The 56,088-nt window shown below is 61.8% G+C and carries 57 protein-coding genes and 1 pseudogene (1 of these 58 cut by a window edge); 43 read left to right on the forward strand and 15 right to left on the reverse strand.

Annotated features, from left to right (window positions below):
- Positions 1-1,348: the 3' portion of an NAD-dependent DNA ligase LigA gene (ligA, locus tag P3T16_RS06770; RefSeq protein WP_429341642.1), read on the forward strand. 704 nt of this gene lie to the left of the window's left edge; only the last 1,348 of its 2,052 coding nucleotides appear in the window; its start codon lies off the left edge, out of view; its stop codon occupies positions 1,346-1,348.
- Entirely contained in the window at positions 1,345-1,878 is a 534-nt protein-coding gene (gene def / locus P3T16_RS06775) for a peptide deformylase (protein ID WP_429257584.1), read from the forward strand. Before ligA ends, def begins: the two co-directional genes overlap by 4 nt.
- A gap of 121 nt (positions 1,879-1,999) precedes the next feature.
- Here def and P3T16_RS06780 read toward each other — a convergent pair whose 3' ends face one another.
- From P3T16_RS06780 to map, 3 genes are read right to left on the reverse strand one after another with little or no spacing between them, the layout of a single operon-like run.
- A complete protein-coding gene (locus P3T16_RS06780) occupies positions 2,000-3,775 on the reverse strand; it encodes a pseudouridine synthase (RefSeq protein WP_429341643.1) in 1,776 nt (591 codons plus the stop codon).
- 6 nt (positions 3,776-3,781) lie between these two features.
- The gene (locus P3T16_RS06785; RefSeq protein ID WP_429341644.1) at positions 3,782-6,358 is read right to left on the reverse strand and encodes a [protein-PII] uridylyltransferase; all 2,577 of its coding nucleotides are present in this window, start codon (positions 6,356-6,358) and stop codon (positions 3,782-3,784) included.
- A gap of 31 nt (positions 6,359-6,389) precedes the next feature.
- Entirely contained in the window at positions 6,390-7,199 is an 810-nt protein-coding gene (gene map, locus P3T16_RS06790) for a type I methionyl aminopeptidase (protein ID WP_429257581.1), read from the reverse strand.
- Positions 7,200-7,646: 447 nt separating this feature from the next.
- Here map and rpsB point away from each other — a divergent pair, with 447 nt between their 5' ends.
- The 16 genes from rpsB to P3T16_RS06870 all read left to right on the forward strand — a co-directional run bounded on the left by rpsB (position 7,647) and on the right by P3T16_RS06870 (position 23,671).
- Positions 7,647-8,399 carry a 30S ribosomal protein S2 gene (rpsB, locus tag P3T16_RS06795; RefSeq protein WP_429257580.1) on the forward strand — a complete coding sequence of 251 codons (753 nt, stop codon included), beginning with the start codon at positions 7,647-7,649 and terminating at the stop codon, positions 8,397-8,399.
- A 192-nt stretch (positions 8,400-8,591) separates the two neighbouring features.
- Positions 8,592-9,473, forward strand: coding sequence for a translation elongation factor Ts (gene tsf / locus P3T16_RS06800; RefSeq protein ID WP_429341645.1), 882 nt, complete (start codon positions 8,592-8,594; stop codon positions 9,471-9,473).
- A 222-nt stretch (positions 9,474-9,695) separates the two neighbouring features.
- Positions 9,696-10,409 carry a UMP kinase gene (gene pyrH, locus P3T16_RS06805; protein WP_429257578.1) on the forward strand — a complete coding sequence of 238 codons (714 nt, stop codon included), beginning with the start codon at positions 9,696-9,698 and terminating at the stop codon, positions 10,407-10,409.
- 97 nt (positions 10,410-10,506) lie between these two features.
- The gene (gene frr, locus P3T16_RS06810) at positions 10,507-11,067 is read left to right on the forward strand and encodes a ribosome recycling factor (RefSeq protein WP_429257577.1); all 561 of its coding nucleotides are present in this window, start codon (positions 10,507-10,509) and stop codon (positions 11,065-11,067) included.
- Positions 11,068-11,130: 63 nt separating this feature from the next.
- Positions 11,131-11,913: a polyprenyl diphosphate synthase gene (gene uppS / locus P3T16_RS06815; RefSeq protein WP_429257576.1), complete on the forward strand. Its 783-nt coding sequence runs from the start codon at positions 11,131-11,133 to the stop codon at positions 11,911-11,913.
- Positions 11,907-12,728 carry a phosphatidate cytidylyltransferase gene (locus tag P3T16_RS06820; RefSeq protein ID WP_429257575.1) on the forward strand — a complete coding sequence of 274 codons (822 nt, stop codon included), beginning with the start codon at positions 11,907-11,909 and terminating at the stop codon, positions 12,726-12,728. The genes uppS and P3T16_RS06820 overlap by 7 nt, the downstream gene beginning before the upstream one ends.
- A gap of 10 nt (positions 12,729-12,738) precedes the next feature.
- The gene (locus P3T16_RS06825) at positions 12,739-13,941 is read left to right on the forward strand and encodes a 1-deoxy-D-xylulose-5-phosphate reductoisomerase (protein WP_429257574.1); all 1,203 of its coding nucleotides are present in this window, start codon (positions 12,739-12,741) and stop codon (positions 13,939-13,941) included.
- A 7-nt stretch (positions 13,942-13,948) separates the two neighbouring features.
- Positions 13,949-15,337, forward strand: coding sequence for an RIP metalloprotease RseP (gene rseP, locus P3T16_RS06830; RefSeq protein WP_429341646.1), 1,389 nt, complete (start codon positions 13,949-13,951; stop codon positions 15,335-15,337).
- A gap of 67 nt (positions 15,338-15,404) precedes the next feature.
- Positions 15,405-17,717, forward strand: coding sequence for an outer membrane protein assembly factor BamA (gene bamA / locus P3T16_RS06835; RefSeq protein ID WP_429257572.1), 2,313 nt, complete (start codon positions 15,405-15,407; stop codon positions 17,715-17,717).
- A 41-nt stretch (positions 17,718-17,758) separates the two neighbouring features.
- A complete protein-coding gene (locus P3T16_RS06840; RefSeq protein WP_429257791.1) occupies positions 17,759-18,289 on the forward strand; it encodes an OmpH family outer membrane protein in 531 nt (176 codons plus the stop codon).
- Between the two features lie 20 nt (positions 18,290-18,309).
- Complete coding sequence (gene lpxD / locus P3T16_RS06845; protein WP_429341647.1) at positions 18,310-19,386, forward strand: UDP-3-O-(3-hydroxymyristoyl)glucosamine N-acyltransferase; 1,077 nt, start codon at positions 18,310-18,312, stop codon at positions 19,384-19,386.
- A 201-nt stretch (positions 19,387-19,587) separates the two neighbouring features.
- The gene (fabZ, locus tag P3T16_RS06850; protein WP_429257570.1) at positions 19,588-20,052 is read left to right on the forward strand and encodes a 3-hydroxyacyl-ACP dehydratase FabZ; all 465 of its coding nucleotides are present in this window, start codon (positions 19,588-19,590) and stop codon (positions 20,050-20,052) included.
- Positions 20,053-20,100: 48 nt separating this feature from the next.
- Positions 20,101-20,889 carry an acyl-ACP--UDP-N-acetylglucosamine O-acyltransferase gene (gene lpxA, locus P3T16_RS06855; RefSeq protein ID WP_429257569.1) on the forward strand — a complete coding sequence of 263 codons (789 nt, stop codon included), beginning with the start codon at positions 20,101-20,103 and terminating at the stop codon, positions 20,887-20,889.
- Between the two features lie 3 nt (positions 20,890-20,892).
- Positions 20,893-22,062: a lipid-A-disaccharide synthase gene (gene lpxB / locus P3T16_RS06860; protein ID WP_429257568.1), complete on the forward strand. Its 1,170-nt coding sequence runs from the start codon at positions 20,893-20,895 to the stop codon at positions 22,060-22,062.
- Positions 22,059-22,835: a ribonuclease HII gene (gene rnhB, locus P3T16_RS06865; protein WP_429341648.1), complete on the forward strand. Its 777-nt coding sequence runs from the start codon at positions 22,059-22,061 to the stop codon at positions 22,833-22,835. Before lpxB ends, rnhB begins: the two co-directional genes overlap by 4 nt.
- A gap of 53 nt (positions 22,836-22,888) precedes the next feature.
- The gene (locus P3T16_RS06870; RefSeq protein WP_429257566.1) at positions 22,889-23,671 is read left to right on the forward strand and encodes a TrmH family RNA methyltransferase; all 783 of its coding nucleotides are present in this window, start codon (positions 22,889-22,891) and stop codon (positions 23,669-23,671) included.
- A 33-nt stretch (positions 23,672-23,704) separates the two neighbouring features.
- Here P3T16_RS06870 and ppsR read toward each other — a convergent pair whose 3' ends face one another.
- Positions 23,705-24,520 carry a posphoenolpyruvate synthetase regulatory kinase/phosphorylase PpsR gene (gene ppsR, locus P3T16_RS06875; RefSeq protein ID WP_429257565.1) on the reverse strand — a complete coding sequence of 272 codons (816 nt, stop codon included), beginning with the start codon at positions 24,518-24,520 and terminating at the stop codon, positions 23,705-23,707.
- A gap of 490 nt (positions 24,521-25,010) precedes the next feature.
- Here ppsR and ppsA point away from each other — a divergent pair, with 490 nt between their 5' ends.
- The 3 genes from ppsA (at position 25,011) to P3T16_RS06890 (ending at position 28,924) form a co-directional block, all read left to right on the forward strand.
- On the forward strand, positions 25,011-27,416 hold the full coding sequence (gene ppsA, locus P3T16_RS06880) for a phosphoenolpyruvate synthase (RefSeq protein WP_429257564.1): 2,406 nt from the start codon (positions 25,011-25,013) through the stop codon (positions 27,414-27,416).
- 87 nt (positions 27,417-27,503) lie between these two features.
- The gene (locus tag P3T16_RS06885) at positions 27,504-27,947 is read left to right on the forward strand and encodes an NfeD family protein (protein WP_429341649.1); all 444 of its coding nucleotides are present in this window, start codon (positions 27,504-27,506) and stop codon (positions 27,945-27,947) included.
- A gap of 41 nt (positions 27,948-27,988) precedes the next feature.
- Positions 27,989-28,924: an SPFH domain-containing protein gene (locus tag P3T16_RS06890; protein WP_429341650.1), complete on the forward strand. Its 936-nt coding sequence runs from the start codon at positions 27,989-27,991 to the stop codon at positions 28,922-28,924.
- 67 nt (positions 28,925-28,991) lie between these two features.
- On the opposite strand, the gene smpB is transcribed toward P3T16_RS06890, so the two are convergent.
- Positions 28,992-29,438 (reverse strand): SsrA-binding protein SmpB, encoded by a 447-nt coding sequence (gene smpB / locus P3T16_RS06895; RefSeq protein ID WP_429257561.1) that lies wholly within the window; start codon positions 29,436-29,438, stop codon positions 28,992-28,994.
- A 100-nt stretch (positions 29,439-29,538) separates the two neighbouring features.
- Here smpB and P3T16_RS06900 point away from each other — a divergent pair, with 100 nt between their 5' ends.
- Together P3T16_RS06900 and P3T16_RS06905 are read left to right on the forward strand one after the other, a co-directional pair.
- Positions 29,539-29,976, forward strand: a complete 438-nt coding sequence (locus tag P3T16_RS06900) for a type II toxin-antitoxin system RatA family toxin (RefSeq protein ID WP_429257560.1) — start codon at positions 29,539-29,541, stop codon at positions 29,974-29,976.
- 5 nt (positions 29,977-29,981) lie between these two features.
- Positions 29,982-30,305, forward strand: coding sequence for an RnfH family protein (locus P3T16_RS06905; RefSeq protein WP_429341729.1), 324 nt, complete (start codon positions 29,982-29,984; stop codon positions 30,303-30,305).
- Between the two features lie 81 nt (positions 30,306-30,386).
- Here P3T16_RS06905 and P3T16_RS06910 read toward each other — a convergent pair whose 3' ends face one another.
- Positions 30,387-31,361, reverse strand: coding sequence for a DMT family transporter (locus tag P3T16_RS06910; protein WP_429341651.1), 975 nt, complete (start codon positions 31,359-31,361; stop codon positions 30,387-30,389).
- Positions 31,362-31,687: 326 nt separating this feature from the next.
- Between P3T16_RS06910 and guaB the strand changes: the two genes are divergently transcribed.
- The 5 genes from guaB (at position 31,688) to P3T16_RS06935 (ending at position 38,188) form a co-directional block, all read left to right on the forward strand.
- The gene (gene guaB / locus P3T16_RS06915; protein WP_429257558.1) at positions 31,688-33,148 is read left to right on the forward strand and encodes an IMP dehydrogenase; all 1,461 of its coding nucleotides are present in this window, start codon (positions 31,688-31,690) and stop codon (positions 33,146-33,148) included.
- Between the two features lie 14 nt (positions 33,149-33,162).
- Positions 33,163-33,927, forward strand: coding sequence for a hypothetical protein (locus P3T16_RS06920; protein WP_429341652.1), 765 nt, complete (start codon positions 33,163-33,165; stop codon positions 33,925-33,927).
- A gap of 209 nt (positions 33,928-34,136) precedes the next feature.
- A complete protein-coding gene (gene guaA, locus P3T16_RS06925) occupies positions 34,137-35,720 on the forward strand; it encodes a glutamine-hydrolyzing GMP synthase (protein WP_429341653.1) in 1,584 nt (527 codons plus the stop codon).
- Between the two features lie 222 nt (positions 35,721-35,942).
- Complete coding sequence (locus P3T16_RS06930; protein WP_429341654.1) at positions 35,943-37,241, forward strand: tyrosine-type recombinase/integrase; 1,299 nt, start codon at positions 35,943-35,945, stop codon at positions 37,239-37,241.
- A 410-nt stretch (positions 37,242-37,651) separates the two neighbouring features.
- The gene (locus P3T16_RS06935; RefSeq protein WP_429341655.1) at positions 37,652-38,188 is read left to right on the forward strand and encodes a LysR family transcriptional regulator; all 537 of its coding nucleotides are present in this window, start codon (positions 37,652-37,654) and stop codon (positions 38,186-38,188) included.
- Here the strand turns inward: P3T16_RS06935 and P3T16_RS06940 are convergent.
- The 4 genes from P3T16_RS06940 to P3T16_RS06955 all read right to left on the reverse strand — a co-directional run bounded on the left by P3T16_RS06940 (position 38,156) and on the right by P3T16_RS06955 (position 42,691).
- On the reverse strand, positions 38,156-40,657 hold the full coding sequence (locus P3T16_RS06940) for a spermidine synthase (protein ID WP_429341730.1): 2,502 nt from the start codon (positions 40,655-40,657) through the stop codon (positions 38,156-38,158). The genes P3T16_RS06935 and P3T16_RS06940 overlap by 33 nt on opposite strands.
- A 108-nt stretch (positions 40,658-40,765) precedes the next feature.
- Positions 40,766-41,536 (reverse strand): protein-L-isoaspartate(D-aspartate) O-methyltransferase, encoded by a 771-nt coding sequence (locus P3T16_RS06945; RefSeq protein WP_429341731.1) that lies wholly within the window; start codon positions 41,534-41,536, stop codon positions 40,766-40,768.
- Between the two features lie 154 nt (positions 41,537-41,690).
- Positions 41,691-42,050, reverse strand: coding sequence for a hypothetical protein (locus P3T16_RS06950; RefSeq protein ID WP_429341656.1), 360 nt, complete (start codon positions 42,048-42,050; stop codon positions 41,691-41,693).
- 92 nt (positions 42,051-42,142) lie between these two features.
- On the reverse strand, positions 42,143-42,691 hold the full coding sequence (locus P3T16_RS06955; protein WP_429341657.1) for a GNAT family N-acetyltransferase: 549 nt from the start codon (positions 42,689-42,691) through the stop codon (positions 42,143-42,145).
- A gap of 208 nt (positions 42,692-42,899) precedes the next feature.
- On the opposite strand from P3T16_RS06955, the pseudogene P3T16_RS06960 reads away from it, so the two are divergent.
- Positions 42,900-43,037 (forward strand): annotated as a pseudogene (locus P3T16_RS06960) (NADP-dependent oxidoreductase); the annotation flags it as partial.
- A gap of 57 nt (positions 43,038-43,094) precedes the next feature.
- On the opposite strand, the gene P3T16_RS06965 reads toward P3T16_RS06960, so the two are convergent.
- On the reverse strand, positions 43,095-43,235 hold the full coding sequence (locus tag P3T16_RS06965; RefSeq protein ID WP_429341658.1) for a hypothetical protein: 141 nt from the start codon (positions 43,233-43,235) through the stop codon (positions 43,095-43,097).
- Between the two features lies 1 nt (position 43,236).
- Between P3T16_RS06965 and P3T16_RS06970 the strand changes: the two genes are divergently transcribed.
- The 3 genes from P3T16_RS06970 (at position 43,237) to P3T16_RS06980 (ending at position 44,703) form a co-directional block, all read left to right on the forward strand.
- Complete coding sequence (locus P3T16_RS06970; protein WP_429341737.1) at positions 43,237-43,713, forward strand: hypothetical protein; 477 nt, start codon at positions 43,237-43,239, stop codon at positions 43,711-43,713.
- Positions 43,662-43,928 carry a DUF4148 domain-containing protein gene (locus P3T16_RS06975; protein ID WP_429341659.1) on the forward strand — a complete coding sequence of 89 codons (267 nt, stop codon included), beginning with the start codon at positions 43,662-43,664 and terminating at the stop codon, positions 43,926-43,928. Before P3T16_RS06970 ends, P3T16_RS06975 begins: the two co-directional genes overlap by 52 nt.
- Before the next feature lie 484 nt (positions 43,929-44,412).
- On the forward strand, positions 44,413-44,703 hold the full coding sequence (locus tag P3T16_RS06980) for a hypothetical protein (protein WP_429341660.1): 291 nt from the start codon (positions 44,413-44,415) through the stop codon (positions 44,701-44,703).
- 559 nt (positions 44,704-45,262) lie between these two features.
- On the opposite strand, the gene P3T16_RS06985 is transcribed toward P3T16_RS06980, so the two are convergent.
- Positions 45,263-46,177, reverse strand: coding sequence for a LysR family transcriptional regulator (locus tag P3T16_RS06985; RefSeq protein ID WP_429341732.1), 915 nt, complete (start codon positions 46,175-46,177; stop codon positions 45,263-45,265).
- Positions 46,178-46,269: 92 nt separating this feature from the next.
- Here P3T16_RS06985 and P3T16_RS06990 point away from each other — a divergent pair, with 92 nt between their 5' ends.
- From P3T16_RS06990 to P3T16_RS07000, 3 genes are all read left to right on the forward strand, one after another.
- Positions 46,270-47,025 (forward strand): SDR family NAD(P)-dependent oxidoreductase, encoded by a 756-nt coding sequence (locus tag P3T16_RS06990; RefSeq protein WP_429259761.1) that lies wholly within the window; start codon positions 46,270-46,272, stop codon positions 47,023-47,025.
- A 199-nt stretch (positions 47,026-47,224) separates the two neighbouring features.
- A complete protein-coding gene (locus P3T16_RS06995) occupies positions 47,225-47,854 on the forward strand; it encodes a glutathione S-transferase family protein (protein WP_429341661.1) in 630 nt (209 codons plus the stop codon).
- A 99-nt stretch (positions 47,855-47,953) separates the two neighbouring features.
- On the forward strand, positions 47,954-48,316 hold the full coding sequence (locus tag P3T16_RS07000) for a nuclear transport factor 2 family protein (RefSeq protein ID WP_429341662.1): 363 nt from the start codon (positions 47,954-47,956) through the stop codon (positions 48,314-48,316).
- 93 nt (positions 48,317-48,409) lie between these two features.
- Here P3T16_RS07000 and P3T16_RS07005 read toward each other — a convergent pair whose 3' ends face one another.
- A complete protein-coding gene (locus P3T16_RS07005) occupies positions 48,410-48,994 on the reverse strand; it encodes a TetR/AcrR family transcriptional regulator (protein ID WP_429259757.1) in 585 nt (194 codons plus the stop codon).
- Positions 48,995-49,174: 180 nt separating this feature from the next.
- Between P3T16_RS07005 and P3T16_RS07010 the strand changes: the two genes are divergently transcribed.
- From P3T16_RS07010 to P3T16_RS07020, 3 genes are all read left to right on the forward strand, one after another.
- Entirely contained in the window at positions 49,175-50,191 is a 1,017-nt protein-coding gene (locus P3T16_RS07010) for a zinc-binding dehydrogenase (protein ID WP_429341663.1), read from the forward strand.
- Positions 50,192-50,346: 155 nt separating this feature from the next.
- Positions 50,347-51,324 (forward strand): zinc-dependent alcohol dehydrogenase family protein, encoded by a 978-nt coding sequence (locus P3T16_RS07015; protein WP_429341664.1) that lies wholly within the window; start codon positions 50,347-50,349, stop codon positions 51,322-51,324.
- A 76-nt stretch (positions 51,325-51,400) separates the two neighbouring features.
- Positions 51,401-52,000 carry an NADPH-dependent F420 reductase gene (locus P3T16_RS07020; RefSeq protein ID WP_429259754.1) on the forward strand — a complete coding sequence of 200 codons (600 nt, stop codon included), beginning with the start codon at positions 51,401-51,403 and terminating at the stop codon, positions 51,998-52,000.
- A gap of 47 nt (positions 52,001-52,047) precedes the next feature.
- On the opposite strand, the gene P3T16_RS07025 is transcribed toward P3T16_RS07020, so the two are convergent.
- Positions 52,048-52,686 carry a TetR/AcrR family transcriptional regulator gene (locus P3T16_RS07025; protein ID WP_429341665.1) on the reverse strand — a complete coding sequence of 213 codons (639 nt, stop codon included), beginning with the start codon at positions 52,684-52,686 and terminating at the stop codon, positions 52,048-52,050.
- A 228-nt stretch (positions 52,687-52,914) separates the two neighbouring features.
- Between P3T16_RS07025 and P3T16_RS07030 the strand changes: the two genes are divergently transcribed.
- The 4 genes from P3T16_RS07030 (at position 52,915) to P3T16_RS07045 (ending at position 55,197) form a co-directional block, all read left to right on the forward strand.
- Complete coding sequence (locus P3T16_RS07030) at positions 52,915-53,316, forward strand: nuclear transport factor 2 family protein (protein ID WP_429341666.1); 402 nt, start codon at positions 52,915-52,917, stop codon at positions 53,314-53,316.
- A 43-nt stretch (positions 53,317-53,359) separates the two neighbouring features.
- The gene (locus tag P3T16_RS07035; protein WP_429341667.1) at positions 53,360-54,115 is read left to right on the forward strand and encodes an SDR family oxidoreductase; all 756 of its coding nucleotides are present in this window, start codon (positions 53,360-53,362) and stop codon (positions 54,113-54,115) included.
- A 19-nt stretch (positions 54,116-54,134) separates the two neighbouring features.
- A complete protein-coding gene (locus P3T16_RS07040; protein ID WP_429341668.1) occupies positions 54,135-54,281 on the forward strand; it encodes a hypothetical protein in 147 nt (48 codons plus the stop codon).
- Between the two features lie 151 nt (positions 54,282-54,432).
- A complete protein-coding gene (locus P3T16_RS07045; RefSeq protein WP_429341669.1) occupies positions 54,433-55,197 on the forward strand; it encodes a hypothetical protein in 765 nt (254 codons plus the stop codon).
- Here P3T16_RS07045 and P3T16_RS07050 read toward each other — a convergent pair.
- Positions 55,194-55,346: a hypothetical protein gene (locus P3T16_RS07050; protein ID WP_429341670.1), complete on the reverse strand. Its 153-nt coding sequence runs from the start codon at positions 55,344-55,346 to the stop codon at positions 55,194-55,196. The two genes, P3T16_RS07045 and P3T16_RS07050, sit on opposite strands and share 4 nt — an antisense overlap.
- A gap of 297 nt (positions 55,347-55,643) precedes the next feature.
- Between P3T16_RS07050 and P3T16_RS07055 the strand changes: the two genes are divergently transcribed.
- Entirely contained in the window at positions 55,644-55,949 is a 306-nt protein-coding gene (locus tag P3T16_RS07055) for a thiamine pyrophosphate-dependent enzyme (RefSeq protein ID WP_429341671.1), read from the forward strand.
- Positions 55,950-56,088: the final 139 nt, after the last annotated feature.

The raw sequence follows: 56,088 nt of genomic DNA on the forward strand, positions 1-56,088 counted from the left end.
AATCGGTGTACTTGAAGGCGTCGAAATGCCCGCGACGCACAGCGCGCTTCTCGACTGGTATAGCGAACTCGGCCTGCCCGTCAACGGAGAGCGGGCTGTGGTCAAAGGCGTCGAGGGATTGCTGGCGTTCTTTCGCGCTGTCGGAGAGAAGCGGGACGGTCTGCCGTACGACATCGACGGCGTCGTCTACAAGGTCAACAATCGTGATGAGCAGGATCGGCTCGGCTTCGTGTCGCGGGCGCCACGCTTCGCGCTCGCGCACAAGTTCCCGGCGCAGGAAGCGCTGACGAAACTCGTGGCTATCGATGTGCAGGTCGGACGCACGGGCGCCATTACACCGGTTGCCCGACTGGAGCCGGTTTTCGTTGGCGGCGCGACGGTGACCAACGCGACGTTGCACAACGAAGACGAGGTGCGCCGCAAGGACATCCGGATCGGCGATATCGTCATCGTGCGCCGGGCGGGTGACGTGATCCCCGAAGTCGTGAGCGCGCTGGTCGACCGGCGGCCGCCCGATGCACGCGAATTTGTGATGCCGACGCATTGCCCTGTCTGCGGTTCCGCGATCGAGCGTCTGCCGGACGAAGCGATTGCGCGCTGTACGGGCGGCCTCTTCTGTCCGGCTCAGCGAAAGCAGGCGCTGTGGCACTTCGCTCAACGCCGTGCACTGGATATCGACGGCCTGGGTGAAAAGATCATCGATCAGCTTGTTGAGCAGAATCTGGTTCGCACGCCCGCTGATCTGTTCGGTCTGGGTTTCTCGACCCTGGCCGCGCTTGACCGCTTCGCCGACAAGTCCGCGCAAAACCTGCTGGATTCGCTGGAGAAGGCGAGGCACACCACGCTCGCCCGTTTTATCTATGCGCTGGGAATCCGGCACGTCGGCGAATCGACCGCGAAGGATCTGGCGAAGCATTTTGGCTCGCTCGATCCGATCATGAACGCCTCGGTCGATGAACTGCTCGAGGTCAACGACGTCGGCCCGGTGGTCGCCGATGCGCTTCATCAGTTCTTTGCCGAAGAGCACAACAGAACGGTAATCGACCAGTTGCGCGCACCGGGGCGGGTCACGTGGCCGGAAGGGCCGCCGGCGCCGAAGGCGCCGCAGGGCGTGCTGGCCGGCAAGACCGTCGTGCTGACGGGCACGCTGCCCACGCTTGCACGCGACGAGGCGAAAGAAATGCTGGAGGCGGCTGGCGCGAAAGTGGCCGGCTCGGTATCGAAGAAGACTGACTACGTGGTCGCCGGCGCCGAGGCGGGTAGCAAGCTCGCGAAGGCAGAGGAACTCGGCGTTCCTGTACTCGACGAAGATGGTATGCGCAAGCTCCTGGAGGGGCACTCGACATGATCCGTGAAATCCTCAAGATGGGCGATCCACGTCTTCTTCGCATCGCCGCACCAGTCGATCGTTTCAACACCCCCGACCTGCACGTCCTCGTGAAGGACATGTTCGACACGATGCACGATGCGAACGGCGCCGGGCTCGCCGCACCGCAGATTGGCATCGATCTGCAGGTTGTGATCTTCGGTTTCGGGCATAACGAACGTTACCCGGACGCGCCCTCCGTGCCGGAAACGGTGCTGATCAATCCGACTATTGCGCCGGTGTCGCAGGACATGGAAGAGGGCTGGGAAGGTTGTCTGTCTGTGCCGGGGCTGCGCGGCGCCGTGAGCCGGTTCTCGATGATCCGGTATCAGGGTTTCGATCAGTTCGGCAAACCGATCGACCGCGTCGCGGAAGGCTTTCACGCGCGCGTCGTTCAGCACGAATGCGACCATCTGATTGGCAAACTCTATCCGATGCGGATTACCGACTTCTCGAAGTTTGGTTTCACCGAGGTGCTGTTTCCCGAGCTCGATCCAGGCAGCGACGAGTGAGCTCCCGTCGCCGGGAACGGGACGTGAAGCACAATAAAAAACGCCCGCAGTTCAGATTGCGGGCGTTTTTGCGTGTCGGACTTACCGTGCAACGGCGGGCGTTCTCACACTGTTTCGCCGTTCAGAACGACTCTTCAGCGTCCAGATAGCGCCATTGGCCCTGCGGCAATGCGCCGAGCTGTACACGGCCCATTCTCACGCGCTTCAATCCGACGACGTCGAGGCCCACCAGTTCGCACATGCGCCGGATCTGCCGTTTCTTGCCTTCGCGCAGAACAAACCGCAGTTGCTCGCCGTTTTGCCAGCTGACCATTGCGGGCTTGAGCGGGACGTCGTCCAGCGACAGGCCGTGACGCAACTTCGCGAGACTTTCCGGCGGGAAGTTTTGATCAATGTCGGTCGTCTGGTCGCCGTAAGTCACACGCACCAGATACTCCTTGTCGATATCCGAGTTTTCGCCGATCAGCTGCTTGGCGATGCGGCCATCCTGCGTCAGCACCAGCAGGCCGGTGGAGTCGATGTCGAGACGTCCGGCGGGTGCGAGCGCGCGCAGCTGCGTCGCTGAAAAGCGAATGCCGGAGCGGTCGCCGTCCCAGTGGTTATCAGGTGTGACAAGCGTGACGGCCGGCAGATAGCCGTCTTCAGCCTGACCTGAGACAAAACCGACCGGCTTGTGCAGCAGAATCGTCACCTGTTTCGCCTGCGCGGCCTGAGCGGCCGGATCAATCTCGATGTGCTGCTCGGGGCGCACCTTTGTGCCGAGCGTGTCGATCCTGATGCCGTCCACAATCACCCAGCCTTTTTCGATCCACTCGTCGGCTTCGCGTCGCGAACACAAACCGAGTTCCGACATGCGTTTCGACAGACGCAGCGAGCCCGGCTGATCGTCGTGACGATGTTCTGTCGCGTGAACGCGCGGTTCGGCGGCACGCGGCGGTCTGGCTTCGCCGGATGTCGCGCGGCGTGCCGGCCGGTCTTCGCGCGCCGGGCGCTCCGAGCGGTCGGTGAAGCCGCCTTTTACCGGCTTCGCGAAAGTCCGCTCGCCGCGCTGGCCGCGATCCGTAGTCCCATTGCGTTCTTTCGGGAATGCGGGGCGTTCGCCGCCGGAGCGGCTAGCCGCGTCCCGGCGTGCTGGACGATCGGAATCGCGTCGTGCACCGGGCGCGCCACGGTCGGCTCCGAAGCGTGGGCGCGCGGTGTCGGTGCGTTCGCGAGTATCGTCCCGATCGCGACGCGGCGGACGGTCGTCACGCGCTCCTCCGGCGTCCGCCGTACGGGTCGGGCGGGCAGAGAACGGACGCTTCGAGTCATCGGTACGACGCGGCGCGGCGCCGTAGGGCCGGCGCGCGCCTTCTTCGCGCGGTGCGCGTGCTGGGCGGTCGCCCTCGAAACGGCGCGGCGCACGCTCACCACCCGTGCGGTCACCTTCAGCCCGACGCGGTGCACGTTCTCCACGTTCACGCCCCCCGTCGAACGAGCGAGCCGGACGGTCACCGTCAGCACGCCGCGGTGCGCCAGCAGAGCCCTCACGACGCGGCGGACGGTCGCCTGCAGGCCGCCGTTCGCTACGCTCGCCGCTGCCCGATCGTTCGCGCGTTGCCGCGCCCTCCGGTCGCGCTGGCCGCGCACCCGCAGAAGGCCGCCCTCCGGCGCCCGGTGCGCGCTTACCGCCGGCCGTGCCCGCTCCGGCAAAAGGACGCTTCGCGGCGCCTTCCGATGGCGACCCGCCACGACGCGCGCCACCGCCTGCGTCATCCTTGCCGCGCTTGCCTAGCATGGATGTCGGCTTGGGTCCGACCGGCTTCGATTTGCTACGCGCCGCGGCGCTGCCGGAACGAACGGGGGCCCGGTCGGCAGTGGCCGGCCGCGGGTGCTTGGCTGTCAGTTTGACTCGCATGAAATCTCACACTGCAATCGCGCGCAGCAGTTCGGTCTCGACCTGGATTTGCAGGCGGTTGTCCGAGAGGCCATGGCCGTCCAGCAGGAACACGTCCTCGACGCGTTCGCCGAGCGTATTGATCCGCGCCGCATGGACGCCGACCCGATGTTCCGCCAGCACGCGCGCGATCGAATAAAGAAGGCCTGGCCGGTCGTTCGCCGACACGGACAGGATGTAGTACTGGCCGCGCTCGTCGGCCCGAAGGTCGACGCGCGGCGTAACAGGGAAGGTCCGCGACAGACGCGAAAGACGTCCCTTCGACGGTTCCGGCAGCAAGGGCCCTTCACCCGACAGGCGGGCGCTCAGCTGCTGCTCCACCAGATTGGCAATATCGCGATAATGCACGTCTTCCTCGGTATGTGCGACGAGGAAGTTGTCCAGCGCGTACCCGTGGCGCGTCGTACTGACCCGCGAATCCAGCACCGACAGTGCATTGCGGTCGAAGTAAGCGCAGATCGCGGCGAACAGGTCAGGGCGGTCCTTCACATACACGAGCACCTGTAGCCCTTCGCCGATCGGCGATGGCCGGGCGCGGACGATCGGCGTGGGTGTCTCGACATGCCGGTGCAGCACACGCGTTTGCCAGGCGATGTCGGCGGCGTCATGACGCAGGAAGTAGCCGACGTCGAGCTGGTCCCACAGCGCCCGTTGGGCGTTTTCCGGAACAGTTTCCAGGCGCAGCAGCGCGACCGCCTGCTCCTGCCGCGACTTCAGTTCTGAATGCGCATCCGGACGCGCGCCGCCGAGCACGGCAAGCGTCGCACGATACAGGTCCTCCAGCAGCTTCCCTTTCCACGCGTTCCAGACCTTTGGACTCGTGCCCCGAATGTCGGAGACCGTCAGCAGATAAAGCGCCGTCAACCATCGTTCCGAACCAACCAGTCCGGCGAACTGCTTGATCACTTCCGGATCGCTCGTGTCCTGCTTCTGCGCGACCTGACTCATTGTCAGGTGATGCTGGACCAGCCACACGATGAGTTCACCGTCGTCGCCCGCGATGCCGTGGTCGCGACAGAAGCGGCGCGCATCGGCCATGCCGAGCGTCGAATGGTCGCCGCCGCGGCCCTTCGCGATATCGTGGAACAGCGCCGCCACGTAGAGCACGTACGGCCGCTCGAAATTTGCGGTCAGCTGGCTGCAGAACGGATATTCGTGCGCATGCTCGGCGACGGAGAAGCGACGCAGATTGCGCAGCACCATCAGGATGTGCTGGTCGACCGTATAGACGTGATACAGGTCGTGCTGCATCTGCCCGACGATACGGCGGAAGTTCAGCAGGTAGCGTCCGAGCACGCTGGTCTGGTTCATCAGACGCAGCGCATGCGTCACGCCGGCCGGCTGCTTCAGGATGTCGAGGAAGAGACGCCGGTTTTCGGGATCGCGCCGCCAGTGCTGGTCCATCACGTCGCGGGCGTTGTAGAGCGCGCGGAGTGTCCGCGCGGACAGGCCCTTCACGCCAGGCGTTTCCTCATACAGCAAAAAGGCTTCAAGGATCGCATTCGGCTCGCGCTCAAAGACGTCGTCGGATGCAATCTCGAGCATGCCCTGTTTCTCGACGAAACGATCGGACAATACCCGCGTAACGTTGCTCGTGTTAGGGAAAAGCTGCGCTTCGATGTTCTGGATCAGGATCGTCGCCAGCTGCGTGACGGCCTTCGCGGCCCAGTAGTAGCGGCGCATCAACTGCTCGCTGGCGCGCTTTGTAGCAGTCGCCTTGTAGCCGAAGCTCTCGGCGACTGGATTCTGCAGGTCGAACACCAGAATGTCCTGGCGACGGCCGGCTATCATGTGCAGCCGGGCGCGCAGCGTCTTCAGAAAACCTTCGTTGCGGCGCAGTTCACGCGCTTCGCGCTCGGTGATCAGCCCGCGCGCGTCGAGTTCGCGCCAGCTGCTGCCGAACTGTGCCGCCTGCGTGATCCACAGGATCAATTGCAGATCGCGCAGCCCGCCGGGGCTTTCCTTGATGTTCGGTTCGAGCGCGTACGGGGTGTCCTGGAAGCGGGCGTGACGCTGACGCATCTCCAGCACTTTTGCCTGGAAGAACGCGCGCGGATCGAGTGCATTGCGATAGCGCTGCGCGAACTGCTCGAAGAGCGGGGCGCTGCCGGTGATCCGACGCGCTTCGAGCAGCGCCGTGCGCACCGTGACGTCGTTCGCGGCTTCGTCGATGCATTGCGAGACCGTGCGCACGCTGCTGCCGAGTTCCAGGCCCAGATCCCACGCAAGACCGATAAAGCGCTCGATGCGTGATTCCAGATGCAGCAGAGGCTCGTCGGGAAGGAGGACGAGGATGTCGATATCCGAGTGCGGCGCCAGTTCGCCGCGTCCAAAGCCGCCGACCGCGACAAGCGCGAGCGATTCCGGCAGCTCACAGGCATTCCACGCGCCGACGAGCGCGCTGTCCGTGAGGCGCGTGAGCGCACGCATCAGCGAGTCGACGTTGGTCGCTGACCGGAAACGTTCCAGTAATGAGGCTTTTGCCACCTTGTAATCCGCTCTCAGCGACGAGGCATGGGTTAGCGCGACAGCTGGAACACTCATGGGCAACCGGGGCAGGAGATCGAAGGACCGCTCAGGCGGTGGTGGCGGCGAGCGCAGGGCGAGCAGGCGTTCCGGCGGAGACCGTCAGCACTTCGTAACCGGTATCGGTAACCAGTATCGTGTGTTCCCACTGCGCCGACAGGCTGCGATCTTTCGTCTTCACGGTCCACTGGTCGGGCATCGTGCGAATGTCGCGGCGGCCGGCGTTGATCATCGGCTCGATCGTGAAGATCATACCTTTCTGCAGCTCGATGCCGGTGCCGGGGCGGCCGTAGTGCAGGATCTGGGGATCGTCATGAAAAACCTGGCCGATGCCGTGGCCGCAGTATTCCCGCACGACGCTGTAGCCCTGCGCCTCGGCATGCCGCTGGATCGCGTGACCGATATCGCCGAGATGCGCGCCTGGGCGAACCTGCTCGATGCCGAGCCACATGCATTCGAACGTGGTCTGCACGAGCCGTTTCGCCAGAATCGAGCCTTCGCCGACAATGAACATCCGGCTCGTGTCGCCAAAATAGCCATTCTTGATGACGGTCACGTCGATATTGAGCGCATCGCCGTTCTTGAGCGTCTTTTCGCCTGGAATGCCGTGACAGATCACGTCATTGACCGAAATGCATGTGGCTTTCGGATAAGGCGGATAGCCGGGCGGCTGATAGTTGAGGGGCGCCGGGATCGTGCCCTGTTCATTCAGCATGTATTCGTGGCACAGGCGATCGAGCTCGCCCGTCGTGACGCCTGCCTTGACGTAAGGCGTGATGTAGTCGAGGACCTCGCTTGCGAGCTTGCCGGCGATGCGCATCTGCGCGATATCGTCTTCGTTTTTGAGCGTAATAGCCATGAGTCGGGCCTGAAATGCGATTTATTTCGGGATTATCGCACCATATGGGGCCTGCCGCTGCCTTTTGCGACAGGGCTTCAGCCATCCGGCCAGGCATCGGTGGTTTCTGGCGGGCGCGGTTGCGACGGCGAGTCGTTGATTAAAGGTGCAACCGCCCTTGCGTTTTCCGGGCAACCACGCGGGTTGAGTCGGCCGATAGTCGCGTGCTATAATCTCTGGCTAAGTCGTTCAGGGTTATGTTGTCCGCCCGAGCGACCTATAGAGAGCAGTAAAAGAAGCAAAAGCGAAGCAAAAGCGAAGCAAAAGCGAAGCAAAAGCGAAGCAAAAGCAGCAGACTCGCAAGCCGGCGCACCCAGGGTGTTCGCGGCGTCAGGTTCTCGCAGATGGCGGGGGCGGCGCAGCGGATACGGCAGCCGGCTTAAGACCCTAACCCTCGCGGAGATTTTCATGGCAGTTACCATGCGTCAAATGCTGGAAGCCGGTGTCCACTTTGGTCACCAGACGCGCTTCTGGAACCCGAAGATGGCCCCCTTCATTTTCGGTCATCGCAACAAGATTCACATTATCAACCTCGAAAAGACGCTGCCGATGTACAACGACGCACTGAAGTATGTGCGTCAACTGGCAGCGAACCGCGGCACGATCCTGTTTGTCGGCACGAAGCGTCAATCGCGCGACACGATCGCCGAAGAGGCACAACGCGCTGGCATGCCTTACGTCAACGCGCGCTGGCTCGGCGGCATGCTGACCAACTTCAAGACGCTGAAAGTATCGATCAAGCGCCTGAAGGACATGGAAGCGGCCGTTGAATCGGGCGAAACCGAGCGCATGAGCAAGAAAGAAGCGCTTCTGTTTGAGCGCGAAATCCAGAAGCTGCAAAAGTCGATCGGCGGCGTGAAGGACATGGGCGGCATTCCGGACGCGATTTTCGTCGTCGACGTCGGCTACCACAAGATTGCTGTCACCGAAGCGAACAAGCTTGGCGTGCCGGTCATCGCCGTGGTCGACACAAACCACTCGCCGGAAGGCATCGACTACGTGATCCCGGGTAACGACGACGCCAGCAAGGCAGTCGCTCTGTACACGGCAGGCGTGGCTGACGCGATCCTCGAAGGCCGTGCTAACGCGGTCAACGAAGTCGTGCAGGCTGCCCGTGGCGGTGACGGCGACGAGTTCGTCGAGGTCAACCCGGAAGCGTAAGGCTGCCCCGTGTCCGGCAAAAAAGGGGGCTTTCTACAGGCCCCCTTTTTTTAAGTCGCGACAAAGAGTGCAGTCCGGGAATGAAGCCCGGAACGCGGCGCGGCAAAAATTTCGCGCCGCAGCGGAAACGAATTCTTGCCGCCGGCATCGAAGTGCGGGCGGCGTGTGAAAGACAGACTCAAGGAGCGAATGATGGCGGCAATTACCGCAAGCATGGTTGCAGAACTGCGCGCGAAGACCGACGCGCCGATGATGGAATGCAAGAAGGCCCTGACGGAAGCTGAAGGCGACATGGCCCGCGCGGAAGAACTGCTGCGCGTGAAGCTCGGCAACAAGGCCAGCAAGGCAGCATCGCGCGTGACGGCTGAAGGCGTGATCGCTTCGTTCATCGGCGGCACCGCAGGCGCGATCGTCGAACTGAACTGCGAAACCGACTTCGTTTCGAAGAACGACGACTTCCTGGCTTTCTCGAACACCGTTGCTCAACTGGTCGCCACGCAAAACCCGGCTGACGTCGCAGCCCTGTCAGCCCTGCCGCTGGAAGGCTCGACGGTCGACGCGGTGCGTCTGGCGCTGGTCGGCAAGATCGGTGAAAACCTGTCGATCCGCCGTTTCGTGCGCTTCGAAACGTCGAACAAGCTTGCTGCGTACCTCCACGGCACGCGCATTGGCGTGCTGGTCGAGTACACCGGCGCGGAAGAGCAGGTCGGCAAGGACGTCGCGATGCACATCGCGGCCATGAAGCCGGTCTCGCTGTCGTCGGACGAAGTGCCGGCTGACCTGATCGCCAGGGAACGCAGCATCGCTGAACAGAAGGCCGCCGAATCGGGCAAGCCGGCTGAAATCATCGCGAAGATGGTCGACGGTAGCGTGCAGAAGTATCTGAAGGAAGTGTCGCTGCTGAACCAGCCGTTCGTTAAGAACGACAAGCAGACGATCGAGCAGATGCTGAAGGCAGCGAACACCAGCGTGCAGAAATTCGCGCTGTTCGTGGTCGGCGAAGGCATCGAAAAGAAGCAGGACGACTTCGCCGCTGAAGTGGCCGCGCAAGTCGCTGCTGCAAAGCAGCAGTAAGTATTATCGCAATACCGTTGGACCCGCGGCAGGGCAAGACCCTGCCGCGGCCGGCAGCGCCACGCGGTTAAACGCGGGCTGTTGCGCGGGTTGATCCCCGCGCGACGGCCGCCCGGGTCGGGCCTTCGGGCCCGATAATTTGGCGACGCTTGCCCGAATCAGCATTTCGCCCCTACAGTTCCAAGTTGTTGTCGTCCTCTTCAGCGCGATCCGGATACCTCTATGCCCACTGCCTATAAACGCGTCCTCCTCAAACTCTCCGGCGAAGCTCTCATGGGCGACGATGCTTTCGGCATCAACCGCCTGACGATCGAAAGAATGGTGGCGGACGTGGCCGAGGTAGTCCGGCTCGGCACGCAATTGGCGGTGGTGATCGGCGGCGGCAATATTTTCCGTGGTGTGGCAGGTGGCGCGGCCGGTATGGACCGCGCGACGGCCGACTATATGGGTATGCTCGCTACAATGATGAACGCCCTGGCGCTTCAGGACGCGATGCGTCACGCCGGTATCGAGGCGCGCGTGCAGTCCGCGCTGCGCATGGATCAGGTCGTCGAGCCGTACATCCGCCCGCGCGCCATTCGTCAACTGGAAGAAGGCAAGGTCGTGATTTTCGCGGCCGGCACCGGCAACCCGTTCTTCACGACGGACACCGCCGCCGCGCTGCGCGGGTCCGAAATCGGCGCGGAAGTCGTGCTGAAGGCCACCAAGGTCGATGGCGTCTATTCGGCCGATCCGAAGAAGGATGCCACGGCGACGCGCTACACCACTATCAGCTTCGACGAGGCGATCGGCCGCAATCTGCAGGTGATGGACGCGACGGCGTTTGCGCTGTGCCGCGACCAGAAGCTGCCGATCCGCGTGTTTTCGATCGTCAAGCCGGGCGCGCTCAAGCGCATCGTACAAGGCGAGGACGAAGGCACGCTCGTCCACGTGTAAACTCCCTTCCACGTAACGTGGGCTTGAACGCGGGCCCAGGTCGCCGCTCATGCGCGCTGACCCGCCTGCACCGATTTAAAGGTTCGGAGGTTTAATCATGTCTGTGGCTGACATCAAGAAGGGCGCTGATCAGAAGATGCAGCGTTCGATCGAAGCGTTCAAGAACGATCTGTCGAAAATCCGTACGGGCCGTGCCCACACAGGTCTGCTGGATCACATCCAGGTCGATTACTACGGCTCGCCGGTGCCGATTTCGCAGGTCGCGAACCTGACGCTGATCGACGCACGCACGATCGGCGTCCAGCCTTGGGAAAAGAAGATGGTGCAGGTCGTCGAAAAGGCGATCCGCGAATCCGACCTGGGCCTGAACCCGGCCACGCAGGGCGATGTGATCCGCGTCCCGATGCCCGCGCTGACCGAAGAGCGCCGCCGCGAGTTGACGAAGGTCGTCAAGAGCGAAGCCGAAACGGCCAAGATCGCGGTGCGCAACCTGCGCCGTGACGCGAACGAGCAACTGAAGAAGCTCGTGAAAGACAAGGAAATCTCCGAAGACGACGAGCGTCGTGCCGGTGACGAAGTCCAGAAGCTGACGGACCGGTTCGTCGCGGAAATCGACAAGCTCGTGACGACCAAGGAAGCCGAGATCATGACGGTCTGAAGCCGTCCGGCTCCAGAACCTTCACGGTTTCACTTCATTTTTGCAGTCACTGTCCCGACGGCCATGACCTATACCAGCTCTACCGTTCGCGTGCCTGATGTCGCGGCGGTGCCGCGACATATCGCGATCATCATGGACGGCAATGGCCGTTGGGCGACGCAGCGCCGGCTGCCGCGTGTGGCGGGCCATACGCGCGGCGTCGACGCGGTGCGGGCCGCCGTCGAGGCGTGTGCACGGCGCGGCGTCGAATATCTGACGCTGTTCGCGTTCAGCTCGGAAAACTGGCGTCGTCCGAACGACGAGGTGTCGTTCCTGATGCGCCTCTTCGTGACGGCGCTGGAGCGCGAAATCGGCAAGCTGCACGCGAATGGCATCCGGCTGCGCGTCGTCGGCGACCTGGCGATGTTCGATACGCGGATCCAGGACCTGATCCGTCGCGCGGAAACCAAAACCGCCCGAAATACCCGGCTGACGCTGACTATTGCCGCCAACTACGGCGGCCGCTGGGACATCATGCAGGCCACCCGCAAGCTGGTCGACCAGTCGGTCGCGGCGGGCCGTCCCGTCGAGGTCACCGAAGAAGCCTTCGCCGAACATCTGGCGATGGCCTACGCGCCCGAGCCGGATCTCTTCATCCGTACCGGCGGCGAGCAGCGCATCAGCAACTTCCTGCTGTGGCAACTCGCGTACACCGAGTTCTATTTCACCGATACCTACTGGCCGGATTTCGACGCGGACGCGCTCGGTCACGCCATCGAATCCTATGCGGAGCGTGAGCGCCGCTTCGGCCGCACGAGCGCGCAGCTCGAACCGCAATCGCAGAACGTCGATTCGCTTCCATGCTAAAAACCCGTGTCATCACGGCGATCGTCCTGCTGGCTGTCTTTCTGCCGGTCACCTTGTTTGCACCGGTGGGCGCGTTTGGCGCGCTGATCGCGTTCGTCGTGGTCTTTGCCGCGTGGGAATGGGCGCGTTTGCTCAAGCTGGGCGGCGCCGGGCCGGTCGTTTACGCGCTGATAGCGGCCGCGGTGCTGGTCGCGAGCACGAAGCCTGGCACCGGCGTCGAGCAATACCGGCCGCTGTTTCAGGCGGCGTCGGTGTTCTGGGTGCTGGTCGGGCCGTTCGTGTTGCTGAGAAAGCCGACGCTCGCGCAGGGCGCCTGGCGCGGTTTCCTGCTGATTGCGGGCCTGCTGGTATTCGTCGCGTGCTGGCATGCGCTCGTCGCGGCCCGCATGGCTGGCGTGCCGTTCGTGCTGTCCCTGCTGCTAGTGGTATGGCTGGCCGATATCGGCGCATACTTCTCGGGTAAGGCATTCGGCAGGCACAAACTCGCGCCTGCCATCAGCCCGGGCAAGACCTGGGAAGGCGCGGTTGGAGGCTGGATCGCCGTGCTGGTCGTGGCCATCGTGGCCGTTGCCACCTATGCGTTCGAGCCGACCCTGTATTCGGCGCTGCTGGAGCGCCTCGGCGCCCCGCGCGCGCTCATCGCGCTGACTGTGCTGGTTGTATTCAGCGTCGTCGGCGACCTGTTCGAGTCGATGCTGAAGCGCCAGGCCGGCGTGAAAGATTCCAGTGGTCTGTTGCCGGGACACGGTGGCGTCCTCGACCGCATCGACGCGTTATTGCCGGTGCTGCCGCTTGCGATGCTGCTGCTCGGCTAGAGAAAGAGACATGCAAAAACGATTAACTCTGCTCGGTTCCACGGGCTCGATTGGAGACAGCACGCTGGATGTCGTCGCGCGTCATCCCGAGCGTTTTTCCGTCTACGCGCTGACCGCGCACCGCAACGGCGACAAGCTCGTCGAACAGTGTCTGCGCTTCAAGCCTGACGTGGCTGTCGTCGGCGATGCGGCAACCGCCGCGCAGGTCGCCACGAAGCTGCGCGAAGCGGGTTGCAAGACCGAAGTCGCGTATGGCCAACAGGCGCTCGTCGACGTGTCGAAGAGCGAGCATTGCGATACCGTTGTCGCGGCGATCGTCGGCGCGGCGGGCCTCGCGCCCAGCCTCGCCGCGGCGCGCGCCGGCAAGCGCATCCTGCTCGCGAACAAGGAAGCGCTCGTGATGTCCGGCGCGATTTTCATGGACGCCGTGCGCGACAACGGCGCGATCCTGCTGCCGGTCGACAGCGAACACAACGCGGTTTTCCAGTGCCTGCCGCGCGAAGCCGCGCTGCATGGCGGTGTGTCGAAGATCATCCTGACCGCGTCGGGCGGCCCGTTCCGGACGCGCGAACCGTCGACGCTCGTCGACGTCACGCCCGACGAAGCCTGCGCGCATCCGAACTGGGTCATGGGCCGCAAGATCTCGGTCGACTCGGCGACGATGATGAACAAGGGCCTCGAAGTCATCGAGGCGCACTGGCTGTTCAATCTGCCAGGCGAACGCATCGAGGTGCTGATTCATCCGCAGAGCGTGATCCATTCGATGGTTTCGTATGCGGACGGTTCAGTGCTCGCGCAACTCGGCAACCCCGACATGCGCACGCCGATCGCGTACGCACTGGCGTTCCCGGATCGTGTCGATTCGGGCGTCGCGCAACTCGATCTCTTACAGGTCGCCTCGCTGTCGTTCGAGAAGGCGGATTACGCGCGTTTTCCCTGTCTCGCGCTCGCGATGAAGGCGCTGGCTGAAGGCGGCATCGCAAGCGCGGCGCTGAATGCGGCGAACGAGATTGCCGTTGATGCGTTCCTGTCGCGCCGTATCGGCTTCATGGCCATCGCGCAGGTGGTCGACTCGGTGCTGAATGCGTTGCCGAACCGCAGCGCTGCCGCCCTCGATGACGTGATCGAAGCCGACGCAGCCGCGCGCCGGGCGGCCACGGCCTTTATCGACCGTCTGCCTGCGGGCGCCCGCCCGGAACGCGCCGTCCAGTGAGGCGTTCATGAACCTGCTGATCGAACTGGTTGCCTTCGCCGTCGCGATTGGCGTGCTCGTTGTCGTGCATGAATACGGCCACTACAGCGTCGCGCGGATGTGCGGCGTGAAGGTGCTGCGGTTTTCGATCGGCTTCGGCAAACCGCTCGTTCAGTGGGTCAGCAAGAAGACCGGGACCGAATGGACCATTGCCGCGTTGCCGCTCGGCGGCTACGTGAAGATGCTCGACGAGCGCGAGGAAGGCGCGACGATTTCCGCCGAGGAACTGCCGCACGCGTTCAACCAGCAATCGGTCGCGAAACGGTTTGCAATCGTCGTCGCGGGCCCGGTCGCGAATTTCCTGCTGGCCATCGTACTGTTCGCGGCCGTGTTCGCGAGCGGTGTGGCCGAGCCGTCGGCGATTGTCGCGGCGCCGGCCGCGAATACGCCGGCTGCGCGCGCGGGCTTTGACGGCGGCGAAACCGTCGTCTCGATCCGCGATGAAAACGGTAGCGAGACCGAACCGGTCCGTTCGTGGTCCGATCTGCGCTGGAAGCTGCTGGGCGCGGCGTTCGATCACCGGCGCGTCGTGCTCGGCGCGAAAGACAGCCGTGGCACGTTTGATTTCGCGCTGGACCTGCGCGGCGTCTCCGATCGCGATATCGACGACGATTTCATGACGCGGCTCGGTTTCGAGCCGGGCGGTGGCACGCTGTCGGTGGCCGCCGTCGAGCCGGGCAGCGCGGCGCAGAATGCGGGCCTCGTCGCGGGCGACCGGGTACGTGCGGTGGACGGCAAGCCGGTCGACAGCGCGACAGCTTTCATCGCTTACGTGAAGTCGCATGCGGGCAGGTCGATTACGCTGCAGATCGAGCGTGGCGCGCAGGGCAAAGAACCGGGCGCGCGTCGGGATCTCAGCATCGTGCCGGTGATGACGCGCGATGACGCAAGCGGCCAGAATATCGGCCGGATTGGCGCGGCGCTCGCGACCCAGGTGCCGTCGGTCGATGTCCGTTATGGTCCGATTGAGAGCGTCCAGCTCGGTGCACACCGTACGTGGGATATCGCGGTTTACTCGCTTCGCATGTTCGGCCGGATGATTACAGGTGAGGCATCGCTCAAGAACCTGTCCGGTCCCGTGACCATCGCGGACTACGCCGGAAAGAGCGCGCGCCTTGGTCCGTCCGCGTTTTTATCGTTCCTCGCGCTCGTCAGTATCAGTCTCGGAGTGTTAAACCTCTTACCAATTCCGGTATTGGATGGGGGTCATCTGTTATATTATTTGGTTGAAGCTGTTACCGGCAAAGCCGTATCCGATCGCTGGCAGCTTGTTTTGCAGAGAGCGGGGCTGGTTTGCATCGTCGCACTATCGGCGATCGCGCTCTTCAACGATCTTGCTCGTTTAATCCATTTTTAAAGTGTCTGGTGGCGTTCACGATGGCGACCGCCCGACCTGATGCAGCTATACACACTGGGGAAGCACGTTGTTTAAACCTCATCGCTTTGTTCCAAAGACAGTTGTAGCCGCGGCATTTGCCGCGCATGGGCTGGTGGCTCACGCGACGACACCTTTCGTGGTGCAGGACATTCGGATCGAGGGGTTGCAGCGCGTCGAACCCGGTACCGTGTTTTCGTATCTGCCGATCAAGCAGGGCGACACGTTCAGTGACGACAAGGCTTCCGAAGCCATCCGCGCGCTCTACGCAACGGGCTTCTTCAACGACGTGAAGATTGCCACCGAAGGCAACGTTGTCATCGTGCAGGTCATCGAACGTCCGGCCATCGGCACGATCGATTTCTCCGGCATTCACGAATTCGAAAAGGACAACCTGGCGAAGGCGCTGCGCGCGGTCGGGCTGTCACAGGGCCGTTATTACGACAAGGCGCTCGTCGACAAGGCCGAGCAGGAACTGAAACGTCAGTACCTGACGCGCGGCTTCTACGCCGCCGAAGTCACCACGACGATCACGCCGATCGACCGCAACCGCGTTGCGGTGCTGTTCTCAGTGGTCGAAGGTCCGAGCGCGAAGATCCGCCAGATCAACTTCATCGGCAACAAGGCGTTCAGCACGGGCACGCTGCGCGATGAAATGCAGCTGTCCACGCCGAACTGGTTCTCCTGGTACACGAAGAACGATCTGTACGCGAAGGAAAAGCTCACTGGCGACCTCGAAAATGTCCGCTCGTACTACCTGAATCGCGGTTATCTCGAGTTCAGCATCGAGTCGACGCAGGTGTCGATCTCGCCGGACAAGAAGGACATGTACCTGACGGTCGCGTTGCACGAAGGCGAGCCGTACAAGATCTCGAGCATCAAGCTCGCGGGCAATCTGCTGGATCGCGAAGCTGAGCTCACCAAGCTCATCAAGATCAAGGCTGGCGACCGTTTCTCGGCTGAAAAGCTGCAGGCCACCACAAAGGCGATCGTCGACAAGCTCGGCGAGTACGGTTACGCGTTCGCGACCGTGAACGCGCTGCCGCAGATCGACCAGGAACATCACACGGTCGACCTCACGCTGCAGGTCGATCCGAGCCGCCGCGTGTATGTGCGCCGTATTAATGTGGTAGGCAACACGCGTACGCGGGATGAAGTCGTCCGTCGCGAAATGCGCCAGCTCGAAAGCTCGTGGTTCGATTCGAACCGCCTCGCGCTGTCGAAAGACCGGGTCAACCGTCTCGGCTACTTCACCGATGTGGACGTCACGACGACCCCGGTAGAAGGCACGCCTGACCAGGTGGACGTCGACGTCAAGGTGGCCGAAAAGCCGACCGGCGCGATCACGCTGGGCGCGGGTTTCTCGTCGACCGACAAGGTCGTGCTGTCGGCGGGTGTCTCACAGGACAACGTGTTCGGTTCCGGTACGAGTCTCTCGGTCAACGTGAATACGGCGAAATCGTACCGTACGTTGACGGTGACGCAGGTCGATCCGTACTTCACGGTCGACGGCATCAAGCGCATCACCGACGTCTACTACCGTACGTACGAGCCGCTGTATTATTCGACGGATTCGAGCTTCAAGATTGTCACGATGGGCGGCGACCTGAAGTTCGGTATCCCGTTCTCGGAAGTGGATACGGTCTACTTCGGCGCGGGCCTCGAACAGAATACGCTCGACGTCGATCAAAACACGCCGGCTTCGTACAAGCTGTACGTTCAGGAGTTCGGTCGCGTATCGAACAACGTGCCGCTTACTGTCGGCTGGTCGCGCGACGCGCGGGATAGCGCGCTCGTGCCGAGCCGTGGTTACTTCACGCAGGCGAACGCTGAATATGGCACGCCGATCGGCGGTACGACGTATTACAAGGCAGATCTCCAGGCGCAGTATTATTACTCGTTCTCGCGCGGCTTCGTGCTTGGCCTTAACTTCCAGGGCGGCTACGGTAACGGCCTTCAAGGCAAGCCGTACCCGATTTTCAAGAACTACTACGCCGGCGGTATTGGCTCGGTGCGTGGTTATGAGCCGAGCTCGCTGGGTCCGCGCGACGCCACAACGAACGACCCGATCGGCGGTTCGAAGATGATTGTCGGCAACATCGAGCTTACGTTCCCGTTGCCGGGCACCGGCTACGACCGTACGTTGCGCGTGTTCACGTTCCTCGATGCGGGTAACGTCTGGGCGGACGCGAGTACCGCCGCTACCTCGACCGGCGCGAACGGCCTGCGTTACGGCTACGGTGTCGGTCTCGCGTGGATTTCGCCGATCGGGCCGCTCAAGCTGAGCCTGGGTTTCCCGCTCGTGAAGCACACCGGCGACCAGTACCAGAAGTTCCAGTTCCAGATCGGGACGGCATTCTGATCGCACAGTCCGGGATCACTTACAGTATCGAGAGGATGACTTTGCTAACCGGTATGTTTTCGAAACGTGTGATGTGCGCGCTGGCGCTGGCAACGACGCTGGGCGTGAGCGCCGCGGCGCACGCGCAGGAAGCCAGGATCGCGGCGGTCAATTCCGACCGCATCCTGCGCGAGTCCACGGCTGCGAAGGCGGCGCAGACCAAGCTCGAGGCCGAGTTTGCGAAGCGGGACAAGGATCTGCAGGACATGGCGGCGCGTCTGAAGTCGATGTCCGATTCGCTCGACAAGAATGGTTCATCGCTGTCGCCGGCGGATCGTGCGCAGAAGCAGCGCGATCTGTCGCAGCTCGACACCGATTTCCAGCGCAAGCAGCGTGAATTCCGCGAAGACCTGAACCAGCGCCGTAACGAGGAACTGGCTGCGGTGCTGGATCGCGCGAACAAGGTGATCAAGCAGATCGCCGAGGCGCAGCATTACGACCTGATCGTGCAGGAAGCGGTGTATGTCAGCCCGCGTATCGATATCACCGATCAGGTGCTGAAGGCGCTCGCGGCGTCGAACAGCGCCAACTGAACAGCAGGAGCAGTGCACGCATGGCATTTACGCTCGAGGACATCGCCCGGCAGTTCGGCGGCACGGTAGTCGGCGACCCGGCGCATCGCGTCGGCAGTCTCGCGCCGCTCGATCAGGCTGGTCCGGAACAGCTGGCGTTCCTCGCGAACCCGAAGTATCTGTCGCAGGTCGAAACGACCCGCGCGGGCGCCGTACTGATCAACGCCGACGACCTCGCGAAGCTCGCTCCGGATTCGAACCGTAACTTCATCGTCACGCCCAACCCTTACGCTTACTTCGCGCGCATCGCCCAGGTGTTCATCGACCTCGCGGCGCCGAAGCGTGCGCCGGGCGTGCATGCCAGCGCCACGATCGATCCTTCGGCGAAGGTCGCGGCGAGCGCCGTCATCGGTCCGAATGTGACGGTGGAAGCGGGTGCCGTGATCGGCGAGAACGTGCAGCTCGATGCGAACGTGGTAATCGGCCGCGGCACGCAGATCGGCGACGGCACGCATCTTTACCCGAACGTGTCCGTCTACTACGGTTGCCGGATCGGTCCGCGCGTGATCATCCATGCCGGCGCCGTGATCGGTTCCGATGGTTTCGGTTTCGCCCCCGATTTCACTGGCGACGGCGACGAGCGCACAGGCAGCTGGGTCAAGATTCCGCAGGTCGGCGGCGTGTCGATCGGGCCGGATGTCGAAATCGGCGCAAATACGACGATCGACCGCGGCGCAATGGCCGATACGATCATCGAAGCGTGCGTGAAGATCGACAATCTCGTCCAGATCGGCCATAACTGCAAGGTCGGCGCGTACACGGTCATCGCGGGCTGTGCGGGCATCGCCGGCAGCACGACCATCGGGCGCCATTGCATGATCGGTGGCGCCGTGGGCATTGCCGGTCACGTGACGCTCGCCGATTATGTGATCGTCACGGCGCAATCCGGCGTATCGAAATCGTTGTTGAAGCCCGGCATGTACACGAGCGCGTTTCCGGCCGTCGATCATGCCTCGTGGAACAAGAGCGCGGCACTGCTGCGCAATATCGACAAGTTGCGGGATCGTATCAAGGCGCTGGAAGCCGCCGCCGGTAACGCATCCGGCGACAAGGTTTGACGAGGCAACGGCCAAAGGGCCAGGCAGCACAAAGAACAGAAGCAGCATAAATAGTACGAGCACGGCGTAAGCGCCGTTGACGTGCCCCGGCGGTGGGAGACGCCGCCAGGTCACATAAAACGACGGCCGCACGCGTTACCAACCTGCCTGCGCAAGCATCCGCAGTCATCATCGCGCCACCTGCGCGTGAGCAGAAACACCATGAGCACCGAAAAAATCAATCTCGACATCCACAAGATTCTCACGCTGCTGCCGCACCGCTATCCGATCCTGCTCGTCGATCGGGTGCTCGAACTCGAGCCGCACAAGCGCATCAAAGCGTTGAAGAACGTGTCGATCAACGAGCCGTATTTCATGGGCCACTTTCCGAAGCGCCCGGTCATGCCCGGCGTGCTGATCCTGGAAGCGCTCGCGCAGACGGCCGCGCTCCTGACGTTCGCGGAAGAGCCGCACGATCCGGATAACACGCTGTATCTCTTCGTCGGTATTGATAACGCTCGCTTCAAGCGCGTGGTCGAACCGGGCGACCAGCTGATCCTGAACGTCACGTTCGAGCGGCATATGCGCGGCATCTGGAAGTTCAAGGCGCGCGCCGAGGTGGATGGTCAGGTCGCGGCGGAAGCCGATCTGATGTGCGCAGTCCGCACGACGGACGATGGCCAGTAATACGCCGCGCAGCATCCAGACAACGCAACGAATCACAAGCGAGGGCGCATGAGCAGGATTCATCCTACTGCGATCATCGAGCCGGGCGCACAGCTCGACGAGTCAGTCGAAATCGGACCGTATGCCATCGTCGGCGCACACGTCACGATCGGCGCACGGACCACGGTCGGTTCGCACAGCGTGATCGAAGGTCACACGACGATCGGCGAGGACAACCGCATCGGTCATTTTGCATCGGTCGGTGGCCGTCCGCAGGACATGAAGTACAAGGACGAGCCGACCCGGCTCGAGATCGGCAATCGCAACATGATCCGCGAGTTCACGACGATCCACACCGGCACGGTGCAGGACGCGGGCGTCACGTCGCTTGGCGACGACAACTGGATCATGGCGTACGTGCACATCGGCCACGATTGTCGCGTGGGCAGCAACGTCATTCTGTCGAGCAACGCGCAGATGGCCGGCCACGTGACGATCGGTGACCACGCGATCATCGGCGGCATGTCGGGCGTGCACCAGTTCGTGCGCATCGGCGCGCATTCGATGCTCGGCGGCGCGTCGGCTCTCGTGCAGGACGTTCCGCCGTTCGTGATCGCCGCCGGCAACAAGGCGGAGCCGCACGGCATCAATGTCGAAGGGCTGCGTCGCCGGGGCTTTTCGGTGGACGCGATCTCGGCGCTGCGCTCGGCCTATCGTGTGCTGTACAAGAACGGCCTGTCGCTGGAAGAAGCGAAGGTGCAGTTGCGCGAACTCGCGACCGCCGGCGGCGACGGCGATGCTCCGGTGCAGGCGCTGGTCGCCTTCGTCGAAGCGTCGCAGCGCGGCATCATCCGCTAGCCGATGGCGCTGCAACCCCGCCCGCTGCGGCTTGCAATGGTGGCCGGCGAGCCGTCGGGCGATCTGCTCGCGGCATCGCTGCTCGAGGGCCTGTCGAGCCGTCTGCCCGAATCCACGCAGTATTACGGCATCGGCGGCCCGCGCATGATCGCGACGGGTTTCGACGCGCACTGGCCGATGGAAAAGCTGACCGTGCGCGGTTACGTCGAAGCGCTCAGGCACATCCCCGAAATTCTCGGCATCCGCAATGAACTGAAGCGTCAGCTGCTGGCCGATCCGCCGGACGCGTTCATTGGCGTCGACGCTCCCGATTTCAATTTCGGACTCGAACATCCGCTGCGCGACGCGGGTATTCCGACGATTCATTTCGTGTGTCCGTCGATCTGGGCGTGGCGCGGCGGCCGCATCAAGAAGATCGCGAAAGCGGTCGATCACATGTTGTGCGTGTTCCCGTTCGAGACGGCGCTGCTTGAGAAGGCGGGCGTCGCGGCGTCCTACGTCGGTCATCCGCTGGCCGACGAAATTCCGCTCGTGCCCGATACGTTGGGGGCGCGCCGCACGCTCGGTCTGCCGGAAAGCGGCCCGGTGATCGCCGTGCTGCCAGGCAGCCGGCGCTCGGAAATCGCACTGATCGGGCCGACGTTCTTCGACGCGATGGCGTTGATGCAGCAGCGCGAACCCGGCGTGCGCTTCGTGATGCCGGCGGCCACGCCCGCGCTGCGCGAACTGCTGAAGCCGCTCGCCGAAGCCCATCCGGGTCTCGCCTTGACGATCACCGACGGCCAGTCGCAAACTGCGATGACCGCCGCCGACGCGATTCTCGTCAAGAGCGGCACCGTGACGCTGGAAGCCGCGCTGCTGAAAAAGCCGATGGTGATCTCGTACAAGGTGCCCTGGTTGACGGGCCAGATCATGCGGCGGCAGGGTTATCTGCCGTACATCGGCTTGCCGAACATTCTGGCGGGGCGTTTCGTGGTGCCGGAAATTCTCCAGCATTTCGCGACGCCTGAAGCGCTGGCCGACGCCACGCTGACGCAGCTGAACGACGCAGCCAATCGCCGTACGCTCACGGAAATTTTCACGGAAATGCATCACGTGCTGAAGCAGAATACGGCCCAGCGCGCCGCGGAAGTGGTAACGGGCATCATCGAAACCCGCAAGGGGCGGCGGTGAACGCCGCCCGCACGCCGCGCCGTAACGTTGCTACCGGCTCAGCGGCGATCCAGGCCGGTCTGAACTTCGATTCAGACGTCGAGATCGTGTGCGGTGTCGATGAAGCCGGGCGTGGCCCGCTGGCCGGTCCGGTTGTCGCGGCGGCGGTCATTTTCGATCCGGCGAAGCCCATGATTCGCGGTCTCGACGATTCAAAGGCGCTCACCGCGAAAAAGCGCGAGGAGCTGTACGACAAGATCGTCGACCGCGCGCTGGCGTTCTGCGTCGCGTCTGCGTCGGTCGAGGAAATCGACACGCTCAACATCCTGCACGCCACGATGCTCGCGATGAAGCGCGCTGTCGAAGGGCTCGCCGTCACGCCGACGCTCGTGAAGATCGACGGCAATCGCTGTCCGGTGCTGAGCATTCGCAGCGAGGCGATTGTCGGCGGCGATGCGCTGGTGAAAAGCATCTCGGCTGCGTCGATTCTGGCGAAGGTCACGCGTGATCGCATGCTGCTCGAACTGCATCAGACGTATCCCGTCTACGGCTTCGATGCGCATTCCGGCTACGGCACGCCGCAGCATCTGGCGGCGCTGCTCGAACACGGGCCGTGCGAGCATCATCGGCGCTCGTTCGCGCCGGTGCGCGAGGCGCATGCGCGGCTGGGTATGCCGGTCATATTGCCGGGCAAGGTGCCGGTTGTCTTGCCAGCCCTGCGCGACGACGCATTCGAAGGCGCGCAGGATGACGGCCCCGGTAACGCGTTCGGCGACGGCGCACCCGCATTCTGAAGCGCTCCAGCGCCGGACGGGCGTTCTGACCACCTGAACCTTCTTCGCCACCTGTGAAAGCCATCACGTCGCGGGACAACCCGCTCTACAAACGACTGAAAGCGCTGGCCGGCTCGACGCACCAGCAGCGGCGCAGCGCGCACGCGTTACTCGAAGGTTTCCACCTGGCGAGCGCGTATCTCGATGTCGCGGGTCAGCCGGAGACGTGCATCGTCACCGAAGGCGCGCTGCGTCACGAGGAAGCGCAGGCGATCGTCTCGCGGATCGACGGGCATCGCGTCATCACGCTGCCGGATGCGCTGTTCGGGCAACTGTCGAGCGTCGTGCACGGCGTGGGGATTCTGCTGCTGGTCGAAAAGCTCGATGCGCCGCTGCCGGACAAGGTCACGCAGACCTGCGTCGTACTCGATGGCGTGCAGGATGCGGGCAACGTCGGCTCGATCCTGCGTAGTGCGGCGGCCGCGGGCGTGTCGCACGTGTTTTGCGCGCCGGGGACGGCGTACGCATGGTCGTCGAAAGTGCTGCGCTCGGGAATGGGCGCACATTTTCTGCTGGAGATTCACGAAGACGTCGAAGCAGAGGCGCTGATCGGTCGGCTCGACATACCAGTGACGATCACCGATTCGCATGGCGCGCGGGCGATCTACGATTGCGACCTGTCCGGCCCGCATGCATGGGTATTCGGCAACGAAGGCGCGGGTGTGTCGCAGGCGTGGCGTGATGCGGTCACGCATCGGGTGACGATTCCGCAACCAGGCGGCATGGAATCGCTGAATGTGGCGGCCGCAGCCGCCGTGTGTCTCTTCGAGCAGTGCCGCCAGCAGCGCGGCGCCTGATCTTCGGGTCGAAGCGCGCTACACGCTTCAGCGTCAATACGACGAACGGTCGAGCTTGATTTCCTGCAGGATCGTCGTTGCGATTTCTTCGATCGACTTGTGCGTCGACGACAGCCACTTGATTCCTTCACGCCGCATCATTGCTGACGCTTCATTGATCTCGTAGCGGCAATTCTCGAGCGCAGCGTATTTGCTGCCCGGCCGCCGCTCGTTACGGATCTCCGACAGTCGCTGCGGATCGATCGACAACCCGAACATTTTCTGACGATGCTCGAGCAACGGCGTCGGCAGCTTGCCGCGTTCGAAGTCTTCGGGAATCAGCGGATAGTTCGCCGCCTTCACGCCGTATTGCATCGCGAGATAGAGGCTCGTCGGCGTCTTGCCGCTGCGTGATACGCCGACCAGGATCACATCGGCGTCCGCGAGATTGCGGTTCGACTGGCCGTCATCGTGCGCGAGCGAGAAGTTGATCGCCTCGATCCGGTTCTTGTACTCCTCGGTGTCGGCGTTCTGGTGCCCCCGTCCCATCGCATGGCTCGACTTCAGTTCCAGTTCCTGTTCGAGCGGCTCGATGAAGGTCTGGAACATGTCGAGCACGAGCGCGTTACAGTCCTTCACGATGTTGTTCGAAGGGCTATCGACGAGCGTCGTGAACACGATCGGCCGCCGGCCTTCGTGCTGACCGGCTTCGTTGATCTTTTCGAGCGTGGCGTATGCCTTTTCCGTCGAATCGACAAAAGGCACGCGGACCAGACGGAATTTCTGGTCGAACTGGGAGAGGATCGAATGCGCGAAGGTTTCGGCAGTGATCCCGGTACCGTCGGAGACGATGAATACGGTGGGCGGCATCGGAGGAGCAGGGAACGTGAGCGGAAAAACACGCTCGAAAGAAACATCGCCGCATGTTTCACCGCGCGCGATTCAAGGCTCGCGGCGGCGTCGAAGCAGCGCGCCGTGTGGCCACAAAATGCGTTCCGCCGGACGGCGCAGACCTCGTAAAGGCCCGCCCGACAGACCGGGACGCGGTTCGAGGCGCAATTCTCTGCCGACTGTCACATTTCGGGAGTCGGCACGGTAGAATAGCGGCAACCTGTTGGATAAGCAATTGCAGGCAATCCGCGTTGATGCCGGGCTTTTCGTCCGTATTACACGTTGAATGCCGTCAAGTTCGGTGAATCTTCTGCTTCCTCGCGTTTCATCCGCGAGCGGCCCCGCAGATGAATGCGCTGTGCGATTGTTTCTCCAACAGGTTGTGCAAGACGCGTCACCGCTTCTTATGAGCGGCCGCGTCAGAGCCCACTTGCACAGCCGTGAATTTCTTTCACACTTAGGGGCTTGTATGACTAACGCAGTTAACGTCACAAAGGATCTGGCGTATGTAGTTCCGTTCGAGCAGTTGCGGATGACCGATGTGGAGATTGTGGGCGGTAAGAACGCCTCGCTCGGCGAGATGATCAGTCAGCTCGCTGAAGCAGGCGTGCGCGTGCCGACCGGTTTCGCCACGACGGCGCTCGCATTCCGCGATTTCCTGCATCACAACAATCTCACCGAACGCATTGCGAAACGTCTGGAGACGCTCGACGTCGACGACGTGAAGGCACTTGCTGAAGCGGGCAAGGAGATCCGTCAATGGATCGTCGATGCGCCGATGCAGCCGCGTCTCGAACAGGAAATCCGCGCAGGCTTCGACACGCTCCAGAACAGCTCGCCTGAAGAGCTTTCGTTTGCCGTCCGCTCGTCGGCGACGGCGGAGGATCTGCCGGACGCTTCGTTCGCCGGTCAGCAGGAAAGCTACCTCAACGTAGTCGGCATCGACGACGTGCTCGATCGCATGAAGCACGTGTTCGCGTCGCTGTATAACGACCGCGCTATTTCCTATCGTGTCCACAAGGGTTTCACGCACGCTGAAGTCGCGTTGTCGGCGGGTGTGCAGCGCATGGTGCGCTCGGACGTCGGCGCAGCGGGCGTGATGTTCACGCTCGATACCGAATCGGGCTTCAAGGATGCCGTGTTCATCACGTCGAGCTACGGCCTCGGTGAAACGGTCGTGCAGGGCGCCGTGAATCCGGACGAGTTCTACGTCTTCAAGACCACGCTCGCGCAAGGCAGGTACCCGATCATCCGTCGCTCGATCGGCTCGAAGCTGATCAAGATGGAATTCACGAAGGCTGGCGAACAGGGTCGCGTGAAGACCGTCGACGTGTCGCACGAGCAGCGCAACCGCTTCTCGATCACCGACGAAGACGTGATCGAACTCGCGAAGTACGCGGTCATCATCGAGAAGCACTACCAGCGTCCGATGGACATCGAGTGGGGCAAGGACGGTCGCGACGGCAAGATCTTCATTCTGCAGGCGCGTCCGGAAACGGTGAAGAGCCAGGCAGCGGGCAAGGTCGAGCAGCGCTTCAAGCTGAAGGGCCAGTCGCAGGTCATCGCAACCGGCCGTGCGATCGGTCAGAAGATCGGCGCGGGTCCGGTGCGCGTGATTCACGATCCGTCGGAAATGGAACGGGTGCAGCCGGGCGATGTGCTCGTCGCCGACATGACCGACCCGAACTGGGAACCGGTGATGAAGCGTGCATCGGCAATCGTCACGAACCGTGGCGGCCGTACGTGCCACGCGGCGATCATCGCGCGTGAACTCGGCGTGCCGGCAGTCGTGGGCTGCGGCGACGCAACCGACGTCCTGAAGGAAGGCGCGCTCGTCACCGTATCGTGCGCGGAAGGCGACGAAGGCAAGATCTACGACGGTCTGCTCGAAACCGAAGTGACCGAAATCCAGCGCGGCGAACTGCCCGAAATTCCGGTCAAGATCATGATGAACGTCGGTAACCCGCAACTCGCGTTCGACTTCTCGCAGTTGCCGAATGCAGGCGTGGGTCTCGCTCGCCTCGAGTTCATCATCAACAACAACATCGGCGTGCATCCGAAGGCGATCCTCGAGTATCCGAACATCGATCAGGATCTGAAGAAGGCCGTGGAAAGCGTCGCACGCGGCCATGCTTCGCCGCGCGCGTTCTACGTCGACAAGCTGACCGAAGGCATCGCGACGATCGCGGCTGCGTTCTATCCGAAACCCGTGATCGTGCGTCTGTCGGACTTCAAGTCGAATGAGTACAAGAAGCTGATCGGCGGTTCGCGTTACGAGCCGGACGAAGAAAACCCGATGCTGGGTTTCCGTGGCGCGTCGCGTTACATCGCGGATGATTTCGCCGAAGCGTTCCAGATGGAATGCATCGCGCTGAAGAAGGTGCGCGAAGAAATGGGCCTCGACAACGTCGAGATCATGGTGCCGTTCGTGCGGACGCTGAAGCAGGCGGAACGTGTGGTCGGGCTGCTGTCGAAGTTCGGCCTGAAGCGCGGCGAAAAGGGCCTGCGTCTGATCATGATGTGTGAAGTGCCGTCGAACGCGATCCTCGCTGAAGAATTCCTGCAATTCTTCGACGGTTTCTCGATCGGTTCGAACGACTTGACGCAGCTGACGCTCGGCCTCGACCGCGACTCCGGCATGGAACTGCTGGCCGTCGATTTCGACGAACGCGACCCGGCGGTCAAGTTCATGCTGAAGCGTGCGATCGAAACGTGTCTGCGTCTGAACAAGTACGTCGGCATCTGCGGTCAGGGCCCGTCGGATCACCCGGACTTCGCGCAATGGCTGACGGACGAAGGCATTGCGTCGATTTCGCTGAACCCGGATACGGTCATCGAGACGTGGCAGGCGCTGGCGAAATCGTCGGCGAAGTAAACAAGCGTCAAGGCGCGGAATAACGCATCAGGTTCGTGCTATAAACACCCCGGTATATCCGGGGTGTTTTGCTTTCTGGAGGTCGACGTGGCAACAGGTGGGCTGTTCTGGTGGGTGGGTGCGGGGGTGCTCGTCGTGCTGGAGTTGTTCAGTGGCACCTTCTACATGCTGATGATCGCGCTGGGGTTCGTCGCGGCGGGTCTGGCGCGCTGGGCCGGCGCGAATATCGACCTGCAACTCGCGCTGGCGGCGGCGGTTGCACTCGCGGCAGTGATCCTGCTGCGCCGCTCGCGCTTCGGCCGGCGGGTGCGCAAGGACGCATTGCGCAATCCCGACGTCAACCTGGACATCGGCGCCACGCTCAGTGTGTCGGACTGGCACGACCGGCGTGCGCGGATCAGCTACCGCGGCGCTGACTGGGACGTCGAACTGGCGCCCGGCGAACCCGAAGACGCGCGGCTCTACGAGGTCACTGCGTTACGCGGAAGCTGTCTGATCGTGGCAGCAAGGAAGCAGGCTGTGGGGGCCTGAAAGCGCGGACAGCGCATCGAATAACCATAAGGAGTGAGCAGATGGATTTGACTATTGTCGGGGCAATCGTGCTGGTGATCGTCATCGTGATCGCCGCGCAAACCATCAAGATCGTGCCGCAGCAGCACGCCTGGGTGCTCGAACGGCTCGGCCGCTATCACGCGACGCTCACGCCCGGCATGAGCATCGTCGTGCCGTTCATCGACCGCATCGCGTACAAGCACATCCTCAAGGAAATTCCGCTCGAAGTGCCGAGCCAGGTCTGTATCACGCGCGACAACACCCAGTTGCAGGTCGACGGCGTGCTGTATTTCCAGGTGACCGATCCGATGAAGGCGTCGTACGGATCGAGCAACTTCGTATTCGCGATCACGCAGCTGTCGCAGACCACGCTGCGTTCGGTGATCGGCAAGCTGGAACTCGACAAGACGTTCGAAGAGCGCGATTTCATCAACCACAGTATCGTGTCGTCGCTTGATCAGGCCGCGGCGAACTGGGGCGTGAAGGTGCTGCGTTACGAGATCAAGGACCTGACGCCGCCCAAGGAGATTCTCCACGCGATGCAGGCGCAGATCACCGCCGAGCGCGAAAAGCGCGCGTTGATCGCGGCATCGGAAGGGCGCAAGCAGGAGCAGATCAATATCGCGTCAGGCGGTCGTGAAGCGGCGATCCAGCGCTCGGAGGGCGAGCGGCAGGCGGCGATCAACCAGGCGCAGGGTCAGGCCGCGGCGATTCTGGCGGTGGCCGAAGCGAACGCGCAGGCCATTCAGAAGATCGCGGCGGCGATCCAGTCGAATGGCGGCATGGAAGCGGTGAACCTGAAAGTGGCCGAACAGTATGTGAACGCGTTCGGCAATCTGGCCAAGCAGGGCAACACGCTGATCGTGCCGGGTAACCTGGCGGACATGAGCACGATGATCGCCTCGGCGCTGACGATCGTGAACCGCGGGAAGGCGGCGGCAGGCGAAGCCCGTTGACCGAAGGCGCACCGAAATAAAAAACCCGCAGACTCCTGCGGGTTTTTTGATCGGAAGGCAGACGCCATCAGGTCGGCGTGCGCATCAAACGTGCCTTTTCGCGTTCCCAGTCGCGCTTCTTCTCGACGTCGCGCTTGTCGTGCATCTTCTTGCCCTTTGCGAGGCCAATCTCGCACTTCACGCGGCCGCCCTTGTAATGGAAGTTCAGCGGCACGAGCGTATAGCCACGCTGCTCGACCTTGCCGATCAGTTTGCTGATCTCTTCGCTGTGCAGCAGCAGCTTGCGTGTGCGGACCGGATCCGGGTGGATATGGGTCGAAGCTTCCGGTAGCGGGCTGATGTGCGCACCGATCAGAAAGAGTTCGCCGTTACGGATCACGACGTAACCTTCCTTGATCTGGCCGCGCCCCGCGCGCAGCGACTTGACCTCCCATCCTTCGAGCACGAGCCCCGCTTCGTAGCGCTCTTCGATGAAATAGTCGAAGAAGGCTTTTCTGTTGTCGATGATGCTCATGAATGGAAAGTGCCCAACTCGTTTAAAATCACGATTTTAGCAAAGCGGGGCAAGGAAAGCCCGCAGCGCTTTTCCACCGTTGCCACTTGTCGCGCAATTTATGGCAGATGTCCAGAAAACCGTGTTGATCCGCCATTCGGCGGAACAGATGTTTGACCTCGTCACCGACGTGGCCGATTACCCCAATTTCCTCCCGTGGTGCGGTGGTGTCGAAATCCGACGTCAGGACGAGAACGGGATGGAGGCGAAAATCGACATCAATTTCAAGGGCATCAAGCAGCATTTCGCCACCCACAATACCCAGCAACGCCCCACGCGGATCGATATGGAGTTCGCGGACGGCCCGTTCAGGAAGTTCACCGGCTTCTGGCGGTTCACGCCGCTGCGCGTGGACGCCTGCAAGATCGAATTCGCGCTGCACTACGAATTCTCGAGCATTATCATCGAGAAAATCATCGGACCGGTGTTCAGCCATATCGCGAACACGTTCGTCGAATCGTTCGTGAAGCGCGCTGACCAGCGCTACGGTAAGGCATGAGCGCGATGCTGTCGATCGAAGTCTGCTACGCGCTGCCCGATACGCAGACGCTGATTGCCGTCGAATTGCCGGAAGGCGCGACGCTGCAGCAGGCCATTGACGCGAGCGGCATCCTCCAGCGGCATCCGGAGATCGATCTTGCAGCGCTGAAGACTGGCGTGTTCGGCAAGGTGAAGCCGCTCGACACCGTCCTGGACCAACACGACCGCGTGGAGATCTACCGGCCGTTGATCGTCGATCCTAAGGAAGCGCGTCAGCGGCGCGTGCAGAAAACCCGCAAGGCGGGCTCGATCGAAGGGCGCAGATGGCAGAACAAGGACTCGCGGTAGGTCAGTTTTCCCCTTCTTCGGTTGTCCGTATTGTGGTCCTGCGCCGTCGCCGCGCTCAACGTGGCTTCGTGTGCTGTGCGCTCAATGCGCCGACACCTGCGCCTTTTCTTCGATCGGCGTCTCGCCTGGGTCATCACTGGCGTGCTGACGCACCGACCAGCTGACGCCGGCCACGAGTAGTGCAATGGCGGCCATCTCGAGCGGACGGGGCATCCGGTGGTCGTAGATGAAACCATAGAGCAGCGCGAACAGCGTCTCGAACACGATCATCTGACCGGACAGCGTGAGCGGCAGCCGCTTCGACGCGGCGTTCCACAGCCCGTTGCCCAGCCACGACGCGCCGATCGCCAGCACCAGGTTGACTGTCCAGAACAGATGCCAGCGGGCATCGGCAACGGGTGCCGGCGCTGCGTCCGCGGGCAGCACGGCAATCACGCCCCACATGATCGCGGCGAGCGCGCCCGTGATCACGCCCCACAGCACCGACCACTCGTTGCCGCTGAAATGCAGATTGCGTCGCAGATAGCGGGTGTTTTCGACGGCGAACCACGTCCAGCACACGAGCGCGCCAACCGCACAGGCGAGGCCGGCGATTTTGGTCGTCACGCTTGTGGCGCCGCCGCCATCGACGGTGAATACATCGATATTGATGCACGCGATGCCCGCGACGACCATCGCCAGCGGCAATACAAGGCGCGTGAGCGGTACGGCGCCGTGATCGCGCCGGCCAAGCAGCGTGACCGTGACGGGCAGCACGCCGACGATCAGCGAGGACGGCGCCACGCCGACCATGTGCACGGCGCTTGCCAGCAGCACGTAATAGAGGATATTGCCGGCGAGGGCGAGCGTGACGAGCGCGCGCAGGTCCTCGCGCGTCAGGCGGCGCAGCAGCGAGCGCGCCGAAGGCAGTGCCGCCAGCAAGGACACGACGCCGTACATCACGTAGCGGCCCGCGCCAAGGAGAAGCGGGGAAAAATCCGCGAGAAGCCGTGGCGCGAGAAAAACCACGCCCCATAACGCTCCGGCCATCACGCCATATGCCACACCGCGCCGCATTACTACCTCGAACCAAAATGCAATAAAGGCGCGCAGGTTAACACGGCAAGGTGGGTCGGCGTCTTGTTCGATCCTGCACTCCGGCCGGGTGAATGCCGCGCGAAAGGCTCAAAGGCGCCTGGTGCACGCCGGGCAGGGCACTGGATCCAGCAGGTGTAGCCGAACGAGCAAACGAAACCGGATCGAACCTGGGCCGAACCGCGAACCGAAATTCAGAGGCCAGCAAAGCCAGAAAAATTCACCGAAAATTCGCTAAGCTGCTGTTCGCGCAGTGAAAACCAGGGAGGTATCGCGTATAATTCGCTTTTGCGCCCATAGGATTTGCCATGCGTCTGATCCAAAAAGCACTCACGTTCGATGACGTGCTCCTCGTCCCGGCTTTCTCTGACGTTCTGCCGCGCGACACCAGCCTCAAAACCCGGCTGACCCGCAATATCTCCGTGAATATGCCGCTCGTGTCCGCCGCCATGGACACGGTCACCGAAGCCCGTCTTGCCATTGCAATGGCGCAGATGGGTGGCGTCGGCATCATTCACAAGAATCTCACGCCGGCCGAGCAGGCGCGCGAAGTCGCCAAGGTCAAGCGTTTCGAGTCGGGCGTCGTGCGCGATCCGATTACGGTTCCGCCGCAGATGAAAGTGCGCGATGTGATCGCGCTGTCGCAACAGCACGGCATTTCGGGCTTTCCCGTCGTCGAAGGCGCACAACTGATCGGCATCGTCACGAATCGCGACCTGCGTTTCGAAACCCGTCTCGACGAACCGGTCCGTACGATCATGACGCCGCGTGATCGCCTCGTCACCGTCAAGGAAGGCACGCCGCTCGCCGAAGCGAAGGCGCTGATGCACAGCCACCGCCTGGAGCGCGTGCTGGTCATCAACGATTCGTTCGAACTGCGCGGCCTGATGACCGTCAAGGACATCACGAAGCAGACCGAACACCCGGACGCGTGTAAGGACGAACACGGCAAGCTGCGCGCGGGCGCGGCCGTCGGCGTCGGCGCAGATAACGAAGAGCGCGTGCAGCTGCTGGTCGCGGCAGGCGTCGACGTCATCGTCGTCGATACGGCGCACGGTCACAGCAAGGGTGTGCTCGAGCGCGTGCGCTGGGTCAAGAAGAATTTCCCGCACGTTGAAGTGATCGGCGGCAATATCGCTACCGCCGAAGCCGCGAAGGCGCTCGTCGAATACGGCGCGGATGGCGTCAAGGTCGGCATCGGCCCGGGCTCGATCTGCACGACGCGGATCGTCGCCGGTGTGGGCGTGCCGCAGATCACGGCAGTCGCAAACGTCTCCGATGCACTGCGTGGCTCGGGCGTGCCGGTCATCTCGGACGGCGGCGTGCGCTTTTCGGGCGACGTCAGCAAGGCGCTCGCAGCGGGCGCGGATGCGGTCATGATGGGCAGCATGCTCGCCGGCACCGAAGAATCGCCGGGCGACGTGTTCCTGTATCAAGGCCGTCAGTACAAGTCGTACCGCGGCATGGGCTCGGTCGGCGCGATGAAGGACGGCGCTGCAGACCGTTACTTCCAGGACAACTCCGCGAACATCGACAAGCTCGTGCCGGAAGGCATCGAAGGTCGCGTCGCGTACAAGGGTTCGGTCAACGCGATCCTGTTCCAGCTGATCGGCGGCGTGCGCGCCAGCATGGGCTACTGCGGCTGCAAGACGATCGACGAACTGCATGAAAAGGCCGAGTTCGTCCAGATCACCGCAGCGGGCATGCGCGAGTCGCACGTGCATGATGTCCAGATCACGAAGGAAGCGCCCAACTACCACGTGGACTAAAGGACCAGACGCCGATGAAGCCATTGCTGCGCGCTGTACTCGTGATCGATGCGTTGTTGCTGCTGGCGTTTGGGCTGCTGTTTCTGCTCACGCCGTGGACGTCGCTGTACAACGCGCTGCAACTGGTGCAGGTCGATCCTGCACTCGTCGGGCAGGCTTTTGGCCTTGGGCTGCTCGGGCTGGCGTGGCTCGCGTTTCACGCTGCCGTCGATGGCGGCATGACGCGCACGGTCGCCCGGGTCATCGGGCACGTCAACTGGCTGACCGGTGTGCTGATGCTGGTCTGGCTGATCGGTCTGCATAAGCCTTCGCTGACTGCGTTCGGTCAGCTGGTGGCCGCAGTGGTCGCCGTGGTGCTGGTGGTCATCGGTCTTGGTGGCGTGCGTCTCGCGCGCGTGGTGCGTCGGCGGGAGCGGGCGCGCGTGGCCGAGGTCGTGGCCGCTGAACGTGAGCAGAAACTCGCGGATAAACTCGCCGACAAACGGGCCGCGAAGGGACGTGAAACGGATCGCGAGCTGAATCGCGGCGTAGAAGGTGAGCCACGCGTTTATCAGACCGAGCCGGTGATGCCGGCGGCGCGTCCGGTGAGTCCGGTCAGTTCTGCAACGGGCCTGCCGGTCGAGCCGGATTTCACGACCGCGCATCAACCGGGCGTCGTGACCGCTGAAACGCGGACGGTCGAAACCCGCACGGTGACCGACCACGACGTATCTCGCGACGAAGCCCGCGATGCTGCGGCCGATGCGCCTGGCGCGCCGCGTCCGCCCTTCCATGGCTGATTCGCGGGCGCTGCCGCCACCTGCACACGCTTCCGGATTGCGTCTGTCTGTCCCGCACGCCGTACCACCTGCCTTATCACGTCTTTTAGCCATGATCTGCGCCGGTTTATCGGGCCCAGGTCAACGGCTGGCAATGAATTCACAGCCGTACCGGATAACACCCCGGTGCGGCGTTCCGTATCCGTTCACTTTTGATTCAGTCCGCTGCCATGCATGACAAGATCCTGATCCTCGACTTCGGTTCGCAAGTCACCCAACTGATCGCACGACGCATCCGCGAGGCGCACGTGCTATCGGAAATCCATCCGTACGACGTCAGCGACGAATTCATCCGCGAATTCGCGCCGAAGGGCGTGATCCTGTCGGGTGGCCCGAACTCGGTTGTCGATGAAGACACGCCGCGTGCGCCGCAGGCTGTGTTCGACCTCGGCGTGCCGGTGCTCGGCATCTGTTACGGCATGCAGACAATGGCTGAACAGCTCGGCGGCAAGGTCGACAGCGGCCATCTGCGCGAATTCGGTTATGCCGAGGTGCGCGCGCGCAGCCACACGACTCTCCTTGAAGGCATTGAGGATTTCCGCACGGCGGAAGGCCACGGCATGCTGAAGGTGTGGATGAGCCACGGCGACAAGGTGCTGGAAATGCCGCCGGGTTTCAAACTGATGGCATCGACTGAATCGTGCCCGGTGGCCGCGATGGCCGACGAAGTGCGTCATTTCTACGGCCTGCAATGGCACCCGGAAGTCACGCATACGGTGCAGGGTCGGGCGATGCTCGAACGCTTCGTACTCGGCATCTGCGGCGCGAAGCCGGACTGGGAAATGGGCCATTACGTCGACGAAGCCGTCGAAAAGATTCGCGAGCAGGTCGGCAACGAACACGTGATTCTGGGCCTGTCAGGCGGCGTGGATTCGTCGGTGGCTGCGGCTCTGCTGCATCGCGCGATCGGCGACCAGTTGACCTGCGTGTTCGTTGATCACGGTCTCTTGCGTCTCAATGAAGCGGAGCAGGTGATGGCGACGTTCGCCGATCACCTCGGCGTGAAAGTGATTCACGTCGACGCGAGCGAGGCGTTCCTGTCGAAGCTCGCCGGTGTGACCGATCCGGAAGCGAAGCGCAAGATCATCGGCGCGGAATTCGTCGAGGTGTTCCAGGCGGAAGCCGGCAAGCTCACCGACGCGAAATGGCTCGCGCAGGGCACGATCTATCCGGACGTGATCGAGTCGGCAGGCAAGGGCAAGAAAGCCGCGCACACGATCAAGAGCCACCATAACGTGGGTGGCCTGCCGGAAACACTGAACCTGAAGCTGCTTGAGCCGCTGCGCGAACTCTTTAAGGACGAAGTGCGCGAACTCGGCGTGAAACTCGGCCTGCCGCCCTCGATGGTGTATCGCCATCCATTCCCGGGTCCGGGCCTGGGCGTGCGGATTCTCGGCGAAGTGCGTCGTGATTTTGCGGACCTGTTGCGTCGCGCGGATGCGATTTTCATTGAAACGCTGCGCACGTTCATCGACAAGGAAACCGGCAAGTCATGGTACGACCTGACGAGCCAGGCGTTCGCAGTGTTCCTGCCGGTGAAAAGCGTCGGTGTGATGGGCGACGGGCGGACTTACGAATACGTCGTCGCGCTGCGCGCGGTGCAGACGCTCGATTTCATGACGGCGCACTGGGCGCATCTGCCACATGAACTTCTGGGGCATGTGTCGAACCGGATCATCAACGAAGTGCGCGGTATCAACCGCGTCGTCTACGATATTTCCGGCAAGCCGCCTGCGACGATCGAGTGGGAGTGATTTAGACTGCTCCCAAGTCGTTCCGGGAGGTCCGGTTTTCCGTGTTTTTCCGTTTAAAAACATGAGGTTATTGTCCGGTGTGGTCTGCTGTGATCCGGGCAATGCCTGGTGGAAATGTCGGTATCGGTGACGGTACGGACATTTCTTCCTCGGATGGCCTTGTCCGATACCGTCAAATCAGTCTGACGGTATCGGTTGACGGTATACGTTCGAGGAGTCCCTATGCTCACAGACATGCAGTTGCGAGCGCTGAAGCCGGCCAAGAAGATCTGCAAGGTTGCCGATCAGCGGGGGCTATATGCGTCAGTGACGCCGTCAGGCGCGGTGAGCTTCCGGTACGACTACCGGGTGAACGATCGCCGGGAAACCCTGGTTATCGGCCGGTACGATCCATCACTTTCCGCACGGAAGCCACGCAAGCCAGACGAACCCGGATTCGGAATGGCTATTAGCCTCCCGGAAGCCCGGCTTCTACGCGACCAAGCCTACGGAGCAATCCAACGCGGAGAGAGTCCTTCACGTGCGAAAGTCGAGAAACGGGTCGAGGCGACCGAGGCGCTAACGTTTGGTAAGTGGGCGGAGAAATACTTTGTGGAGACCGCTCTTGCCGACTCCACACGAGCGATGCGCAAATCGGTATACGAGCGGAATCTCGCGTCGGAATTTGGCCGGCTGAAGTTGGATGAGATCACGCCCGCACGACTGATGGCGCGCTGCGAGAAGATTAAGGAGAGGGGCGCCGCGGCGCCTGCCGTGCAGGCGCGCGACATCGTTCTGCAGGTTTACCGTTTCGTGCAGGCGCGGGGACTAAAGGTGGACAATCCTGCGGAGGCCATCCGCCCGTCAGCCATCGCCAGCTTCAAGCCGCGCGATCGGGCACTGTCGCCTGCCGAAATCCACGTATTTTTCAGTGCATTGGAACAGACGCCGACGATGCCTACGCTGCGTCTTGCTATCAGATTCATGCTGCTCACGCTGGTGCGCAAGTCCGAGTTTATTCTGGCGATGTGGGGTGAGATAGATTTCGACGCCGCAGTCTGGACAATTCCGAAGGAACGGATGAAGGCCGCTCGCCCCCACATTGTCTATCTGAGCCAACAGGCTCTGGACATTCTGGTCGCATTCAAGACGTACTTCGGAGCGAGTTCGTACGTGCATCCCGGCCGCTATGAGACGGCCTCCCCAATAAGTGCGGCGACTCTGAACCGCGTCATTGACAGCACGGTCAAGCTGATACGCGACGGCGGGGCAGATTTTGATCCTTTCACGGTGCACGATCTGCGTCGGACGGCCAGCACGCTGTTGCACGAAGCAGGGTTCAACACCGATTGGATCGAGAAATGCCTTGCTCACGAACAGCGTGGCGTGCGCGCGGTCTACAACAAGGCGGAGTATGCAGAGCAGAGGAGGGCGATGCTCCAGGCGTGGGCAGATATGCTGGACGGCTGGATTACTACGAATCCAAAGGCGAGCGCCCTAGCGCTGGCACAGCCAGCCAGGACTTGTGAGTACATCTCTTGAGCTCGAACTTCTGTGTGCTCAAGAATGTACCCGTCTGCACTCGGATCGCCATGTTTGACGCTGGACGGCAAGAAACAGAATTCGGCGGTGCGTCGAAAATTTTTCTTGATGAATCGGACTCCTATTTATCCTGCCAAACATTGTTTGGCTCCAGGAGAGGACTCGAATATTAGATGTAGTCGATTGATTATTCGAGAATGAATTTATATTTATGCGCGCGATATACGCACTTGTATACGCAAAAATCTCGTACGTGCGGCCTGATTGTCGGGAGGTGGTGTGTCGCTTTTATGCGGCTTCAAATAGGGCGGGATCGATTCGTCTGCAGATTGCCGTTGCTGGTGCCAGAATAAAGAACGGATAGTGAGCAACCGAGTTGCGGTGAGCATCGCTTGCCGGCAGGAGGCTGTATGGGGTTCGACCGTCAGCAGTTAGAGACTTTCGCCGTCGTCGTGGAACTGCGACATTTCGGGCATGCCGCAAGATCGTTAAATATTACCCGCGGAGCAGTGTCCCAGCGAATTAATGCACTGGAGGAATCTCTGGGGATGCCCCTCCTGGTGCGCGATGGTGCGGCGCCCACGCCTGCGGGCGAAGCACTCTTGAGGCACATACAGGTGATCAGGGCAGGGGGTGGGGGGGGGGGCCAGGGGGCGCAGCCACACAGGACGCCAATTTGGCCGCCCCCCCCCCCCCCCGGGAGGGTATTGGGCGGGGGGGGGGGGGGGGGGCGGGGCCCACCAACCCCCCCCCCCCCCCCCCCCCCCCCCCCCCCCCCCCCCCACCCCCCGTGCCGATTGAATTTTGGCCAGGGACGGAGCGCGGTCGGCTACGCCGACGGCTGTGGAGTTTGGCCGCATGCGCGGCTTTGGCAGCGCCCGGTCGACCTCGGGGTAGGCTCGTTCAGAGCGGAATTAGGGACAAACGGCCGCCGCCGCGACATATAGCAAGAGCGCTATCACTACCACTGCGGTAAATCCAAGATGGATCGCCAACACCGTTGCCAGAACTGCGGCCACTACGGAAGCACAGGCGTTGATGCCCCACGCCCAGGGCACGAGCACTTCGGCGCTTGCGGCAACGCGCCCGAGTCCCAGTGGGAAGGGCATTCCCATCGCAAACGCGAGCGGTGCGACGAGCAGCGCGGAGATGGCGATCCTGGCTGGATCGGGTAGGGAAATCAGCAGCCGGAACAGGGTGGGGAGGATGGCCAGGTAGAGCAGGGAGATAAGGGAGATCGCGAAGACGGCCCTTGTCGGCAGGGACCGACGATCTCTATTCCAGCGCGACCTTGGCGCGGGGTTGGGTAGATGCGCTCCGCCCCCTTGCTGGCGCTGCGAATATCGGCTCCCCAGTCCGGCAAACGAAAGGAACGCGAATAGCACCACCGCGACAGCATAGAGCGGGTGACCTAGGAACAGGATGAACTTTTGGATAAACGCAATTTCGACGAACATGAAGGCGAAACCAATCGCGAGGAAATAGATAGCAACTCGCCGCCCGGATAAGGCCGCTGATGCAGTGGCGTTGCCGACAAAGGTTATCGTTGACGGTGGCGAACTGTGAGCCAGGTGTTGGCGGCGCCTTATCATCCAGAGCGGAAAGAGGATCAATATCAAAGCTGCCAATGTGGCCTGAAGCAGGGTCGCAATCAGCACCGGGTAGCCCCATTCCAGCAAAGGCAAGCCGCCTTGCTCCTTCAAGGCGAGGAGTTCGGGCAGCGAACGCCATTTGAAGAAGTGAAAAAAGTACGGTTTGTCGTCCGTGGCGGGTCGAACATCGAACTTGTAGCGTGCCCAGAACTTGTCGCGATCGGGGCTCAGCAAGGCTTGCGCGGCTTCGAAGAAGTATGGCGTTTCAAGCACGTTATAGCGATTCGCTTCCGCGGCCTGCATCCCGGGGTAGTATCCGACGTCGAATGAGCGGGCACGGCAGAAGTCCCGCAGTGCGACGATTTCCGCGCCACTGAACTCCCCGTTCTTGACCAGCAGCGTCGTAGTCTTCCAGCCGCGGATCAGCACGAGCCGGCGGGAGGGTTGCGCCACGCCGACGCCCTCCATGGCCAGTATCCCCGTCGCAAACAATTTCAGGATGTCGCGTGGCGGCAGCGTGACCCAGCGCGTAATCGCCAGCATGCCGCCAGGGTTGAGATGGCGAAGATAGTCCTGGAACGCTTGCACCGTGTACAAATAGCTCTCGGAAAGCGCGTAAAGACCGGCCGACGAGGCGCTAAACGAATCCAGCAGCGCGACCTGGATGAGATCATAGCGCTCGCCGTGCCCAGCGATGAAGCTGCGCGCTTCGCCGGTAAAGACGTGAACGTTGGGTGCGCTGTAAGGCTTGCCGGAGAAGTCGGCAAAGCGGCCTTGCACCGCGTCGATCACCTGCGGATTCAGTTCCACCGCGTCGATTGCGCTCGCCCGGTGGTAAAGCGCCTGCAACACATCGGCCCCGGCGCCGCTGCCAAGTACCAGGACTCTGGGGCGCTCCATCAAGTGGTAGGGAAGCGCGGAGGTGAGGTAGTCCAGATAACTGAGCGGCTCGCGCCGTCCGTCATAGCGATTGAGCGCGGCGAGCCCGTCACCATCAGTAAACACTCCCAACTGTGGCGGCGGCTCCATGGTCGCGTTGAGGCTCAGCCCCGGTGCGTGGCGGAAAGGAATCAAAGGGCTTTCCACTACCGTGATGAGACCCAGTGGGCTCGAGCTTTCAGCGACCACGTGTGCGTCTTTGATGCGCAGGGTCTGGCTCAATTCCTTGTACTCGGACGGCCGTAGAGCGACCCAGTCGCGTGGCAGGATGGTCGGCAAAATGGCCGCGGCTCCCACCAACAGCACCGGCAACCAGTGTCGATGCCAGCGGCACTCGATGCATGCCAGCGCCGCTGCCGCCAGACCCACACCGCCCAGAAGGCGGAGCGCATCCAGCGGAGCAAGGACAAAAAGCGCAACGATGATGGCGAGGCTGCCTAATCCGGCTCCCACAATATCAAAACTGTAAATGCGGGGAATCTGATCATTGAACCGTGTGAAGGTGAGACAGACACTGGTCGCGGCGCAAAAGAAAGGGACGAACAGGAGCAGATAAATCAGGAGCAGGCGCAGCGGCTGCTGCGGATCCCACAGAATCTCCAGGGGGTTGAACGCGACACGCTGGGCGAGCGCAAAAGAGGCGACCGCGGAAACGCCGAACAGAATGGCGCCGCCAGCGAACACGGCCGTAAACCTGGGCGCCAGCCAGCGCTGCGCTAACGCCACCATCGCACCGGCTGCACCGTACCCCAGCAGGGCGACACTGATCATCATATAGGCGAAGTGGTGCCAAAGGATGATGGAAAACAGGCGCATCAACAGGATCTCGTAGCCGAGCGCGGCGGCCGAGAGCAGGGAGAGGGCGAGCAAAGGCGGAGCGGGCATGATCGCGTGAATGGGAATGGATGCGGTATGAAGGATGCGCTCGACCAGAGACAAGGCAGATGCACGGGATCGCCATGTCCATTCGCCCTGTCACACCTCATCCCAGAATCAGTGCCCGGCCAATGGCACGAATCTGACGGGCAAGATCTGTTTGGTGGAAACCGTTCCGTCGTCCGATTTTTCGATCAGCAGCAGGTACTGGGTCAGAAACTGCGCGCCCACCGGAATAACCATTCTGCCGCCCGGCTTCAATTGCCGCATGAGGGGGGGAGGGACATGGCTGGCAGCGGCGGTGACGATGATGGCGTCGTAGGGCGCGTGGGCTTCCCACCCGTAGTAGCCGTCGCCCACCCTGGTTTCCACTTGCTTGTACGCGAGCCGTTGCAGACGCTCCTGCGCTTGCGTTCCCAAGGGCTCGACGATCTCGATCGTATATACCGCTCGTGCCAGACCTGCCAGGATTGCCGCCTGGTAGCCGGAGCCGGTGCCGACCTCGAGCACGACATCAGTGGGCTTAACCATCATCAGGTCGGTCATCAGGGCAACAATGTAAGGCTGCGAGATTGTCTGACCATAGCCGATGGGAAGCGGCCTGTTCTCGTATGCGTTGTGCTCCTGCTCGGGCGGAACAAACTTGTGGCGAGGCACCTGTTCCATGGCCGCCATGACGCGCGCATCGATGGCATGCCTGCCGGTTTCGGTGCCGGTGTCAGCAGTCAGTGCTGCGATCTCCTTGACCATTCTCTCCCGGCGTAGCGCAAAATCGTCGCCGGCGTGAACACCGGAATACCGCCACACCAATGCAATTGCCGGAATCAGGATGCGCAGCCAGAGCGTCATCGGTCTCACAATGGTCCCTGTTGCCTGACCTACCGTAATTCTACGCTCATGCGCGGGCTGGCTTCGCGTCAAACACGTCCGGCGGCCTGTCATGCATCAGGCCGGCCTCTCGCCATTTCCGAACTGGCAAACGTCCGCATCCTCCGCGCTGAGTGATTGAAGTACCATGGCGCAGCCGCACGTCCTGTGTAACTCATCCCGCGTTGCCCAGCCGGCAGCACCGCGCTCGACACCAGATCGGGATGCGGCGGAAAATATCCGGGTCTTCCGCTGACGCAGTCTGACCGGCGGGATAGTGGTCGTTGCTGACGATTGCGTCGAGCCTGCCGGCAACGTTCAGGGCGGCGCCCGGCAATCCGGCCGGACTTTCGGCGCGAACATACTCCGCGTGTGGATGCAACCGCAGGAACTGTTCGAGGACGGCCTGATCGCTGAATTGCCTGTCGTGAACGAGGACACGAAATCCGGCTTCGCCAAGAGCATCCACTGCCGGAGGCCCCGCATAGCCGGTAGAGTTTGTGACGAGTGCTATAGGCGTAGAACTTGTGGACATCGGTTTTTCCCAAGGGGTGGCAAGCCAACTCAAGGCGCGACGGGCAGATCGAGGCCGAGCTTCTTCAATGAACGGCGATCCGGCCGAAAAGCTCAGGCCTGGATCTCTTCCGCTTTTTTCAGTGCAGCGATGTCGTGCACGGCGCGGACAGAGAATCCAAGTTTTTCGTATACTTTGGCGGCGCCGCTATTCCCGTCCTTGACGTGAAGAAAAGCCGTATCGCCGCGTTCGACGATCTGCTTCGTGATCGAGGCGACAAGGACGTTGGCATAACCTTTACCCCGATGGTCCGGGTGCGTGCAGACGCCGCTGATTTCCGTCAGCCCGTCAAGGCGAAAGCGTTCGCCCGCCATCGCAATGAGGGAGGCGTTCCCGTCAAAGATGCCGAGATAGCGCCCGATCGTCACCGTGCGCTCCTCCATCGGTCCGGGCTGCGTCAGGCGTGCCAGGGTCACCATCGCAGCGCCATCGGACAGATCGAGCTCCCTCATCATAGGCGCCGTCGTACCGCTGACCGGTGCGCGGAAACTCCTCTGCGTGCAGATCATCTGCAGAAACGGATAGCGCCACTGGGTTTCCCAGACGTCCGGCACCGACTCTCCTCTGGTGCCGAACAGACCGATCGTTTCGCCAACCTTCACGATATCAGCCAGTGCTGCCCACGACTCGGAGGCCAGAGGATTTTCGAGTGCTGCTATCGGCGAAATGTCTGGCTGATAGCGCCTCGCTCGACCCTCGCCGATGCCGAAATATCTTTGAGGACCTGTGAGTGCATGCCATACCGGATTGTCCAACAGGTGCATAGGTGCTACCTCGTAAATTTGCGGAGGACCCGATGGGCTTTCTAACGCCCTGGCGGCAGCCTGTCCTCACGGCATCGAAGTCTATTTCGAGAACGTTGGCGGTCCGATCTGGAACGCGGTCCTGCCGCTGCTCAATCGCTACGCCCGGATCCCGGTCTGCTGCCTCGGCGCTCAATCCAACGATCCGAAACCGGCTCGTGGTTCCGCCGGTCGCGATGATACTGACAAGAGGAGCCGGCGATCACTCGAAGGCTGCACGATGCTTCGCGATGAACGCCTCGAGCGTCATGGGCGGGCGTCCGCCGAGCTTCTCGACGAGGTCGTTGGTGCCCTCGAAGATGCCGTTCTGATGGTCTACCAGGACCTCCTTCAGGTGTTGCACGGTGAAGGAATCGCCCGGAGTCTCGGATTTCCCCCCCCAGTTCGCCGTACAGGTTCCGGGAGGACGCGCCCTCTGCCGGGATTTGCCTGCCGGACTTCAGCATCTGCAAAAAGGCGTCCAAGCTGATCTGCTTGTATTCGACGGACTTGCCGAGCGCCCGGCTCACAACCTCTGCCGTCTCGCGGTATGTGTATTCGACCGGGCCGAAGAGGGGATAGATCTTCCCCTTGTGGCCGGCGGGGTCCTCGAGGATGCCGGCGATGACGCGGCCCTGGTCCTCGGCGGCGATCGGGGCGTGCTTGCCGGTGCCGAACGGCACGTGGAGCAGGCCGGCCTTGATCATCGGAGCGATGTACAGCAGCCACTCGGCGAAGTAGGTCGGCCGGATGTGGGCGACCGTCAGTCCCGACCAGTCGAAGACCCGGTGTGCTCGGTGTACCAGTTGTTTCGTTGGCTCAACAGGCGAACGCACCTTTAACCCGCGCGCAAGTTCGCGCCGAACTCGTCCAGCTGGAGCAGGCCGGCTACAATCCGGCAAACGCGAACACAGTTGACTTTCCTACAAACAGCCAGTTCGCCCAAGCACCCGCGTCAGAGCAAGATAGTGGGCACGGCCCCGCCGTTAGCGGCACGTCGCAATCTGGGCGCCCCACAAGCACCAGCGGCATGAAGCCGGTCTTCTTCGGTCAATAACCTGTCTTGTTGGCTATCGGGTTCTGCCCGGTTGCGCGGCTTCATTGCCATCCAGCGATCAAGATTTTCGCGCGCCCTGTCGAGCAGCGCCGGATCGCGGCGAATCTTTTAGGCAATCAGCCGGTGCAGTGCGAGACTGCGCCGATGTTTCTCCAGATGCAGATGTGCGGGATACGGAGATTGCGAACTCATTGCAGCCTAGTCCCATTCAGTTACGCAGCAGGTAGAGCACAGTCTATAGAACGATAGTCGCAATTCGACCCAATTGCGGACGTTGGCTGAAGGCACCGGGATTTTGCACCGCTTCCCAGGTTTACTACGAAGGCACAGCGACTACACTTGGTATGGGCCGCGGAAATCAGGTGCGTGGCCTTCTCAATTTCTTCCACGCACTACACGCTGTCGAAAAGAGCAGTTGCACGCTGCACACTTTGTTCGTGCGGCATGCTCGTCTCGCTGGTTCATCAAACAGGAGGATGCAATCATGCAAACTGTTATAAGGAGATTTTCCGGAAAGGGTGCAAAGGAGTTGTTCGATCTGCTGGAGAAGCGCACGGCTGACGTCGAGGAGCTGATGCGTTCGGTCAAAGGCTTTGTCGGCTACACCCTCGCACGCAGCGACGATGGCGGATTCTCGGTGACTGTTTGCGAGGACAAGGCAGGCATTGATGAAAGCGTGCAAAAGGCGAAGGACTGGATCGCGAAAAACGCCGAAAGCACGGGCGTGGGCGCGCCGGAGATATCGGAGGGATCAGTCCTCATTCACCTGAAGTAACTTTGCCTTTCGACTGGCAGCGCGTGAGTTCAGCGGGCGGATTGGGACGTACGCAACCGGCCTCACCGTCCACTCCTCACGCCACGTCTTGCCTGATTCGTTCAGACGTGCCTTTTGCAAATCCTCCGGGCTCATCACAATGCGGCACTTCTGGCTCTCTTGCCGCCTGACTGCATTCAACTGACCCATGTCCGTACTATTCGGAAAAGCGGAGCGGGCAATCTGTTTTCTTCTTCATCGAGCGGCGAGTCGCGAACAAGCGGGCGTACGCGACTCATGTCAAACGTTGAACGGCTGCTTCGGAGGGGACTGACTGGCCTGAGTGGGTCGAACTGAGCGGACGGAGGCCGGGATGCGACTGCCTCTTCATCCACTCAGCATCGGACCGTGTTCGGCCAGTTTGGGACGTTTGCTGCCTTGCTCCCGCAGACATCCGAACGCCGGTTTCGTCCACGCAAGGGCCATTGATCGACACAGGATGCAGATGGTTAAGCGTGTTCTTGCGACGCTATATGCTCTGCTAGCCTGCACTATTTCGAGATGTACCCTGCGGACGCCATCACTTTGCGCTCCAATCTGCCGTGGTCAGCCTGGTGATGAAGAAATCGGCCAGGGCGCTAACCTTTGCTGGTCGTGCGCGCGCAGTGGGTGTGACGAAATAAATGCCGCCTTCGGGCAAGCGCCAGTCAGCCAAAATCGGTTCAAGCTGATGGTCGGAAAAGTACTGCGTCGCAACAAATTCAGGGAGTTCAGTGATGGCAAGTCCCGCGAGGACCGTGGGCAGCAAGGCTTCCACGCTCGTTCCTCGCAACGCCCCGGTTGGTGTAACCGCGCATTCCTCGCCACTTTTGTGGGTAAAGCGCCAAACGTCGCGCTTACTCCTGTTCATGTAGGTAAGACACGGGTGGGCGCCCAGATCTTGTGGGTGCTGCGGACGACCATAGCGAGCCAGGTAGGCGGGGGATGCCACGACAAACCGACGCACGTGTGCAATGTGACGCGCGACGAGAGATGAGTCTTCCATGATGGCGATGCGCAGGGCGGCATCGAAGCCTTCGCCAATCAGATCGGCATGGGCATCCGTGAGATGAAGATCCACGGAAATATCCGGGTAGGTCTGGAAAAATTCGGGTAGCTGCGGGGCAACCCACCGGGCGCCAAAAGTAAGCGGCGCAGCGAGCTTGACGAGACCACGCGGTCGGCTTGAGGTCTCACGGGCGAAATCCTCGGCCTCCTCGGCGTCGGCATAGATTTTCGCCGCTCGTTCGGCGAGTGTGTGGCCATAGTCCGTGAGTGCAAGTCGTCGGGAGGTACGGTTGAACAGTCGGCCTCCCAGCCGCTCTTCAAGGCGGGTAACCGCCCGAGAGACCGTGGCGACCGAGACACCCATGGCCGTGGCCGCCGCAGCGAACGAACCTTCTTCGGCGACCTTCGCGAACATCGCGAGCCCTTCGAAATCCGGGAGCTTTGACATCGACAATCCTGCAACGATGGTTTTCATTCATTTCTATTTCGAAAAATAGCATGCGGCCGTAGATTTGTCTCACCCCACTTAGGAGATAGATCGTGGTACGCAGACTCGAAGGAAAAATTGCCGTCGTCACCGGCGGCACGACCGGCATCGGCCTGGCCACCGCCAGGCGTTTCGCAACTGAAGGCGCGCAGGTCTTTGTTACCGGCCGACGTCAAGCCGAGCTCGATGCGGCCGTTGCGGCGATCGGGCCGAGGGCCACTGGCATCCAGGCGGATTCCGCCAGTCTCAGCGATCTCAATAGTCTCTACGAGCGTGTGAAGACAGAGGCAGGTCGTATCGATGTGCTGTTCGTCAATGCCGGTGGCGGCTCCATGCAGTCTTTGGGATCAATCACCGAAGAGCAATATGACGACACGTTCGGTCGCAACGTAAAGGGCGTGCTCTTCACGGTGCAGAAGGCACTGCCGCTGCTGGTCGACGGTGGCTCAGTAATCCTTACTGCTTCCAACGTCAGCATCAAAGGCACACCAGCGTTCAGCGTCTATAGCGCCTCGAAGGCCGCGGTGCGCAACTTTGCCAGAAGCTGGACGCTCGACCTGAAGTCTCGCGGCATCCGCGTGAACGTCATCAGCCCCGGCCCGATCAAGACACCTGGCCTCGTTAACCTGGCCGGCCCCGATGCCACACAGCAGCAAGGCCTGCTCGACTACATGGCCTCGACCGTCCCACTTGGGCGCGTCGGTGATCCCGACGACGTCGCAGGTGCAGCCGTTTTCCTCGCCTCCTCCGATGCGAGCTTCATTGCCGGCACCGAACTCTTCGTCGACGGCGGACAAGCTCAGATTTAACAAGATGTCCGAGAGCCGCTGCGGGCTCTCGGACCACCCACTCAATTCCAGCAGCGCTTCAAACGTCGCCACAGGCGATCAATCACAAAGGACATTGCCATGAGCAACCAGACCTATGTTCCTCGACGGTCGCCGCTCCTGACACATTTCCTGGAGCGGCTTGGTCCGCTCCCGTCTGCCACCAGGAAAAAATACGACAATGATTGAAGTTCTCGCATTCCCCACGCCCAACAGCGTCAAAGTCCCGATCGCATTGGAAGAGATGGCGCTCGACTATCGGCTCGTTCCCGTCGATCTGCGCCAGGGCGAGCAGAAGACTGACGCCTTCAAGGCGATGAATCCCAACGCGAAAGTCCCCGTTCTCATCGACCGTTCCGTTCTCGGAGACGGCGATGTGGTCCTCAGCGAATCCGCCGCGATCCTGGTCTACCTTGCTGAGAAGACCGGACAGCTTCTTCCGAAGAATGGCCCCCACCGGGGCAAGGTCTTCGAGCAGCTCTTCTTCCACGCGTCCGGCCTCAGCCCGGCGTTCCTCCAGGCGTTTCTGGTCGCGAATCAGTCGTCGCCCCAACCTGAGGCCCAGACGCGCGCGCTATTGGAGGTTGACCGGACGCTGGGCGTGCTCAATCACGGCCTTAAGCATCAACGGTACGTTGCAGGTGACGCCTACAGTATTGCGGACATCGCCCATTTCGGGTGGGCGTGGCGCCATCAGGCGGTCGGTGCAACCCTCGACAAGTTCCCATTCGTCGCTCGATGGTACGCCGAGATCTCGGCTCGACCTGCGGTTGCCAGAGGCATCGCAAAGACCTTGGCGCTTGCTCAGTAATTCGACCGCTGTATCGCTATAGCCTGTATCGCTATAGCTAGCATCGATTTCCAGTGGCAGGCCATTGAGAGACAACTACTTGCCTTAAGGAGGCAGCGAATGTCCAACAGCATTCCGACCCTGCTGAGACGCAATCTCGACGTCTTCGGTGAGAACGATGCCGCGCGCCGGCGCGCGGTTATCGACGAAATTTTCACCGAGGATTGCGTGTTCTGTGATCCCAACAACGGCATCTTCCGCGGCCGTGACGAGATTGATCGGATCGCGGGCGCGATCAAGGCAACTCACCCCGATTTCCAGTACCAGCCAATCGCTGAGCCCGATGTGTCGGGCGATGGCGGGCGGATCCGATGGGTATCCGGCCGTCCAGGTGAGGCTCCAGCTTACGCTGGAACTGACTTCATCGTTGCCCGGGAAGGCCGCATAGCCGCCGTTTATCTCTTCTTCGACACGCTGCCCTAATCGGGGCGCTATGGTACGTGGCTGATCGGCATGACGCTCCAGATCGACGCCCTGCGGGCGCCGATGCTGGACCACTCCGTGCAGCATGGCCGGTCAGGCAACGCGAGTCCCCCGGGGCCTTGCAGATTTTCCCCGACCGCTTTGAGCTGGCCATGCCTGCATGGCGACATCTGCGATCGCCTTCAGCTTTTGCGGGCCGCCTCCGTCTCGTGCCTGAACGGCCATTCCGCGAGTCACGGCGCTGTAGAAGGCAGCAAGTGCGGGCACGTCGGTGTCGGGCGGTAAGTCGCCGTCTTCGACCCCCTTGCGCAACCGCTGCGCCATCATCTCTTCAGCGTTTGCGCGGTGCTCGGCCATCGTCTCGCGAATAGAAGCGAGTTCGGGGGGCAGGTGAGTGCCGGCCAGAGAGATCATGCAGCCCGATGGGTGGCTGTTTCGAGTGAACTCCACGACGGTGGCATCGAGAAGTTTCTTGAATGCCTCTCGCGTGTCGGCCGTGCCGAACAGTCTGCCAGCGAACCAGACTTCGGACATGCTCAGGTATGCGTCAGTCGCTTCCTTGTAGAGCTGCTCCTTGCTGCCAAACGAGTTATAGAAGCTCGAGGGGCTGATCCCCATGGCCTGGATCAACTGGTCGAAGGAGGCGCCTTCGTATCCATGCTCCCAGAAGAGCTTCATGGCCCGGTTCAGAGCTTCCGTACGATCAAAGGTTGAGGGCCTGCCGCGGCCGCGCCGGGGTTGCGTATCTTTTTTTGTAGTCATGGCTCCAAAAATAATTGACATGCTGTGGAGATGAACCTATTCTGCCATAACGGAGCGATCGCTCCAATAATCAAATCCTTGCGAGAGGAGTCGGTGATGCAGCGAATTGTTCACACCAACCATGGCGAGCCCGCTGAGGTGCTCACGCTGGAAGCATTTTCCGATGTCCCTTCTCTTGTGAGCGGAGCGGCGCTTGTGCGTGTGTCCGCCGCACCGGTTCATCCGGGCGACTTGCTGGGCGTCTCCGCTTCTCCTGCCTTCGGGGCGGCTCCCCTCATCCCGAGGGGAGGTCGAGTGCCCGGCGTCGAAGGTGTAGGGGTGGTGCAGGCGCTGGCCGCTGACATCGACCCTTCACATCGGATTCAGGTCGGCACACGTGTGGCCTTCTTTCCCGTCAACGGCGCCTGGAGCTCCAGGATCGCCGCGCCTGTCCAGTCGCTGATACCCGTGCCCGATGAAGTGAGCGATGAGGTCGCAGCGCAGATGTTGGTCAACACGTTGACTGCACGCCTTGCGATGCGGGCTGGTCACAACGCTTTGCCTGAAGACAGGCGCGAAGATGTCACGGTCATTCAGACGGCTGCCGGTTCCGCCGTCGGAAAGCTGCTCACTCATCTGCTCGTCGAAGTGGGCGTCAATCCGATCCTGCTCGTCGGCTCCGTGGCGAGCGCGCAAGCGCTTAAAGCTGCTCGTCCCAACCTTTCGGTCATTGTCACGGAGAATCAGGGCTGGAAGGACGAGCTTCGCGATGCGCTTGCGAACAAGCCAGTCTACGTGGCGTTCGATGGCGTCGGCGGCGCGCTATTGCCCGACGTAGCGAGCTTCCTCGCTCGCGGTGGAACGATCGTTAGCTATGGCTCCCTGGGCGGCGCTACGACGGACATTCGTTCCATCGCCCCTCGAGCGCTGACCATCAAGGGTGTGTCGTTGCTCAGCTGGCAATTCGAAGCTGCGACGGTACGCGAAGCGGACCTGGCTAACGCGCTCGAGCTCGCACGCAACTTCCCGAGCCTTTTCCCCGTAGCGGAACGATATCAGGCGAGCGACTACCTGAGAGCGCTCGAACATACGTACCGCAGGGGAAGGACCGGCATGGTGCTGCTCGCCTTCTAGCGCTACGCGTCCTGGGCAATGTGAGGCGCTCCTCGTCATGGGGGGCGGCCTGGTAGCGTTCACCCCGGTTTTTGCACGATTTCGAAATGAGCCCCGAGTGCCGAAGGATTGCCTCCCGGCTTTCCAGTCAGGCATCTCATGAAAGGACGTAAGCCATGCGTGCTATCCAGAACACCGCTTTCGGCGACCCCGTCGAGACGCTGAAACTCGTTGACCTTCCGGAGCCGGCCAACCCCGGCCCGGATGAAGTCCTGATCGCGATGGAGTATGCCCCCATCAACGGCAATGACCTGGCCGTCATCACCAATCGCTTCGTCTACTCGACTCCACTGCCCTCGATCGTGGGCAACGAAGGCGTCGGGCGAGTTCTGCAGGTAGGCTCTAATGTCTCCAACGTGAAGGTCGGCGACCGCGTGTTGCCCCCGCTTTATGCGTTGACCTGGCGCGAGCGCCTGGTGATCCTGGCCAAGGGGCTGATTGCGCTGCCTGCCAACGTCGATCCACGTCAACTGGCCATGCTGCGTATCAATCCTCCCACGGCGGTACTTCTACTCGGGCGCTTCGTTGACCTCAAGGAAGGCGACTGGATCGTGCAAAACGCGGCCAACTCCGGCATCGGTCGCACCGTGATCGCGTTGGCGAAGAAGCGTGGCCTGCGAACCATCAACTTCGTGCGTCGCCCGGAACTGGTCAAGGAGCTGGAAGAAGCTGGCGGGGACATCGTTCTCGTCGATGAGCCGGGCGCCGTCGACAAGGCCAGGGCCGCGGTCGGTCCGGGCAACGTCCGTCTGGCCATCGACGGCCTGAGCGGTTCGGCTGCGGTGCGCCTGATCGACGTGCTGTCGCAAAACGGTACGCTGGTGAGCTATGCGTTCACAAGCGGCGAGCTGGTCACGCCGCTCAAGGTCGTGGACCTGCATCTGCGCGGCATCGTCGTGCGCGGCATATACATCGACCTTCCCGAATACCAGCCGTATATCATGGACGCAATCAGGGAGTCTGCCGAACTGATGGCTCGCGGCGAGCTTGACCTGCCTGTGGCTGCCGTCTATCCGCTTGCGGACTACCAAAAGGCCGTCGCTCACGCAATCAAGGGTGGCAAGGTGCTGCTCGACTTGCGCTCATCGAACTGACCTGGCTGTTCTCCCAAGTGCCGTGCTCCTCGACGGGCATGGCTTCGTTGACTTACGTTGCCGCTGAGGTGTCGAAATGAAAATTGGTTTTATTGGAGCCGGTGCTGTAGCGCAGTCCATCGCCAGGAGTGCCATTCAAGCAGGCCATGAGGTTGTCTTGAGCGCTCGTCGTGGGCCGCGGGCTTTGAGCGATATCGTGGCCGGACTCGGTCCGAACGCGTCGGCAGATACGGTAGAAGAGGTGGCCCGGCTCGAGCTGGTCATGCTCGCCGTTCCATGGCTTCAAGTGCCGTCGGCCCTGGATGGGCTGCCCAGTTGGGCAGGTCGCATTCTGGTGGATACCACCAACCCTTTTACGCAACTCGAGCCTGAGCTCGTTCTGGCGGACCTGGGGGGCACGGGCGCCAGCGAGATCGTCGCGGCACACGCGCCAGAGGCTCGCGTCGTCAAGGCGTTCAATGCTATCCGCATGGAGCACTACGACAAGGGTCCGAAGTTTCATGACGGAAAGCGCGTCATCTTCGTCTCCGGTGACGACAAGGACGCAAAGGCGGTGGTGATCGGACTCGTCAAGGATTTTGGCTACGCACCAATGGATCTTGGCGGTCTGGTTTCGGGCGGTCGCATGCAGCAAGCGGGTGGTCCGATTGCTGGCCACGACTGGGTCGTCGCATAGGACTGCAAGGTATGCAAACCCATGTCGCGCTATTTCGGGACGTTGGGTTACCGTGGGCGCGAGTGGCCGCGCGATTGAATTCCGGGTTGCCTATCCACGGCGGCGAGGAGCTGCTGGCGGCCCTCATCAAGAATTTCATCCGCGAGCGCCGGGTCGATGTCGGCAACAGCACGCGAAAGCAGTAGCGTACCAACCATCTGGCTGAACAGTGTGATCGCCTTCCTGTGGCCGCCCTCGCTGATTCCCTCCGTCTCTTCGATGACCTTGGCGAATCGTTTAAGGTTCGCCGCGAGACCTTCTGCGTAAGAGCCGCGCGCCACGTCGTCTAACCGGCGGGCGTCGCCTGCAAAACCCGACAAGGGGCAGCCCGCCTCGATATTCGCGCGATGCTCGGGGGACAGGTACCACTGAATGTTTTGCTTGACCGGGTCAGCGTCAGCTGACCTTGCGTTTTCGATCAGCGAGGCAAAAGCCTCTCCAGCCGCTTCCATGGCCTTTTCCATCACTGCGGCGACCAGCGCGTCTTTTGATTTGAAGTGGTTGTAGAAACCGCCCTGTGTAAAGCCCGCCGCCTTCATCAGCTCGGTGAGCCCAACCGCATCGACGCCGCGCTCACGAAACAGCTTCTCCGCGGCTGCCACGATCGCGCGCCGGTTTTCAACCGTCTGTTGCCTGGAAACACCCATTTCCCCTCTCTTCGGCCGCGAGCGACCCAATAAGACCCATCGAAAAATACAATGTCGATCACCATTGACATCGGCAGGATGGACGCCCAGAATCCGTCACAATGACAATGTCATTCACCATTGTCTTAAGTATAGCCTTCTTTACCTGAACGTTCAGGCAGCAGGGGGCGCATCGATTATCTGACGCCTGACCGCGTCGTCACCTGAACCTTCAAGGAGGACCGCGACATGACGAAGACAACCCCTGAACAGAACAAGGCGCTCGTGCTGGAAGCATTCGACACCCTGTTCAACAAGCGCGACTACGTTGCAGCCGAGCGCTTCTGGTCCGACCGCTACATTCAGCATAGCGCCCATATTGCACCGGGACGCGATGGCCTTTTCGACCTGGTTCGCGCGCTGCCTGACACCGCGCACTATGAGAACCAGCTGATCGTGGCCGAGGGTGATCATGTCTTCGCACATGGCCGCTTCTCTGGGATCGGCAGGGCCGCTGCGTGGATTGCAGTTGACGTCGTCCGCTTTGAAGACGGCAAGCTCGCCGAGCACTGGGACGTCCTTCAGGACGAAGCGACCAGGGCCGAATCCGCGAGCGGCCTGCCGATGTTCGGCGACCGGTTCCCTGCTTGACCACGCCAACCCCACCTACAGCAACATCAACAGGAAAACGATCATGAAACTCACCGGAAACACGATCTTCATTACGGGCGGCGGTTCGGGCATTGGCCGCGGGCTAGCCGAGGCGCTCCACAAGCGCGGCAACAAGGTCATCATCAGCGGCCGCCGGCGCAGCCATCTCGACGAGGTGGTGGCGGCGAATCCCGGCATGGCTGCAATCGAGCTCGACATTGCCGACCCGGCCAGCATCGACAGGGTGGCGGCGCAACTGATCGCGGACTATCCGGATCTCAACGTGCTGATCAACAACGCAGGGATCATGCAACCTGACCAGGCGGGCGGCCACATCGACGACGCGCTGATGGTGTCCACCATCACGACCAATCTCATGGGGCCGATCCGCATGACGTCGGCGCTGATCGATCATCTCAGGACCAGGAACGACGCTGTCGTCGCCTATACAAGCTCGGTGCTTGCCTTCGTGCCGTTGGCCGCGACCGCAGTGTATTCGTCGACCAAGGCGGCATTGCATTCGTACATCCTCTCGCAACGCTTTATGCTGCGGGACACGAAGGTTCGCGTACTGGAGATCGCACCGCCCTGGGTGCGCACGGACCTCATGAACAGCCGCGAAGCCGAACAGGCGATGCCGCTTGAAGCGTTCATCGACGAAACGATCGCTGTCCTCGGAACAGATGTGGACGAGGTTCTCGTTGAAGGTGCGAAGCTGTTCCGCGGGAACCCGGGTCCCGGTGAGCACGATCTGGTCAATGGCTTCAATGCACAGATGATGGCGGTGCTGGCTGGGTGATTCGCTGCCTGACGGATACATGACGAAGACAACCCCTGAACAGAACAAGGCGCTTGTGCCGGAAGCGTTCGGCACCCTGTTCAACAAGCGCGACTACGTTGCAGCTGGGCGCTTCTGGTCGCCTGACTATATCCGGCACAGCGCGCACATTGAGCGAGGCCAGTGAAGGAGTTGAAGAGCGGCTCGCCGATGTTTGGGGAAAAGTTCGCTGGCTAATCTGAGTCGCTCCACCATCCGAGCGAGCGTCACGGTAGTTCAGGAACCTGCATCGGAAAGGTGACAGGCCATCGGGGCAGACCAACAGTAGAGGAAACGATATGACGAGTGATCTTTTGAAGCTGGCTATCGAGGCTCATGGAGGCCTTGCACGCTGGAACGCATTCAGAACGCTCGAAGCCGAAATGTCGATCACAGGTGGCATCTGGCACGTCAAGCAGAAGCCAGATATTTTCAGGCACGTTGTCGCCGCAATGGAGACGCAAGCCGAGCATGTCGAACTGCGGCCTTTCACAGCGCCCGACCGACACTCCTTTTTTACCCCGGGCCGCGTCGCCGTCGAATCGACGGACGGGCGCGTACTCGAGAGTCGCGACAATCCGCGTTCATCCTTCGCCGGACATAGTCAGCAGACGCCCTGGGACGATCTTCATGCGGCATATTTCTGCAGTTATGCGCTGTGGACCTATTTCAACACGCCGTTTCTCTACACCTACCCTGGCGTAGTCACCGAGGAGTTGTCGCCGTGGCATGAAGACGGTGAGCAATGGCGACGCCTGAAAGTAACGTTCCCAGGTTCCATCGATACGCATTCGCGCGAGCAGGTTTCGTACTTTGGCCCGGATGGTCTGCTGCGGCGCCATGATTACACCGTGGACGTAATGGGCGGCGCTACCGGCGCAAACTATGCATCGAACTACCGGGACTTTGACGGCATTATGGTGCCGACAACCCGGCGCGTGTTCGCTTATGACGCTGATGGCCAGAAAACTGACGAACCGTTGCTGGTTGCCATCGACATTGCCACGGTCTCCTTTCGCCAGGGCCCGGCAACGGGGGAAGGCTTCCAGGGGGCATGGCGCTAAATAATAGACCGCTGCCAGGGACGCTGGCGGCCCTCTTCAAGAATTTCATCCGCGAGCGCCGGGCCAACGTCCGCAACAGCACGCGAAAGCAGCAGCATACCGACCATCTGGCTTGAGAGCATTAGCGATTCAGGTTCAGCGAGCACCATAGTGCGTGTCCTGGAACAGATGCGGATGTTCGCGCGGCGGGGCGCGCCAGTTCGACGGTGCCGCCGTGACGCTAGCGACATATCGGATTGAGGAAATCGGCGCGGCAATCGCCCATCAGGCGAGAGGCGGAAAATTTCTTCTGAAAGTTGGGGACTAGATGCAACGTGCTAATCCCTGGCCAGCCACGCCGGCGACATCGCCCACCATCCCTGCCAGATGGAGCACCCCGAGCGGGCCGCGAGCCTCGACAGCGGCATCCAGGCCGCGACGGCCACCCGCGCAAAGTTGTTCGCCGAGTGGGCCGACCAGCCGGGTTCCCACTCTATACCGGTCTACAAAACCCAGACTTCGGCAAGGTCGCCGAGGCGATCGGATTATGGGGGCGCACGGTGGCGAAAGCCGATGAGCTCGAAGAGGCAGTCATCACATGGTTGAACGAGCCAGGCCCCGCGCTGCTAAACGTCAAGGTAGATACGATGACGCTCGTGATGCCGCCGAAGATCGAGTGGGGTTCTGCGTACGGCATGGTCCTGTATTCAGCGAAGGCCATGCTGCAGGGGCAGTCCGCAGACGTGTTCGCCATGAACCGCGAGAATTTATAGGACTTGCCGGGTTAAGCGGGGCGGGCCGAATCGATCACCGTCTGCACGACCGCGCAGAAGCGCAGGATAAGCGAGCGCGAAGCGTCCTCATTTCCCTTTTTGGCTGTCTTGCCCTGGCGGGAGTAGACTCGCCGGGGTT

It is taken from the genome of Paraburkholderia sp. GAS42, from assembly GCF_050436565.1.
Classification (GTDB): domain Bacteria; phylum Pseudomonadota; class Gammaproteobacteria; order Burkholderiales; family Burkholderiaceae; genus Paraburkholderia.

Excerpts from the sequence above, each read along its gene's own strand:
- def (WP_429257584.1), top strand. The coding sequence starts at position 1,345 with ATGATCCGTGAAATCCTCAAGATGGGCGATCCACGTCTTCTTCGCATC.
- P3T16_RS06780 (WP_429341643.1), bottom strand. The coding sequence starts at position 3,775 with ATGCGAGTCAAACTGACAGCCAAGCACCCGCGGCCGGCCACTGCCGAC.
- P3T16_RS06785 (WP_429341644.1), bottom strand. The coding sequence starts at position 6,358 with ATGAGTGTTCCAGCTGTCGCGCTAACCCATGCCTCGTCGCTGAGAGCG.
- map (WP_429257581.1), bottom strand. The coding sequence starts at position 7,199 with ATGGCTATTACGCTCAAAAACGAAGACGATATCGCGCAGATGCGCATC.
- rpsB (WP_429257580.1), top strand. The coding sequence starts at position 7,647 with ATGGCAGTTACCATGCGTCAAATGCTGGAAGCCGGTGTCCACTTTGGT.
- tsf (WP_429341645.1), top strand. The coding sequence starts at position 8,592 with ATGGCGGCAATTACCGCAAGCATGGTTGCAGAACTGCGCGCGAAGACC.
- pyrH (WP_429257578.1), top strand. The coding sequence starts at position 9,696 with ATGCCCACTGCCTATAAACGCGTCCTCCTCAAACTCTCCGGCGAAGCT.
- frr (WP_429257577.1), top strand. The coding sequence starts at position 10,507 with ATGTCTGTGGCTGACATCAAGAAGGGCGCTGATCAGAAGATGCAGCGT.
- uppS (WP_429257576.1), top strand. The coding sequence starts at position 11,131 with ATGACCTATACCAGCTCTACCGTTCGCGTGCCTGATGTCGCGGCGGTG.
- P3T16_RS06820 (WP_429257575.1), top strand. The coding sequence starts at position 11,907 with ATGCTAAAAACCCGTGTCATCACGGCGATCGTCCTGCTGGCTGTCTTT.
- P3T16_RS06825 (WP_429257574.1), top strand. The coding sequence starts at position 12,739 with ATGCAAAAACGATTAACTCTGCTCGGTTCCACGGGCTCGATTGGAGAC.
- rseP (WP_429341646.1), top strand. The coding sequence starts at position 13,949 with ATGAACCTGCTGATCGAACTGGTTGCCTTCGCCGTCGCGATTGGCGTG.
- lpxD (WP_429341647.1), top strand. The coding sequence starts at position 18,310 with ATGGCATTTACGCTCGAGGACATCGCCCGGCAGTTCGGCGGCACGGTA.
- fabZ (WP_429257570.1), top strand. The coding sequence starts at position 19,588 with ATGAGCACCGAAAAAATCAATCTCGACATCCACAAGATTCTCACGCTG.
- lpxA (WP_429257569.1), top strand. The coding sequence starts at position 20,101 with ATGAGCAGGATTCATCCTACTGCGATCATCGAGCCGGGCGCACAGCTC.
- lpxB (WP_429257568.1), top strand. The coding sequence starts at position 20,893 with ATGGCGCTGCAACCCCGCCCGCTGCGGCTTGCAATGGTGGCCGGCGAG.
- ppsR (WP_429257565.1), bottom strand. The coding sequence starts at position 24,520 with ATGCCGCCCACCGTATTCATCGTCTCCGACGGTACCGGGATCACTGCC.
- ppsA (WP_429257564.1), top strand. The coding sequence starts at position 25,011 with ATGACTAACGCAGTTAACGTCACAAAGGATCTGGCGTATGTAGTTCCG.
- P3T16_RS06890 (WP_429341650.1), top strand. The coding sequence starts at position 27,989 with ATGGATTTGACTATTGTCGGGGCAATCGTGCTGGTGATCGTCATCGTG.
- smpB (WP_429257561.1), bottom strand. The coding sequence starts at position 29,438 with ATGAGCATCATCGACAACAGAAAAGCCTTCTTCGACTATTTCATCGAA.
- P3T16_RS06900 (WP_429257560.1), top strand. The coding sequence starts at position 29,539 with ATGGCAGATGTCCAGAAAACCGTGTTGATCCGCCATTCGGCGGAACAG.
- P3T16_RS06905 (WP_429341729.1), top strand. The coding sequence starts at position 29,982 with ATGCTGTCGATCGAAGTCTGCTACGCGCTGCCCGATACGCAGACGCTG.
- P3T16_RS06910 (WP_429341651.1), bottom strand. The coding sequence starts at position 31,361 with ATGCGGCGCGGTGTGGCATATGGCGTGATGGCCGGAGCGTTATGGGGC.
- guaB (WP_429257558.1), top strand. The coding sequence starts at position 31,688 with ATGCGTCTGATCCAAAAAGCACTCACGTTCGATGACGTGCTCCTCGTC.
- P3T16_RS06920 (WP_429341652.1), top strand. The coding sequence starts at position 33,163 with ATGAAGCCATTGCTGCGCGCTGTACTCGTGATCGATGCGTTGTTGCTG.
- guaA (WP_429341653.1), top strand. The coding sequence starts at position 34,137 with ATGCATGACAAGATCCTGATCCTCGACTTCGGTTCGCAAGTCACCCAA.
- P3T16_RS06930 (WP_429341654.1), top strand. The coding sequence starts at position 35,943 with ATGCTCACAGACATGCAGTTGCGAGCGCTGAAGCCGGCCAAGAAGATC.
- P3T16_RS06935 (WP_429341655.1), top strand. The coding sequence starts at position 37,652 with ATGGGGTTCGACCGTCAGCAGTTAGAGACTTTCGCCGTCGTCGTGGAA.
- P3T16_RS06940 (WP_429341730.1), bottom strand. The coding sequence starts at position 40,657 with ATGCCCGCTCCGCCTTTGCTCGCCCTCTCCCTGCTCTCGGCCGCCGCG.
- P3T16_RS06950 (WP_429341656.1), bottom strand. The coding sequence starts at position 42,050 with ATGTCCACAAGTTCTACGCCTATAGCACTCGTCACAAACTCTACCGGC.
- P3T16_RS06980 (WP_429341660.1), top strand. The coding sequence starts at position 44,413 with ATGCAAACTGTTATAAGGAGATTTTCCGGAAAGGGTGCAAAGGAGTTG.
- P3T16_RS06985 (WP_429341732.1), bottom strand. The coding sequence starts at position 46,177 with ATGTCAAAGCTCCCGGATTTCGAAGGGCTCGCGATGTTCGCGAAGGTC.
- P3T16_RS06995 (WP_429341661.1), top strand. The coding sequence starts at position 47,225 with ATGATTGAAGTTCTCGCATTCCCCACGCCCAACAGCGTCAAAGTCCCG.
- P3T16_RS07000 (WP_429341662.1), top strand. The coding sequence starts at position 47,954 with ATGTCCAACAGCATTCCGACCCTGCTGAGACGCAATCTCGACGTCTTC.
- P3T16_RS07005 (WP_429259757.1), bottom strand. The coding sequence starts at position 48,994 with ATGAAGCTCTTCTGGGAGCATGGATACGAAGGCGCCTCCTTCGACCAG.
- P3T16_RS07010 (WP_429341663.1), top strand. The coding sequence starts at position 49,175 with ATGCAGCGAATTGTTCACACCAACCATGGCGAGCCCGCTGAGGTGCTC.
- P3T16_RS07015 (WP_429341664.1), top strand. The coding sequence starts at position 50,347 with ATGCGTGCTATCCAGAACACCGCTTTCGGCGACCCCGTCGAGACGCTG.
- P3T16_RS07020 (WP_429259754.1), top strand. The coding sequence starts at position 51,401 with ATGAAAATTGGTTTTATTGGAGCCGGTGCTGTAGCGCAGTCCATCGCC.
- P3T16_RS07025 (WP_429341665.1), bottom strand. The coding sequence starts at position 52,686 with ATGGGTGTTTCCAGGCAACAGACGGTTGAAAACCGGCGCGCGATCGTG.
- P3T16_RS07030 (WP_429341666.1), top strand. The coding sequence starts at position 52,915 with ATGACGAAGACAACCCCTGAACAGAACAAGGCGCTCGTGCTGGAAGCA.
- P3T16_RS07035 (WP_429341667.1), top strand. The coding sequence starts at position 53,360 with ATGAAACTCACCGGAAACACGATCTTCATTACGGGCGGCGGTTCGGGC.
- P3T16_RS07040 (WP_429341668.1), top strand. The coding sequence starts at position 54,135 with ATGACGAAGACAACCCCTGAACAGAACAAGGCGCTTGTGCCGGAAGCG.
- P3T16_RS07045 (WP_429341669.1), top strand. The coding sequence starts at position 54,433 with ATGACGAGTGATCTTTTGAAGCTGGCTATCGAGGCTCATGGAGGCCTT.
- P3T16_RS07050 (WP_429341670.1), bottom strand. The coding sequence starts at position 55,346 with ATGGTGCTCGCTGAACCTGAATCGCTAATGCTCTCAAGCCAGATGGTC.